This is a genomic window from Limnoglobus sp. (assembly GCF_059499385.1).
In genome coordinates, this window is sequence record NZ_JCABYM010000143.1 from 1 (window position 1) to 48,959 (window position 48,959).

Genomic DNA, 48,959 nt, shown 5'->3' on the forward strand with positions numbered 1-48,959 from the left:
CCCCCCCCCCCCCCCCCCCCCCCCCCCCCCCCCAGCTCCCTCCCTCGGACGCGATTCTCACCGGGATGAGAAGCTCACCCCCCTCCCTAACCCTCCCCCCACAGGGGGGAGGGAACAAAGCCAAGCCCCCGGTACGTTCCGTTCACTTCTCCGTTTGCACGTTCGCCCGGAATCGCTCTGTAACTCGGCTTCGACTTGACCCACTTCCGGCGGCGGTGCGAGAATAGAATACCTCTTGAACGCTCCGCCCTTTGACTCGGGCCAACCCGAAAGGACCACCACCAACCATGCGACACCTTTTACTCAGCCTCGTGCTGGCAGCCACGCTGCTCACGTCCGCGCGAGCTGATGAACCCGCCGTAAAACCAAGCCAGGGCAACTACGCCGTGCTCATCGGCGTCAGCCAGTTCGACGACAAGGCGATCCAGCCGCGGCCGACCGCCGACGCCGACGCGAAGGCGATGTACGACCTTGTCACCAACCCCGGCTACCTCGGCATCCCCGCGAGCCGCACCGTGCTGCTCACGTCCACCGCCGACGAGAAGCGGAACGGCCGCACGGCGACGAAGGACAACATCCTCAAGGCGATCCACGAGGCCGTCGCGAAGACCGGCAAGGACGACCTGCTCGTCATCGGGTTCTTCGGCCGCGGCGCGCCGGTCGGGTTCGACAAGGTCGCGTTCTTCGCCAAGGAGAGCACCGTCGCCGACCGGGTGAAGAACGCCGTCTCGGGCGAAGAGTTGTCCAACGAGATGAAGGCGGTCAAGCCGCAGCGTCTGCTCGTGCTGACCGACCTCGCGTTCAAGGGGTTCGACGCCGGGAAGGAGACGCTCGCGGAGCCGAACACCTACGCCATCCTCGCCGGGTTCTACGGCACGGTCAGCGACAACAAGGACAAGGAGGAGGAAGAGCCGCAACAGATCCGCGACAAGGTGATCGCGCTGTCCTACCTGCCGGGCAACGACCCGGTGGCCGTCGGCGAGAACGGGCTGTTCGCGAAGAGCGTGGTGGACGGCCTCAAGGGCGCGGCCGACACGGACGGCTACGAGCCGGACGGCGTGGTGACGGTCGATGAACTGGCGAAGTACCTCGACAAGGAGGTGACCGACCAGGCCCGCAAGCTCGGCAAGACGACGAGCGAGAAGGAGGCGGTCCCCGTCGTCGTGGGCACGACGACGGCCCACTACGTCATCAGCAAGACGCCGGCGTACCCGGCCGCGAAGAAGCGGGCCGACGCGTTCGCCGAACTGGTCTCGAAGGGTACGCTGCCGAAAGAGGTCGCGGAAGAAGGCAAGCGCTACCTCGACCGGATGCCGAAGCTGAAGACGCCGCAGGAGCTTCGCAAGAAGTACCAAGAGCTGGCGGACGCGAAGATCACGGCCGAGGAGTTCTCCGCCGCCCGCGAGAAGCTAAAGGAAGCGATGAAGCTGCCGCGGGAGGATGCGGACAAGTTCGTCGAGACGGTGCAGATCGCCGCCGAGACAATCAAGCTCAAGTACGTGAAGCCGGTCGAAACGGGGGCGCTGACCGCCGGCTCCATCAAGGGCATGTTCAAGCGGCTGGACGAGGTCGTGCCCGTGGACCTCGAGAAGAAGTTGAAGGACGGCAAGGCGCTCACCGACGACCAGCAGAAGGCGCTACTCTTCGAGGCCCGCAACGCCCTGGGTAAGCGGGAAGACCTGGACGACGGCAAGGACGTAGACCTGGCGCTCGTGACGATGGCGGAGGCCACGGAAGACCCGTACACGGTCTACGTGGACAAGGAGACGATGAAGAAGGAAGAGAGCCGGTGGCGGTCGCAGTACAGCGGCATCGGCGTCCACATCCGCCGCGACCTCGCCCGCGACGGGCTACTCGTCGTGTCCCCCATTAAGGGCAGTCCCGCGTACAAGGCCGGGATGCGGGCCGGCGACCTCATCACGGAAGTCCGCCGCGACGCCGACCCGGACGGCAAGCCGCTGCCGGAAGGCGCGCCGAAGGTTATCTCGCTCAAGGGCATGAAGACGGACAAGGCCATCGAGATCATCCTCGGCAAGCCGGGGACGCCGATCACCGTCGTCGTCGAGCGGGAAGGGGAGAAGGAGCCGATCGTCTACGACCTGCAGCGCGGCCGGGTGAGCCTCGAAACCGTCCTCGGCGTGAAGCGGGACGAGAAGGACAACTGGAAGTTCCTCATCGACGAGGAAAACAAGATCGGGTACGTCTACATGACGCAATTCGGCCCGCAGACGGCCGGGGAACTCCTCCGGGCGGTGGACAAGCTGTCGAAGGAGGGGATGAAGGGGTTCGTTCTCGACCTGCGGTTCAACCCCGGCGGCGCGCTCGGCGGGGCGCTGGCCGTGTCCGACATGTTCCTGGAAAGCGGCCTCCTGCTGAAGATCAAGCCGCGGCAGGGCAAGGAGGAGCGGTACTACGATCAGGGTGACCCCGGCATGAACTTCACGCGGTCGAAGTTCCCGATGGTCGTACTCGTCAACGGCGGCAGCGCGAGCGCGTCCGAGATCGTGTCGCAGGCGTTGCAAGACTACGACCGGGCCGTCGTGATCGGCGAGCGGTCCTACGGCAAGGGGAGCGTGCAGACGGTGGACCCGTTCGACCGGACCGGCGGCGTGTTCAAAATGACGACCGCCCGGTACTACCCGCCGCTCGGCCGGAACATCGACAAGCGGAGCACGCCCGGCAAGCCGGAAGACGAGTGGGGCGTGCAGCCGAACAAGGGGTTCGAGATCAAGCTGACCCGCGAGGAGCGGCAGGAGCTGGCCGAGTTCCTGCTGGACAAGGAACACATCAAGCGTGCCGACGACCCGAAGAAGGCGAACAAGCCGCCGGTCAAGGACAAGCAGCTCGACGCGGCGCTGGAGTACCTGAAGAAGGAAATCCAGGCCAAGAACGGCGGCGGCGAGAAGAAGAACGGTTGAGCCGGTTCTAACGGTCGGCGAAAGCCGACCGGCCGCACCAACTTTACCCGCCGGGGATTCCCGGCGGGTTTCGTTTTTTATCGGTCTGGCGTTGGAGAATCCGCGGGTCGCCGGAGAATTCAGTGAAGTTCTTCGCGGAGTGATCCGAAAGGCGGGCGTCATGAACCGGCTGTGGTGGGGACTCTTCGGCGTGGCTGTTCTCGCGAGTTCGACCGGCTGCCGGACGTGCGACAGCCGCTACCGGCTGTTCAAGCGGGACGCGTGCGACGTGCCGACGCGACTGGCGAGCGTGCCGCGGGCGGACGCGTGCCCGACCGGGGTGGCGTCGTTCCAGCCGGGGTACTCGGTTCCGATGACGGGAGCACCGACCTACGTGCCCACCGTTCCGCCCTCGTCCGGGGCCATCGAGACGATCCCGCCGACGTTCGTGCCGGCGACGCCGATGCCAGCCGTGCCGGGCGGCTCGGCAAAGAACGTGTTACCACCGCCGCAACCGCTCACGCCGCCGACCGGCGTGGTCGGCTACCCGAAATGAACGAAGCCCGGCCAAATGGCCGGGCTTCTTGCTGCTCCGATGGCGTTATTCCACCGTCACACTCTTCGCGAGGTTCCGCGGCTTGTCCACGTCGCAGCCACGGAGAACCGCAATCTCGTAGGCGAGTAGTTGCAGCGGGATCGACACGACCAGCGGTTGCAGGTACTCCGGCACGTCCGGGACGGTAATCATGTCATCCGCGACGGCCTCGACCTCGCGGTCCCCCTCGCTGCACACGGCGATCACCGGGCCGTTGCGGGCCTTGATCTCCTGCATGTTCGACATGACCTTGTCGAACACGTTGCCCCGCGGGACCAGGAACACGCTCGGCGTGTTCTCGTCCACCAGCGCGATCGGCCCGTGCTTCATCTCCGCGGCCGGGTAGCCCTCCGCGTGGATGTAACTGATTTCCTTCAACTTTAGCGCCCCCTCGAGCGCCACCGGGTACAGGTACTGGCGGCCGAGGTACAGGCAGTTGCGGCAGTCGGCGTACCGGTTCGCGATCTTCTTCACCTGCTCGTGGCAGCCGAGCGTCTTGCGGATCACGTCCGGCAATGCCCGCAACTCCTCGATGATCCGCTGGCCCTGGATGCTCGACAGATGCCGCATCCGGCCGAAGTAGAGGGCGAGCATGGTCAGCACGGTCGTCTGGCTGGTGAACGCCTTCGTGCTGGCGACGCCGACCTCCGGCCCGGCGTGCAGGTAGACGCCGCCGTCCGCCTCGCGGGCGATGGTGCTGCCGACGACGTTGCAGATGGCCAGCGCCGGGTGGCCCATCCGCTTCGCCTCCCGCATCGCGGCCAGCGTGTCGGCCGTCTCCCCGGACTGCGTGATCGCCAGCAAGATCGTGTTCCGGTCCATCGGCGGGTTGCGGTAGCGGAGCTCGCTGGCGTACTCGACCTCGACTGGCATCCGGGCCAGTTCCTCGAACAGGTACTCGCCGACCATGCCGGCGTGGTAGCTCGTGCCGCACGCCGTCATGACCACCCGCTCGACGCCCCTCAGTTGCTTCGCCGTCAGGTTCAGCCCGCCGAAGTGGGCCGTCGCGTCGGCGTCGTCGAGCCGCCCCCGCATCGCGTTCGCGATCGTCTCCGGCTGTTCGTAAATCTCCTTGAGCATGTGGTGCGGGAAGTCGCCCTTCTCGGCACCGCCCTCGCCGAGGAAGTGCTGAATGTCCTGCACCGTCGCGTCCACCGTGTCGAGGTCCTGGTTGCGGATGACCCACGACTCGGTGTCGAGCTGGCAAATCTGCCGGTCGTTGAGGTAGACGACCTTGTCCGCGAACCCGGCCAACGCGTTGGCGTCGGAGGCCAAGTAGTGGCCGTCGTCACCGATGCCGATGACGAGCGGGCTGCCGAGCCGCGCCCCGACGATCACCCCCGGCTCGGCCTTCGAGACGGCGGCCAGCCCGTAGGTCCCTTTCACGAGGTCGAGCGTCCGTCGGACGGCGTCGAGCAGGTCGCCCTGGTAGGCGCGGCCGATCAGGTGCGCCAGCACCTCCGTGTCCGTCTGCGAGTGGAAGACGACGCCCTCGGCCTGGAGCTTGTGCTTCAGGCCCATGTAGTTCTCGATGACGCCATTGTGGACGACGGCGATCGTCCCGGTCGCGTCGAAGTGCGGGTGCGCGTTCTGGTCGGTCGCCCCGCCGTGCGTCGCCCACCGGGTGTGGCTAATGCCGAACGTCCCCGGTGCGGGGGTCGTGTTCACCGCCTTCGCCAGCTCCGCGATGCGGCCGGCCTTCTTCCGCAGGTGCAGGCTACTCCCCGTACCGGTCACCATGCCGGCGCTGTCGTACCCGCGGTACTCCAGCCGCCGCAGCCCTTCGAGCAAAATCGGCGACGCCTCGCGCTGCCCTGTAAACCCGATGATTCCGCACATTATCTGGTGTCTCCGGATGGAACGAGTTTCGGTTTGGAGAGGAGCGAGCGACGGTCAACCTTTGACGGGAAGAACGCGGTCCGTCGTCACGGGTTCCGCGACGACACAAAACCCGCAGCCTTCGTAGAGGGGGCGGAGCGACTCTTTGCTCGTGAGCATCACGTAGGGGGCCTTGTGGAGATAAGCGTGGTGCAACGCCGTCCGCACGAGCTGGCCGGCGATCCCCTGGCCGCGGCTCTCCGGCTTCACAACGACGTAATCGATCTGCCAGTTCACCGGCGAGCTGACGAGCAGGAACCCGTCCAGGTTCCCCTCGGCGTCGCGGTGGGCGGCGACGTACCGCACGCACGGCCAGATCGCCAGGAACTTGCTCCGCGTGCGGAACTGCTCGCTGAGCAGCCCCCACACCACCTTGCACGCGAGTTCGTCCGCCAGGAACTCCTGGACGGGTAGGAACTCGCACAACTGACCGGTCTGCGGTTCGACGGGCTTGAACAGGTAATGCAACTCGGCTTCTTGGCTCATTCCCCACCTCAGTTGAGGTTTGAAGACGGGACTCGTCGTCAGGGGCGAATTCGAGGCCGACGACTGAGCTTTGTACCGAATTTTTATGCGCGATGGGAAGGGCAAGTGCCGCACGAAAACGACGAGGGGCGCGTCTGACGACACGCCCCTACGCGACTTGTCGGGAAGGCCTCTACATGCTCGGCACACGACCCTGCGGCAATTCAGACGCAACAGGAACCACCGCCGAAGACTTCGACAGTAACCCGTATTTCTTCATCTTCTTGTAAAGCGTTACCCGGCTCACGCCGAGCAATTGTGCAGCCCGTGTACGGCTGTAGGCAGCCTTCTCGAGTGCCCGAATGATGACCGTCCGCTCCGTCGTCTCGCGGTTCTGCGCCAGCGAACTCGGGTGCGGGATCGTCGCCGAATCGCCGTTCGCCGTTGGCGACTGCCGCACGATCGGCGACAGGTTCGCCACCTGCAACTCCTCGCCGGTACACGTCAGCACGGCCTGTTGGATGACGTTCTCCAGTTGCCGGATGTTGCCCGGCCACGGGAACGTCTCGATGGCCCGCATCGCGGCCGGGTGGATCGAGACGATCTTCTTGCCGAACTTCATGCTGTACCGGCCGACCATGCCGCGGACGAGCGGCCCGATGTCCTCCGGGCGTTCCCGCAGCGGCGGGAGCTGGAACGTGATGACGTGCAGCCGGTAGTAGAGGTCGCGGCGGAACGTGCCCCGCTCGACGGCGTCCGCGAGGTTCCAGTTCGTCGCCGCGATGATCCGGGCGCTACACTGGTGCGTCTCGTTGCTGCCGACCGGCTCGAACTCGCCCGTCTCGATGACCCGAAGCAGGTTCGCCTGGTGCTCGAGGCCGAGGGTGTCGATTTCGTCCAGCAACAGCGTGCCGCGACCGGCGGCGGCGAACTTGCCGACCTTGCCCGTGTCCGCCCCGGTGAACGCCCCCTTGACGTGGCCGAAGAACTCGCTGGCGATCAGGTTGCCGGACAGCGCCCCGCACCCGACGACGAGGCATCGCTCCGCGTGGCGGTCGGAGCATTCGTGGATGAGCCTCGCGAGGTGCGTCTTGCCGGTCCCGGTCTCGCCCTCGATCAGCACGGTGACGTCGTGTGCCGCCGCGATCTGGAGCTGCTCGACGAGGCCGTGCAAGGACGGCGTGAGTTCGCACAGCTTCCGGCGGATGCGCTCGGCCGTCGGCTCGTTCGCGAGGTCGGTGAACGGCGTGCCTTCCGTCAGCGTGCGGCGGACCCAGTTGTTCAGTTCCTTGATGTGCGTCGGCCACGTCCAGAGGCCGTCGAGCAGGGGCGTAGCCGGCTCCAGCCGACGGGTCATCGCGAACTCTTCGGTCTGCAGCACGCCGACGCGGGCGGGGAACTGTTGCAGGCGGATGGCGCGAACGGCCGTCTCGATGCGGTCGGCGTCCTGCGGCTCGGAGGCCAGGAAGACGATCAGCCCGTCGGTCTCCTGCGTGACTAGGTGCGGCAGGTCGTCGAACCGGACGACCGGGGCGGTCAGGAGGAACGTCTTGTGGACGTGGGTTTGGACCGACTGGCCGAACCGGTGGTCGGTGGCGACGAACAGTAGACGGCGGGCGAACGACATAACGTTCCGGTCTCCGAGCGGTCGGCGCGGTCCACGCGGGACGGCCGACGAACGCCCTTGGGCACAAGGCGTGGGTGGGTCCGCGCGGCCGGCGATTCGTGCCGACGACGGCGGGCCGAGGCTAACGGTGTCGCGCTGGGGTGTCCGTACCGGCGCACACAGACAACGGGTGATCAGACCCGAAGGTTCGCGGGGACGGGTGTGTCGGGCGATCCACAAGACCGGGGGCCGTGGGGGTGGCCGCCAGAAGGCTGTTCGCGTCCGTGACGCTGGCTGGGGTGCATCCGGTCGTTAACAGTCTTTACGCCACCAATTGGATGTGGGCAAATCGTCAGAATAAAAATCGCGACAACCCGAAAGGTTCCCACAATTTGCAGAGATTTCCATGCGCCCGGCGCGAGGATTCAACGGCGGGAGAACGTCGCCGCCCGCCCCGAACTCAATCAAGGAATGCCACGCACGATTTCAGGCCCGATCCATTGCGTGACGCGAATCGGCAGCCGCTGCCAGAGTTGAATCGCCCGCAGGTACCGCGGGTTGTCCGGCCGCATCTCGCCGAGCTGCCCGGTGCGGAGGTGGTACTGCCACGTCGCCGGGGACGGCTCCGCGCCCCACTGTTTCTTGAACTTGAACGTCGCCCCGTCGAGGGTCGAGCGGCCGAAGTCGAAGACGGCCTGCTTCCGCTCGACGGCGCGGGTCAGCAGGTGGTTGTACATCAGCATGTTCGCGCAGGTGTGGTTGAACTCCCGCAGCGAGGACGCCGTCGGCACTTCCGTGATGCCGTTCCCGTGGGTGAGCAGCGCCGCGGCCACGGCCTTGCCGTCGAGGTAGACGAGGCACAGTTCGGCCCGGCCGGGGAAGGTTTCGAGAATGCTCGCGAAAAAGCTCCGGGCGTAGATCGGCGTGCCGAGGTCCCGCATGTTGTGGCTCATGACGGAATAGAAGTCGTCGAGCCGGTCGAGGCCGCCCCACGCGACGGTGAGGTTGCTCTTCTCCCCCTTGCGGACCTGGTTTCGGACCTTCGCGTCGAGCTTCTTCCAGAGTTGCTCCGTCGTCGCCGGCAGCTTCAGCCGCATCTGCACCTTGGAAGTCATCGTCCCGTTCAAGAGCGGGTGCGGGATCGGCGTCTCGTGCCGCAGTTCGAGGTGGCGGACGTTCAGCTCGTCGGCCATCTGAATCGCGCGGTCGATGAGGACCGTCTGCACGTCCGGCGACGCGGCGACGACGCCGTTGCTGTTCAGGTACGGCAGGCTGACGAGGAACCGGCCGAACAGGATGCTGCTGACGTAGGCGAGCGGCAGGAACCCGCAGACCTGGCCGTCGGCGGTGCGGGCTTCGATCGCGTAAACGTCATGCCGGAGGCCGTCGCGGAGGACCGGCAGCCACCGCGGGTCGCGGCCGAGGCCGACCGGGCCGGCCCCGGTGGCGAACGCGGTCAGGTCTGGCAACCGCTGTTGGACCGCGGCCGCGGAATGGACCCAAACTCGGAACGGCGGCGTCATCGGGCGAATCATGGTGGGCGTCTCGGGTGTGGGTATTTGACGCTGTCAACGGTCGAGTAGTTCGTCGTAGATCGCCTTCATCTTTTCCATCCGGGCCGGGAAGCTGTACCGCGTCTCGATCGTCCGCCGGCCGGCCGTCTGGCACAGATGCCGCAGGTCGGCGTTCGTCAGCACGGCGGACACCGCGTTCGTCAGCGCGGCCTGGTCGCCGGGCGGGACGAGCAGCCCGTTGCGGCCGTCCTGGATGAGCCGCGGGATGCCGTTGATCCGCGTCGCGACGCACGGCACTTCGAGCGCCATCGCTTCGAGCAGTACGTTCGGCAACCCCTCGCGGTAGCTGCTGAGGGCGAAGCAGTCCATCGCCTCGAAGTAGGTTCGCACGTCCGACTGCCAGCCGGGGAGCCGCACGCGGTCTTGGATGCCCAACTCGCGGGCGATGCCTTCGAGCCGCGGCCGGTCGCCCCCCTCGCCGACGACGACGAGGCTCACGTCCAGCCCCTTTTTGAGCAGGTCAGCAATGGACCGGATGAGAACGTCGAACCCCTTCTCCTCCGCCAGCCGGCCGACCGCGCCGACGAGGTAGCCGGCCGTCGGCAGGCCGAGCTTCGCCTTCGCCTGATCGACGGCCAGCGTCCGGGCGTACTCTTGCGTGTCGATGGCGTTTTCGAGCAGCACGCACTTCTTCGCCGGGACGCCCGCCCGCTGGCACTCCGTCACGAGGTCGTCCGACACGCAGATGACCCGCTCGTACCGCGGCAGGCAGAACTTGTCGATCCGGTAGTACATCGGCGTCCGCGTCGTGTGGTGGACCCACCCGTGGACGGTCGTGACCAGCTTCATCGACCAGAAGCGTTTGAGAAGCAGGCCGAGGGCGTTCGTCTTGTAGTCGTGGCCGTGCCAGATGGCGACCCGCTCGCGGCGGCACACGTCGAGGAGGCCGGACACGACCCGCCAGTCGAGCGGCCCGCGGTCCGGGATCGACACGAGCGGGGCGCGATACCGCTGGGCCTTGCGGATGATCTCGGCGTAGCCGGGGTCGCCGGGCGGGTGGAGGTAGCCGCAGACCATCTTGTACCCGAGCGGGTCGAGGAACCGCGGCGAGTTGAGGATCGTCTTGTCCGGCCCGCCGCCGGACCCGGTGACGACGCGGGTGTCGAACACGACCGGCGGCCGCGCGTCAAGCTTGCGACGGGCCACGGGGGTTCTCTTCGGCTCGGCAACGAGGGTCATAAAGGCGATCTCGGGTCTAATCTTGTCCTGGGACCGCGGGCGTCCCGCCCGCCCACCTTCCCGGCTCCGGGGACCGGCCTTTCGCGGCTGGGGCCGTGGCGGGCGGGACGCCCGCGATCCCAGGTTTCAAACTTCTCAACGGCTGAGCACGACGACCGGTTCCGGGGTGCGGGCGGTCTCGCACGCCGCGGCGATCTTCTGAATCAGCGGGTCCAGGCAGCGGTCCCAGTGGTGGTGGTCCTCGACGAACCGCCGCCCCTCGCGGCCGAGGCGGTCGCGGAGGGCGGCGTCGCCGAGTAGTTCCACGACGGCGTTCGCCCACTCGTCGGGGGTCGTCGCCTTGAGCAGGTCGCGGCCCGGCTCGGCCTTCAGCGCCGCGAGGGCAGGGGGGGCTACGACCGTCGCCTTCCCCAGCGCGAGCGCTTCCAGCACCTTGTTCTGCAACCCGCGGGACAGCCGCATCGGCACGACGGCGACCGCCGCTTCCGCCAAGTGTGGCCGCACGTCCGGGACCTGGCCGATCAGCCGCACGCCGGGGAGGGCCGCGAGCTTCTGCACCTCCGGCGTCGGCTTGCGGCCGATCAGCCAGAACTCGGCGTCCGGCCGTTTCGCGCGGATCAGCGGCCACACGGCGGTCGCGAACCAGACGGCCGCGTCCACGTTCGGCAGGTAGTCGAGCGCCCCGACGAACGCCGCCGCAGGTTTCGTCGGCGCGGCGGTCGGGCGGAAGTAGTCCAGGTCCACGCCGTTGGTCGCGACGGTCGCGGCCCCGGCCCCGGCGACCTCGTCGAAGATGTCCGCCTCGGCCCGGCTGACGAGCGTGGCCGCCTTCGCCCACGTCGGCAGTGCGGCCTCCAGCTTCCGCACGCGGGAGCCTTCCAACCGGAACAGCAGCGACTTCGGGAACGGCTTGGACGCCGCGAAGTCCTGCCACTTCCGGCTGTCCACGTCCACCACGTCCACGAACGCCGGGACGCCGCGAAGGGCCGGCCGTCGCAGGTACGGGATCAGGCTCGTGGCCGAAACCGCGGTCGCGGCGAACGGCGTTGCCGCGTGCCACGCCTCGGCGGTGCGGGCCAGTTCCTTCGAGAAAAACGCGCCTTCGGACAGGCTGCCGCCGGTCAGGAAGGACACGCCCGCCCCGGCGAGGCGGCCGAACTTCGTCGTGGGGATGATCGCCACCCGCTCGCACAATTCGCCGAGCGTCCGCCGCGTCCCGTCGCTGACCGGCTCGTCGGCGAGGCAGCCGAGGCTGACGCGGAACCGTGCGGCCAGTTGCCGCAGTAGGTGGAAGTTCCGGATGCGGTCCCCCTTGTCCGGCGGGAACGGCACGCGGTGCGTCAGGTAGAGTACGCGCGGGGACATATCGTCTCGGCCCCGGACCGGTCCGGGGTGGGCTGCCCGTTCGCGACCGGCCGGTCACTCAGACGGGTTGAAAGTTCGGCTCGACTTCGACGGCGGGGGTGAGCTTGCTGGAAAACACCTCCGCCACCGTGTCGCGGTGGGGGAGGAAGAACAGCCGCCGCAACCACCGCGGCTTCATGCCGGCCGCCTTGAGGACCGTCGCGGCCAACAGCCGCACGTCCAGCCAAAGGCTGTAGTTCTCGATGTAATAGAGGTCGTACACGACCTTGTGGCGAACGCTGTTCACGTCCTCGTCCGCCGGGAGCTGGACCTGGGCCAGCCCCGTCACGCCCGGCTTCACCAGCAGCCGGTGGCGGTAGCCGGGGACGTGCCGCTCCAATTCCAACTTGTCCACGATCGTCTTCCGCTCCGGCCGCGGCCCGACGAGACTCATTTGAAGCATCAGCACGTTGAACAGTTGCGGCAACTCGTCCAGGTGCGTCTTGCGGAGGAACTTGCCGAACCCGGTGATCCGCATGTCCCCCTTCGTGGACCACGCCGCGCCGCCGGTCGTCAGCTCGATGTTGTGCGTCATCGTGCGGAGCTTGATGATCCAGTATTCGCGCCCGCCGCGGCCCATCCGGGATTGCAGGTAGAACCCCGGCCCCGGCGAGGTCAACTTCACCAGCGCCCAGCAGGCGGCGATGACCGGCAGCGCCGGGACGAGCAGCACGGCCGCGGCCGTCCAGTCGAAGAACGTCTTCGTGGCCGAGTACCACGTCGCCGCCGGGGCGACCGGCACCACGGCGGTTGGGTCCACGGCCTCGACCGCCGGCCAGGCGGCCGCCCGGCGGCACGGGTCGTCGGGTTGCGGCGTCACGTCCATGTGCGTCCTCGGGGCGAGTGGGTCAAGGTACGTCCGCTCCAAAGTTACTTCGGTCCCAAATTCTCTTGCACGGCCGGGAAGAACGCGGCCAGGAATTCCTCGGTCGGGTCGGCGGCGGTCGGGTTCGTCGCCAGGGCGTTCAGCCGCCGGGAGACGTACACCTTGTACAGCACCGGCTGCCGCACGAACTCGTACCGGGCGTCGTCGGACGCGACCCAGACGCCGTCGAGCGTCCACGCCCAGTTCACCTGGAGGGAGACGGCCGGGAACGTGTCCGTGTCGAACCGGGCCGACCAATAGCCACTTTTGCCCTTCGGCGTTGCTTCCGCGAGTTCTTTCTTCGCCGGCGAGCCGACCGGCCGGTAGCCGGACCCGGCGTAGCAGCGGTTCGGGTCGTGTGCCCCGATCTCGGTGGCCGGTCCCGCGAGCACTACGACGGAAAACACCTCGTTGGTTTTCGGGTTCCGGTACGCCCGCGAGGTCACCGCGAACGCCCCGGTCCGCTCCAGTTGCCGCGGGTCGTTCGGGAGCGTCTCGCCCTTCCAGTCGCCGACCGCGTTGGGGATGGCGTCCAGCTTCGCCTGCGTCTCCTGGATCGTGGCCTCGTCCGCCCGGCCGGTCGAGTTCCGCAACTCGAACCCGCCGGCCGCGCACAGGGCCAGAATCGCGACGCCGATCACCGCTCCCCGCATGCCGTCCTCCGTTACGCGGGCAACTGCTTGACGTAGTTGTACCCGTAGGCGTGGATGTCCGTCTTGATGCCGTTCACCACCGCGCCGAGCAGCGGGATGTTCAGTTGCGACAGCCGCTCAGATGCGTTCAGCACCTTCGGCAGCTGGCTGATGTCTTGCAGGATCGAGATCAGCACGCCGTCCACGTGCTGGCCGATGAGCAGCGAATCGGCGACCGGCAGCACCGGGCAGGAGTCCACGACGATGAAGTCGAACTGCCCGCGGAGCCGGTTGAACAGCGATTCGAGCTGGTGGCCCTGTGCGAGTGCCGCGATGACGCGGTTGGAACACTGCCCGGCCGGGATGACCCAGAGGTTCGGCACGGTCGTCGCCTGCACCGCGTCGCTCACGTCCAGCTCGGACAGCAGGATTTCGGAGCAGCCCGGCGCGAGCGGCAGGTCGAACAGGCGGTGCATCGACGGGTTGCGGAGGTCGCAGTCCACGATGAGCGTCCGCAGGCCGGCGGTCGCCATGCTCGTCGCGAGCTGGCTGGAGAGCGAGGTCTTCCCCTCGCCCTGCATGGCGCTCGTGACCATAATGACCTGCATGTTGTGCGTCTTCGCCGCGTGCAGGAGCATCGTCCGCGTGCTGTTCACGGACTCGTTGAGGATGAACCGCCAGTTCTGGTTGGCATCCGCCTCGCCGGTCTTGATGCTCTGCCGGGTCGGGAAGGCCGGGATCGTGCCGACGACCCGCATGCCGATCTCGTTGACGACCTGATCGACGCTGTCCACCCGCCGGGTCCGCCACTCGAGGAACGCGACGAGGACGACGACGGCGAGGAACGCGGCGGCCCCGACCATCGCGCTGTACAGCATCTTCTGCCGCTGGTTGTGGTTGTACATGATGACCGCGGTCTCGCGGACCTTGATCCGCCCGGTCGCGTCCGCCCACAATTTCAATTCTTCGATCTGCCGGTCGAGGTTCTGGAGCTGCTCGACGGTCGGCTTCAACCGCTCGTACTGGGCGGCGACCTTCATCGACTCCTTGTTCAGCCGAACGAGGTCCGCCTCCAATCCTTCCAGGGCGCTCGCGTACTTGGCGACGTTGGACGCCAGGCCGCTGCGCTCCTCCCGCTCCTTCTGAAGCCCCTTCTCGATCTCGTCGCGGCGGTCCGCCCGGAGCTTCTTCTCCACGTCCGGCCGCCGCTGCGCGGTCAGCGCCGTCCGCTTCTCCTTGAGCAGCTTGATGTCGTTCAACAGCCCCGTCAGCTTCGGGTGTTCCTTGTTCACGTAGAGCTGGAAGTTTGAATCGTACTTCAACTGCGTCGCGTCGATCTCGGCTTGAATCGCGAGGAGAAACGTGTCCTTCTCGCGGATCAGCACGGCCTCGATTTCCTCGTCCGAGTACCGCTTCTTGGCGATGAAATCCAGTTCGATCTTGGCGTCCGCCTCCTTCTTGTCGATGGCCGCGAGCCGCACCTCGGCGGTCTGCTTCTCGACCTTGATCCGGCGGATGTCTTGCGTGCAGTTCTCGACCTGCGCCCGCAGGATGTCCGGCGTCTGCGGGGCGTTGACGTTGCTGCCGAGCTTGCTGTTGTAGAGTTGCTCGTCGAGGTCCTTCATGAGCCGCTGGCGGGCCGTGACGAGCTTGTCCTTGTGCTTTTCCCGGTCCTTGTTGAGTTCGGACGCCGACTCGCTGCTGAACATCACGATCAGCACGTCGAGGACCTTCTTCAGTTCCTCCGGCTTGTCGCCGTTCATCAGCACGGCCATCAGGTCCGGGGCGTCCCACCGCAGGCGGATGTTGTCCTCGATCACCTTCGCCGGGTCTTCCGACCCGGTGATGAACTCGACGCGGGCCAACTCCGGGCTTTGCGCGACGCGGTTCAGGAGCGTCCGCGTCTTGATGAGGACCATCTGGTTCTGCTTGAACGACTCGTGCCCGTCGTCGGACGACGCCGCGCCGGGCAGGACGCCCATGCGGTTCGGGGTGATTTCGAGCAGCGCCTTGACCTGGTGCTTGCCCTGCGGGGCGGCGATCCAGAGCGCCACGGCCGCGGCGGCGGCGACGAGCAGCCCGAGGAAGCTGGCCAACACCCATCGCCGCTTGAAGGCGTTGAGCAGGCCGATGAACGTCGGCACGTTCCGGGCGGCCGGCGGCGGCGGGAGGACGACGTTGTGGTGCGGCGCGCCGTAGGGGCCGGTCGGGACCGAGTACGTCGGGGGGGCATACGGGGCCAGGGCCGCGCTCGCCGACTGATCGCTGTCACCGGGACGACGCATTACACAGCTCCTGACGGTCGCTTCGAGAACACGAACCAAATCCGGCCGTCGGGAAGCCATCGCGGAGAACGGAACGAATCGAGGGGCCGTTCAGTTCTCGCCTCAGACTGATTTCTCAGCCCACGACGGATTGCACGTCTTATGCCGGATCGACGGGTTACACCGCCCGAGAGTTTGCCATGACTGAATTCCCCGTGGTATTTACGTCATTTCAAACGGTTTTTTTCGTCCCGCTGGGCGCGGACGAAACGGGCGAGGGCTGCCGAGATTTCGGACAGACCTGGTAACTTTCCTACATTCCGATGCAATTCGTTAACTTCGTGTAAACTTTCGACCGGGCCCCAACGGCTTTGACCAGCATAGTTCACACTTCGGCCGCAGGCGAAGGGGCGGGGGCCGCGGCACGCAGGCTGATTTTACACAATTCGGGTGGGGATGACCGTAACGGTCGTTTTAGTTGTACCGGGTAGCTGGGAATGACGATGAAACGGGGGAACCACGGGCGGCCGCGCGGTTGGCGCGGCCCGTTCGGGGACGTGTTGCCGTCGCTCAGGAGGAACGTCGAATGTTCCGGTCCCGGCCCTTACATCGGTTGACGTTGGCGGTGGCGGCGGTGGCGGCGGGCCTCGCCGGGGCCGGGTGTCATTCGGCCCCGAAGAAGCCCGTCGAGGCTATCCCCGACCTGCGGCTGCCGAAGGAACTCGACAAGGTGACGCACCCGACGTACACGGTCGAGTCCCCGGACATCCTGCTCATCGAATCGACCCGCACGATCCCGCTGCCGCCGTACAAGGTGCAGCCGCTCGACGCACTCTTGCTCGTCGGGAAGGACGACAGCCCGGACGAGCCGATCAAGGGCATTTACCCCGTGGAGCCGGACGGCACGATCAACCTCGGCGAGACCTACGGCGGCAAGCACCAGGTCGCGGACCTGACCACGCAGGAGATCGAGAAGAAGATGACCGCGGACTTGCGGAAGATCTTCAAGACGATCTCCGTGAGCGTCTCGCTGGCGTCGTCCGGCCGCGGCGTGCAGCAGATCGCCGGGCAGCACCTCGTCCGCCCGGACGGGACGGTCGGCCTCGGCGTGTACGGCAGCGTGTACGTCGCCGGCATGTCGCTCGTGCAGGCGAAGCAAGCGATCGAAACGCACCTGTCGAAGTTCCTGTACCGGCCCGAGGTGAGCGTGGACGTGTACTCGTACAACTCGAAGTGGTACTACGTCATCACCGACTTCGCCGGCAGCGGCGAGCAGGTCGTCCGGCTGCCGGCGACCGGGAACGAGACGGTCCTCGACGCCATCTCGCAGGTCGGCGGGCTGTCGGCCGTGTCGTCGAAGAAGCTCTGGATCGCCCGTCCGGCCCCGTCCGGCGTGGACGACCAGATTCTGCCGGTGGACTGGAAGGCGATCACCCGCCGCGGGAAGACGTGTACCAACTACCAGGTGCTGCCCGGCGACCGGGTTTTCGTGATGGGCCAGCCGCTGACGAAGTTCGACACGTACTTCGGCCGCGTCCTCGCCCCGGCGGAACGGGCGTTCGGGTTCACCCTGCTCGGGGCGACGACCGTGCAGCAGGTGCAGGGGCAAGGCGGCCTCTTCGGCAACAACAACTAGGGTTGTAGCGGTCGCGCGGGTCGGACCGCCGCCGGCCGACGAATCTGAAAACCCCCGACGGCCGCGAACTCCACCCGCGAGTTCGCGGCCGTCGATGCTTTCCCGGCACGAGTCGCGGACGACCCCGGTTGACGGCCGACTGCCGCGAGGTAGCCTGACCGATGCCGCCCGGTTCGCCCGCGACTCGGAGGGAAGCGATGACCAGTACCCCGCGATACGCCCTTGCCGCGACGATCCTGCTGTTGGGTTCCGCCGGCGCGTGGGCGCAGCCGCAGCCCGCGATGGGGCCGGCGCGGTCGCCGTCGTTCAGCCCGTACTTGAACCTGCTCAGCCGCGGGGCGACGCCGGCCGTGAACTACTTCGGCATCATCCGCCCCGGCCAGCAACTGGCGCAGCAGCAGACGGCGCTCCAGCAGCAGCTCGCCCAGACGAACCAGACGCTGAACTCGGCGGCGACGGGGGCGGCGAACGACACGCTCTTCACCGGCCGCGGGGCGACGTTCGGCTTCTACTCGCACTACTTCAACAACAGCCCGGCCGCCGGCGGCGGCCTCGGCGGGTTTGCCGGCGGTTCCCGCGCCAGCGGCGGGTTCGCCGGCGGCGGCGGGGCGATGTCCGCGTTCGGTCGCCCCAACGCGAACACCGGTCAGGCCCCGCGGGGCGGGAACCGACCCGCCGCCCGCGGGGCCGGCGGCGTCGGGGGCGTCCGCAGATAAGTCTCGATCCCGTTGCGAAAGGATTCGACCATGCTCCGTCACACCCTCGCCGCGGTCGCGGCGACCCTGGCCCTGACCCTTTCCGCGACGGCCGGGGACAAGGGGCCGCGGTACGTCCTCGGCCCGTCGAAGCTGCCGAAGTCGTACCCGATCTTTGAACACAAGTTCATCAAGGGCATCCCCGGCCCGACGGTCTCGTGCAACGGCGGCAGCTGCTTCGGCTACCACCACACGCAGTGGCGGTCGTGGGCGGAGGCGTGCAACGAGCCGCAGAGCGTGATCGTGGACGCCGGGTCGCCGGCGACGACGATGCCGCCGGCGACGCCGATGCCGCCGGCCGCGAACGGCAACGGGAACGGGACGCCCAAGGCCGAACCGAAGAAGGCCGACCCGCCGAAGGCCGAGCAACCGAAGAAGGAAAACACGTCGATCCCGCTGCCAGCCCCGCAGAAGTTGCCGGCCCCCGCGGCGAAGCCGGTGACGAACTTCGAGATCGTCATCCCGGCCCCGGCGGTCCCGGCCAACGTCGTGAAGCCGACCGGCTTCGCCCCGACGCTCATCGTGCCGGTCCCGTCCAAGTGAAGTCGGCCGGACACCGGCGACCGTTCTCGTAGAAAAGAATCGCGCGAGGGCCGGCCCTCGCGCGGTTCTTTTTTTGTCGTCCGGACATCGGGGGCGTGATGGCGAAGCTCAGCGTCGTGACCGGCGGGGCCGGGTTCATTGGGTCGCACGTGGTGGAGGAACTGACCCGCCTCGGCCGGCCGGTGCGGGTGTTCGACAACTTCAGCACCGGGCTGCGGGAGAACTTCGCGCACCTGCCGACGAAGCCGAAAATCGTCGAAGGCTCGCTCGCCGACTACGCGGCGGTCGAGGCGGCCGTCGCCGGGGCGGACGTGGTGTTCCACCTCGGGGCGATGGCGTCGGTCGCGAAGAGCCTGGAGCAGCCGCTGGAGTGCCACGCCGTCTGCGCGACGGGGACGCTGAACGTGCTGGAGGCGGCCCGCAAGCACAAGGTCCGGCGGGTGGTGTACGCGGCGAGTTCCAGCGCCTACGGCGGCGCGGACGACCCGAACGGGCAGGACGAGGCGACGCCGCTTCAGACCCTCTCGCCCTACGCGGCGGCGAAGCTGGCGGGCGAGCTGTACCTCCAGGCGTTCGCGGCGAGCTACGGGCTGGAGACGGTCCGGCTGCGGTTCTTCAACATCTTCGGCCCGCGGCAGCGGGCGGACAGCCCGTACAGCGGCGTCATCGCGATCTTCATCGCGGCGATCAGCGGTGGCCGCGTGCCGTCGGTCCACGGCGACGGCGGCCAATCGCGGGACTTCACCTACGTGGCGAACGCCGTGCAAGCGGTGCTGAAGGCGTCCGAAGCGCCGGGCGTGTCCGGCCGCGTCTACAACGTCGGCACGGGCAAGAGCGTGTCCGTGTTGGAACTGGTTTCGGCACTGAACAAGTTGCTCGGCACGAGCGTGACGCCGACGCACGGCCCGGCCCGCGTCGGCGACGTGCGGTTCTCGAAGGCGAAGATCGACGCGATCCGAGCCGACCTCGGCTACGAGCCGACGGTGAGCTTCGAGGAAGGGCTGCGCCACACACTGGAGTGGTACAAGACGATCAGTTGACGTTGATTTGTAGGGCGGGTCAAGGCTTTGCGCCGACCCGCCGGGGTTACTGTCACCGACGGCGGGTCGGCGCAAAGCCTTGACCCGCCCTACAAGATCCGCCGCCGCACCGGCGTGTCGGCGCAATTCCTTGACCCGCCCTACGGTTTACTCCGGCCCGTACAGCCGCTCGTAGGCCGGCCACTCGAGCGGGTGGAGCATCGCCTTCTTCAGGCCGCGGTCGCGGGCGGATTCGAGCCAGTTCCGCTTCTGCTCGCCGTCGTCCAGCTTCTCGGCCGCGAGCGCCGCGTGGAAGTCGTACACCGGCTTCGGATCGACGAACCGCGCGGCCGTCAGGTCGGCGAGCGCCTCCCGCGGCTTGCCGGACGCGGTCGCGGCCATCGCCCGCGTGTCGAGCAGCGTGCTCTGCGGCCCGGCGAGCGCGACGGCCTTGTTCATCAGTTCGAGCGCCCGCGCCCCGTCCTTGTTGTGCAGTACCAACAACGACGCGAGGTTGTTCATTGCGAGGACCTGCTTCCCGTCGAGGGCCAGCAGCCGCTCGTAGGCCCGGATCGCGTCGTCGTACTTCCCCTGGGCGTCGAGGATCGCGGCCTCCGCGGCCGCCACAACCGCGTCTTTCGGGTTGGTCTTCGCGCGGCCCACGATCCACGCGGCGGCCTCGCCGACGGCGCGGTCCCAGGCCGCCAACTCTGCGGCGGGGACGGCGGCGCGGTGCCGCGTCGCGACGGCTACCTTCAACAGCTGAATCTTCTGAGGGGCGGCCTTCTCGTCGAGCTTCCACGCCGTTTCGATTGCTTTCAACTGCTGGCGGCTCTCGACGAGGAACAGCACGAGGGGCGTGAATCGAAGGGGCGACCGCGACGTTTCGACGGCGTTGCGGAACACCGCCTCCGCCTCCGTGAGGCAGCCGATCTCGGTCAGCAGCGGGCCGACGACTTGCAGCCGGAAGCCATCGTCGGCGGTCTTCGCGAACGCATCGACGAGGGCCGCGGCCCGCGGCTTGTCCCCCTGCTTGGCGACGAGCCGCGCCTCCTCCGCCGTCGCGTCCCAACTCTTCGGCAGCACCGCCTTAATGCGCTCCAGCGTCGTCCGGGCCGCGTCGAGGCGGCCGAGCTTCACCTGCACCTGGTGCAAGAGAATCAGGTGTGCCGGGCGTGCCGTCGGCGACTTCGTAGCTTCTTTCAGGTCGGTCTCGGCCGCCTGGTTGCGGCCTTCCTGCACGAACAGGAGCGCCCGCTGGACTGCCTCCTCCGGCGTCAGCGGGTCGCGGGCGGCGGACTTCTCCAGCAGAAGGTGTGCCTCGACCCGGCGGAACGGGTCGCGGGCCAGGACGAACGCCTTCGCCCGCACGTCCGCCGGATGCTCGCCAGCCTTCAGGTTCTCGTCGAGCAGCGCGAGGGCCGATTCGATCTGGGCGTGCCCGTTCGGGCCGACGACCTTGCCGGCCGCGAGGTTCCGCCGGGCCGTTCGCTTGAGGTCGTCGGAAGCGTTGGACGCGAGGACGGCCTCGCACTTCGCGTCGGCGTCCGGGTGGCGGCCGACCTTGCGGTAGAGTTCGGCCAGCGCGATCAGTAGTAGGCCGTCGTTCGGGTGTGACCGGAGGCCGGTGAGGTACGCCTTCTCCGCGCCGGCGATGTCGCCGACGAGTTCGTGGCAGAACCCGACGGCCTGCGGGACGGCGGCCTTGTTCGGCAGCTTATCCCCCGCGGCGGCGAGGGCAGGGCCGACCTTTTCGAGCGTCTGCCGCGCGGCGGCGAGGTCGCCGGCCAGCACCTGGGCCTGCACGAGCGCGACCCACGCTTCCGGCAGGTACGGGCCGTGCTGCGTCGCCTTCGCGAAGGCCGTCACCGCGTCGGCCTTGTTCCCGTTGAGAAGGAACCAGTTGCCGCGGAAGAGTTGCTCCTTCGGGTCGGTCGAATCTTCCGTCCGCCGGACGATGTCGCGGCTGCGGTCGCCGCCCAGCCCGGCCGACGCTTCGAGCAGCGAGAGCGTTTGCCGCAGGTCCGTCGGTAGGCCGACGACCCGCTCGCGGTCGTCGAGCAGCTTCCGCGCCTCGTCCCGCCGCGAGCGGGAGAGCAGCACTTCGACCAACTTGCGGACCAACGTTTCGTCGCGGTCGCCGAGTTCGTAGGCCCGGCGGTAGTTGAGGATGGCCCCGTCCGTGTCGTTCGTGAAGTGCGCCAGGTCGCCGAGCAGGGCGTGGGGCCGCGACCAGCTTTCTCGCTTCTTGACGATGTCCTGAAGTTGAGCGCGAAGCCGTACCGCCTGGGCCGGCGTCGGCTTGTCCGTCTTCGCGAGTTCGCTCATGACCTGGGCGAAGAGGAAGATCGGCCCGCCGTCGCCGTCGAGCTTCTTCAGTCCCGCGATCACACCGTCGGCTTCCGCGAGCCGCTTCGTTTGAAGGTAAATCTGCGTCAGCGTCGTTCGCGAAGTCAGGTCGAACGGCCGGGCCGTCGCGACCCGCTTCGCGAGATCGACCGCCTCGGCCGGCTGGCCGAGTTGAATCAGGAGGTTGGCGACGCCGAGCGCCAACTCGTGCCGGTCCGCGGGCGAGAACTTCTCGTCGCCGTCGGCGAGGCCGCGGACCGCCTTCGCGTCCCGGCTCGTGCGGGCCAGCAGGTTCGCCCGCGCGAGGCGGAACGACACGGCGTCCCCGACCTCCTTCTCGGCCGCGGCGAGTACGTCGAGCGCTTCTTTGGGGTCGCGGCGGGCGACCAACTCCGCGAGCGCGACGCGGACGGTCGGCGCGTCGGCGGCGCGGCCGGCGAGGTCGCGGAGCATCTTCTCGGCGTCGGCCGGCTGCCCCTTCGCGGCGACGGCCTGGGCGCGGAGCATCTCGACGCCGACGGGGTACGGCGGCTTGCCGAGGCTCGCCTCGAACTCGGCCCACCGCCGCGTGTCCGCCGGCTTGTTGGCCTGCTCCAGGAACTTCGCGTTCACCAGAGCTAGCCGCGCGGCCGGGATCGCGTCGGCGTGTTCCCGCAAGATCGGCTCGGCGTCGGACAGGCGGTTCAACCGCAAGAGCGTGTCCGCCTTACCGAGCTGTGCCGGCACGAGCCGCGGGTTAGCGACTGCGGCCTTCGCGTAGGCTTCGAGCGTCCGCTCCGGGTTGTTCGCGAGCATCTGACATTGGGCGACGTAGAACTGTGCCTTCGCGTAGTGGGCCGGGAACCGCTCGAAGAACTCCAGGCACGCCGTCAGCGCGGTTAGCGCGGCCGGCCAGTTCCCTTCGGCCAAGAACAGCCGGCCGGTCAGGTAGTCGTAGACGGGGCGGAACGGCTCCTTCCCCTTGTAGCGCTTCTCGACCTCGCGGCGGGCCAGGTCGAGTTCGCCGTTGTCGATGATCGCGTCGAGCAACTCGATCGTGTGCGGGTCGTTGTTGTTCGCCACCTCGATCGCCTTCTTCAGTTCCTCCTGCGCCTTCGCCGCGTCCTTCAACCGGTCGAGCGTCTTGTAGTACGCGGTCCGCAGCCGGGCGTCGTCCGGGTTCGCGCCGATGGCCCGCGACAACACCTCGCGGGCGGACGCGTGCTGCTTCTCTTGCGTGAAGTGTTCCGCCAGCAGCAGGCTGAACTCGACGTGTTGGTGCGGGTCGCTCGCCTCCCGCGACGCGGCGAGCAGTTCCTTCCGCGCGGCCTCGGCTTCGCCCTTGTCGAACAGGTGGCGGACGCGGATGACGCGGGCCGTGATGTCGTTCGGCAGGTCTTTCGCCATCTGGTCGAGGATGCGGTCGGCTTCTTCGGCCGCGTTCTGCTCGTTCTCCTTCCGGATCACGTCCGCGAGGCGGCGGTACACGTCCGGCGACGCCTTCTTCGCGGTGATGAGCCGCTTCAAGATCGCGCTGCCGTCGGCGGTCCTGCCGAGGCGGAACTCGCACGCGGCGAGTTGTTCGAGCAGGCCCGAGTCGTCCGGCGTGCCGGTCGTCGGGTCGAGGAGTTGTTCGAGGTGGTGCTTCGCGCTGCTGTAGACCTGGTAGTTCATGTAAAGTTTGACGAGCTTCTTCCGCTCCTCGGCCCGGTTCGGGGCGGTCAGCATCATCCGCTCGTAGCAGTCGATGAGCGCCCTCTTCGCCTTCGGATTCTGGTCCCCCTCCAGCACGCCGGCGTATTCGGCGAGGGCGTCTACGTCTCTGGGCTGAAAATTGAGGTATGTTTCGTAAAGTAGGAGGGCGTCGCCGCGGTTCTGATCTTGGCGCGCCTCCCGCGCTTGGGCGAGCATCTGAGCCGCGTTCCGACGGACTTGATACTTGTTCGCCCCGTAGGCGAGGCCGCCGAACAGGGCGAGGGCCGCCACGAGGACGATGGTGCGTTTCGTGTTGATTTGCCGGGGCGTGTGCCGCATCTTCACGAATCGTCTCCGCCGGTGCGAGTTTAAGAACAACGGTCGGGACGATTTTAGCAGATAATCCGCCGCGAAAAGTTGGGTCAGTCAAATGGAAATCATGACCTATCCTGGCACAGTACCGTCAGCGAGGTTTCCGGTGGACGAACCCGCGCCCGCGTCCTTCATCCTGAGCTTCGATGTTGAGGAGCACCACCGCATCGAGGCGGCGGTCGGGCTGAACTGTTCCCCGGCACTGAAGGCGACCTACGCCGGGCGGATGGAGGAAACGACGCGGAAACTGCTCGACCTGCTCGGGGCGACGGGGACGCGGGCGACGTTCTACATCGTCGGGCAGATCGCGGAGACGCACCCGCAACTGGTGCGGGCCGTGGCCGACGCCGGGCACGAGGTCGGCACGCACAGCTACGACCACCAGCGGGTCCACCGGTTCACGCCGGACACGTTCGCCGAAGACCTCCGGGTCAGCAAGGACAAGCTCGAACAGGCGACCGGGCAGCCGGTCCACGGCTACCGCGCCCCGACGTTCAGCGTCGTGCGGAAGACGGCGTGGGCGGTGGACGTGCTGGCGAAGGTCGGGCTGAAGTACGACTCGTCGATCTTCCCGGTGCGGCACGACCGGTACGGCATCCCGACCGCCCCGCGGACGCCGTTCATCGCCGTCGGCAAGGAGCGGGAAATCCTCGAACTTCCGCCGGCCACGTACCGGGTGTTCGGGCAGAACCTGCCGGTCGCGGGGGGCGGGTACTTTCGGCTGTTCCCGCTGAAGGTGATGAAGGCGGGGTTGTCGCAGTTGGAGCGAACGACCTCGCCGGCCGTCGGGATGCTCTACTTCCACCCGTGGGAGTTCGACGACGGGCAGCCGAAGCTGCCGCTCGGTAAGGTGTCGAAGTGGCGAACCTACGTCGGGATTGGAAAGAGCTTCGCCCGGCTCGACCAGCTCCTACGGGAGTACCGGTTCCGCCGGGCGATTGATGTCGTCAACGACCTGAACGCGATTCGCGAAACGCTTCCGCGGTTCCACGTCAACGAGTAATTACTCGCCCTTCGCTTCATCCTTCTTCCGACGGCGGGCCACCCCGGCGACCACGGCGAGGCCAATCGCGGCGGTCACGAGCGTGGCCGGTTCCGGCACGACGGCCGGCTTGTTCACGACCGGCGGCACGGGCGGGACCGGGGGCACGGGCGGGACCGGCGGCGGGACGAACGGCGGCGGCGGTACCGGCGGGACGACCGGCGGCACGATCACCGGCGGCGGCGACACCGGCGGGACCGTCACCACGACCTTGTCCTTGCCGTTCGGGACCGGCGGGAAGAACCCGTCGGCCGGCTGCGAGCAAATCGTGAACGCGGCCGCCCCGAAGACCCCGGCCGGGACGATCGACCGGACCAACGTGTTCCATTGCACGACCATGGCTAGGCCCCCGATACGAAAGCAGGTCCGCGTGTTGCGGAATGTATCGGCGGTGTCAGGGTAGGCACTTTAGCAGTCTCTCCAGGTTACGGGCACTCTCCGGGTTCTTCCGACCCGCCGGGCTTTGCGGGTCCCGCCGGTTGCCGAGCTAACGCACGTCGTTCCCGGCCGTCGGACGCTCGGGGGAAACAAGATCGACTGTGGCCCCGCGGGAAAACAGTCGAACGAGTTAAATGACGCGATCCGCCAGGGACTCGGCGGAACGGCACGGGGCGGGGCTATAGACGGCCCGGTTTCGACCGTCAAGATGGGTTGCGGCCGTCCCCCTCGGTCCGCGCCGTCGTGTCAGGAGGACCATCACCATGCGCCGCCTGCTGGCCGCGGGGCTCGGATTCACCGCCTTTCACGCCACCGTGTACGCCCAACCCCCTGGGTCGGCCGCGCCCCGGTCCCCGGTCCGCATTTCCGCCGCCCGCGCGGCCGACGAGCCGTCGGTCATCGTCCGGGCGCAGGCGGGCGGGAACCTGCCGCTGCCGCCGATGGGCAGCCCGATGCCGATGCCCATGCCGGGCGGCCAGCCGCCGATGCCCATGCCGATGGGGGCCGCGCCGATGCAGCTCGGGATGCCGAGGCCGCTCGGCCAGGGGCCGTCCATCCGCGAGGTGAACCCGCAACCGGGCGCGACGCTCGGCCCGGCCGTCGGGATGCCGGCGGAAATGCCGCACCCGACATACGTGCCGTCGCCGTACAGCATGGTCCCCGCCCCGGACCTGGACGCGCCGCTGTTCGGCGGCTCCAACTCGCCGCGGTGCGGCCCCGGCGGCTGCGCCCCCGGCGTGCCCACCTTCGGCCGCCTCCTCGCGCCGTACGACGGCGACCCGCACCGGTGGTGGCTGTCCGCCGAGTACCTCGCGTGGTTCACGAAGAGCGCCGACTTCCCGGCCCTCGTCACGACCAGCTCGCCCGCGTCGGCCGGGATTCTCGGCAACGCGGACACCCGCGTGCTGCTCGGCAACGGCACGTTCGGCGACACGTTCCACAGCGGCGCGCGGTTCGCCGTCGGCCGCTACTTCGGGTGCGACCAGCGGTGGGCCATCGACGGCAGCGTCTTCTTCCTCGACGAGAGCAGCACCACGTTCCGGGCGAACAGCACCGAGTTCCCGGTCCTCGCCCGGCCGTTCACGAACCTGAACCAGAACATCCCGTTCTCGGAACTCATCACGTCCCCCGGCCTGTCTACCGGGTCGGCGACGGTGACCTTTAACACGGAACTGTGGGGCGCGGACTTGAATATCCGTCGCCGACTGGCCGGGAACGCATGCTCGCGGCTGGACCTGATCGGCGGGTTCAAGTACGTGAGCCTGTCGGAAGACCTGCGAATCGTCGAGTCGTTCACCCGCACGGCCGACTCGGACATGACGATCGGCGTGCCGGAGGCCGTGTCCGGGACGGTGTTCGACAGCTTCCGGACGGAAAACCACTTCTACGGCGGCACGGTCGGGCTGTCCGGCGAGCGCCGCCGCGGCCGGTGGTTCACGAACCTGACCGGCAAGGTGTCGATGGGCACGATGGAGCAGCAAGTCATCATCGACGGCGGGCAGACGATCGCGCTGAGCAACGGGACGACGGCCACGGCCGTCGGCGGGCTGCTCGCCGTGCCCGGCGGGAACATCGGGTCGTTCAGCCGCAGCCGGTTCGCGGTCGTGCCGGAGGTCGGGTTCAACATCGGGTACCAGATCACGCCGCACTGCCGGTTCTTCGTCGGGTACAACTTCCTGTACCTGAGCAACGTGCTGCGGCCGGGCGACCAGATCGACACGGACATCGACATCACCCGCATCCCGAACTTCCCGGTGGAAGGCGTGACGCGGCTGCCGATCGCGAAGCCGACGGTCCCGTTCCGGGACCGTGACTTCTTCGCCCAGGGGGTGAACGTCGGTTTGCAGTGGCGGTGGTGATTCGACAAATATCTGCGAGCCGAGCGGCGTAAGCCGCCGGGTGAGTGTCCGCGAGACTCACCCGGCGGCTTACGCCGCTCGGCTCGCCATCGATCTTAGCCGAACAGCCTCACGAAGTGCCGCACGAACACGATCCCGCCGACGGTCGCGGCCGTCAGGCTCGCCATCAGCACGGCCCCGGCCGCGATGTCCAGACATCCCTGAATCCGCTGCTTCGATTCCGCGTCGAGGCCGTGGAACAGCGTCTCGATGGCGCTGTTGAACAGCTCCGCCGTGAACACGAACCCGATGCAGCCGAGCAGAAGGCACCACTCTAGCCAGTCGCACTGGAGCGCCCCGGCCACGGCGACGACCAGGGCCGCGAAGAAGAAGTGAACGTAGAAGCTGGAGTGCCCGCGGACGCCGAGCTTCATGCCGCGGAACGCTTCCTGGAACTTCACCCGCCACGGCCGCGGCTTCTTCACCCGCGGGTGGGTGGCGGAGTCGTCGCCCGCGAACGGGTTCGGGGTCATGCCCCACCTCGGCTTCGGATCGAGTTGGCCCATCGGTTAACGTATCCGAAACCGGAAGAATGTTACTGCCCGCCGAACTGCGGCGACCCGAACCGCCGCAGCCCGGCGGCGGCCGCGATGTTCGGGATGACGGTGAACGACACCCCGGTGTTGCTCGTCAGCTGGTTGTACGTCAGCCCGACGGTGAACGTCAGGTCCGTCCCCGTCCGGCTGACGAGGAACGTGTTCGTCTGCGCCCGCTGCGTCCCGAAGTCGTAGTTCGACTGGATCGCGACGGCGTACTTCCGGGTGAGCTGGTAGCCGATGTTCAGCGTGACCGCCTTGCTGTTCACCGGGTCCGTCTCGCGGTAGCCGAGGTAGAAGCTCGTCCCGTCCGGCCGGCTGAGGTACGCCCCCACGTTCCAGTACCGCGCCCCGGACGTGAACGGGTCGAACCACCCGTTCGCGACGAGGGCCGTCTGGTCGCCGACGTTCCAGATCGTGCTGTACTCGAGGAACGCGGCCGACTTCCCGAAGTTGTCCTTGTCCGGCTGCGGGAACAGTGACGCGGACAGGTCGAGCGTCAGCCAGTCGATCGTGTGCTCGCGGCCGGGGAACCCCCGCTTCGTCTGGAGCCGCTGGTCGAGGCCGACCTGCACGACCTGGATGTCGTCGCGGGTGTCGATCCGGTTCTCGACGAGCCGGCGGATGGCGTACCGCTGCGGGTCGTAGAACCCGGCGTTCATCAGCGCGTCGCCGCTCCGCCCGCCGACGAGCGTGCCCTGCAGCGGCGTCGTCGTCCGGCGGCTGAAGTCGATCGTGTCGTCGTCCAGCCGGTCGAGCTGCGGGAACTCCGTGTACCCGACGCTGCTGCGGGCGTAGTAGTAGTTCCCGTGCCACGTCGCCTTGTGGTTCAGCCCCTTCACGTTGAACAGCTCGCTGCTCGCGTTCGGGTAGAGGCGGGAGAACGAGACCGCCGCCCGCGCCCCGCCGCCGCCGTACACCCGGCCGCGGCTGTCGCCGTTCAGGTCGTTCGTGTACCCGGTCAGGTCCAGAATGCCGTAGGGCACGACCCGCACCGGCCCGGCGTTCACCGGCAGGCTGACTTCTTGCCACCAGTCGATGCGGCCCGTCTCGATCCGCTGCTGCTCCGTGTCGAGCACCGGCGGCGGGTAGACTTGGCTCGGCCGCAGTTCCGCGTACCCCACGTCCGCCCGCGTGTGGTATGTGAACAGGTCGAAGAACGACTGGCCCAAAAGTGCCCCGGACGCCTTCGGCAGCCACCGCGTCTCGGTCATCCAGTTCCGGTCCTGTCCGCCCTGCACGAGCAGCGACCCGGACAGCCGCCCGGTGCTGCCGGACAGGTAGCCGAACGTCTCCTGGTTCGGCCCGTTGTCGAACTCCTGCTTGAAGTACTGCTCGAGGAAGTTCTTGTCGCTCTGGTGGGCGAACTGGTTCTGGAGCGTCAGGAACGGCCCGGCCGTGAGCAGCCCGTCCCGGTCGCGGTCGGCGAAGAGCTCCTGCTGGTTCCGCCAGTTCGCCCGGCCGCGGAAGATCCGCTCGCCGTCGCGGAACAGCGACTGCCGGGGTTCCGGCCCCCGCGGCTCGCCGAGGTTGTCCACGCCGCCGTCGTTGATCCCGTACAGGCTGACGGCCCCGCGGTTCGGCCCGCCGAACCCGAAGAAGTTCGGGTTCGAGTAGTTGTAGTCCGTGCCGTACCCCGGCCCGCGGTCGCCGAGGTAGTCGAGGTTCAGCTTCCAACTGTGCCCCGGCGGCGCGCGGAGGGCGAGCAGTTTGAACAGGTCCCACGTCGTGTACACCTGCACGCCGAACACGGCGTCGCTGCCGAACGCGATCCCCTGGAGCGGGCCGAGCGGCTCGGACGGGTCGGTCCGCAGGTACGGCGTGTAGAACGTCGGGACGCCGAGTAGCTCGATCCGCGCGTTCCGGCCGGTCAGGACCCGCTCGTACCCGTACTCGACCTCGCCGGTCGGCAGCTTCCGGTACGGGAGGCCGAAGATGTTCCGCAGGACCGTCTCCCGCTCGGTGAACGTCGCCTCGCTCGACAGGAACTCGAGCGCCGGGTCGGACGGCAGCTTGCTGGAGAACGCCCGGCCCCGCTTCGCCCGCCACTCGGACCGGCCGAGCCGGTCCATCCGGTCGGCGGTCAGGTGGATCGTCTCCTTCACGTTGTCGTAGGCCAACTCGAGGTCCGCCTGGAGCGCGACCGCGCGGTTGCGGTTCACGTCGTAGTAAATCTGCTCGGCCCGCAGCGTCCGCGTCACGACCGTCTTCCGCCCGCCGAGGCCGCTCGCCTGCTCGTCCTTGCTCCGGATGACGACGTTCCCGGTCATGTAGATTTCGACTTCGAGCTTGCTCCCCTCGCCGGGGTTGATCGGGAACTCGCCGCCGATTTCCTCGTCCTTGAGGTTCTTCAACCAGATGACCATGTTGTCCGCGGCGAACTCGTACTCCTGCTGCGCGAGGCCGGTCCGCGTCTCGATGTCGTAGACGACGTTCACGATCAGCCCGGCCGTGTACACGACCCGCTGCGTGCCGTCCGGCAGCTTCTCGAAGTCGAACTTGTTCCGCACGCCGTACCGCGGGCTGAACCGGATGAGTTGTTTCTTCGCGTTGGCCGGCAGGTTGATCCGCGACCCGTCCGGGAGGAACGTCTCCTCGTTCGCCGGCGGCGGCGGGGCCGGGGCGGGCGTCGGCGGTAGCGTGTTGTCGAACAGGTTCGACACCGGCGGCAGCGACGGCGGCGGGAGCGGCAACTGGAAGGCGGTGACCGGCGGCGACGGCCGGCGGGTGTCGAGCGGCAGCGTCGGGAACCGGGGCACGTCCTGGGCCGCCCCGTCCGGCGCGACGCCGAGGGTAGCCGCCAACATCAGGAGGATGAACGCCGCTCGGCAGGCCACGGCCGCTCCGGAGGCTAGATCACGGTAGGGAGGTCAGGGCGGGGACTATAACCGGGCCGCAAGGTGCGTCAAGCCAAGCCCGCGGAACCTGACTTCCGAAGTCCGGCTTCGACTTCGTAAGTCGAGGGGGAAAGGGTGCGTACTCCGATCTCGCAGACGCCGCCGCACCGGTTCGACTTCCGAAGTCGAAGCCGGACTTCGGAAGTCAGTCTCCTTCCTTGACCCCTCCCGTTTCGCTGCTACGATCCGAACATTGCTCCCACCCCGACCCCGGACTCCCGCGATGCTTCGCAAACTCCTCGCTTGCCTGATCTGCGCGGCCTTCGCCGCCCCCGCGTCCGCCGCAGTCGTCGTGATCGGGAACAACTCGAACGACGCTATCAGTTTCGAGTTGAAGCCGGACAGCGGCGAGAAGCAATCGGAGAAACTCGCCCCCGGCGAGGCCCGCGCGTTCGCCTGCGACAAGACGGCCGTGGCGACGTTCACTTCAACGGACAAGCAGAACGTCCTCGAACTGGACGCCTACAGCGTTTACGTCTTCACGAGCCGCAACAACACGACCGAGCTTCACGGCGTCAAACTCGAAGGCAACGCCCCGCCAGTCGGCAATCCGACGCCGGCGACGGCGTCCGCGGCGACGCACAAGGTCGCCGTGAAGCTGCTCGTCGATGACTCCGAGCGGCGGACGAAGGCGGTCTGGGAGCCGGCGCTGAAGAAGCGGTTCGCCCAAGCCGCGGAGATTCTGAAGGCGGCCGCGAACGTCAGCTTCGAGGTCACGGAGGTGGGAACCTGGGACGCCGACCCGAACGCGGCCGACCTGTTCGCACTCCAGGAGGACTTCAAGAAGGTCGTCCCGACCGAGCCGATGACGCTGGCGATCGGCTACACCAGCCGGCGGCTCCAGCCGCTGCCGAACGAGAAGGCCGTGCCGTTCGCCGCGCCGGTCGTGGCGTTGCAATCGCACCTTCTCATCCGCGAGGGCGACCCGCGGTCCGAGTCGGAGCGGGTCGAAGTCCTGGTCCAACAACTCGGCCGCTACCTCGGCGCGGTGACGTGCCCGGACCGGTCGTCGGCGATGCGGCCGCGGCTCGGCGACGGACAGGCGGTCCAGGCGAAGTTCCGCATCGGGTTCGACCCGCTCAACGTCCTCGCGATGAACCTCACCGCGGACGACCTCCGCACCGGCAAGGTGAAGCGGCTGTCCGACCTCTCGCCTACTACGCAGATTCGCCTCGGCCGCATCTACGGCACGTTCCTGACCGCCGTACCGGACGAGCGGCTGCCGGACAACTACCTCGGGATGCTCGACCGCGCGGGAATCGTGCCCGGCGGCGTGGTCCCGGCCGGCGGCGTGCCGGTCGCCCCGAAGCCGGCGTCGCCGGTGGAGCGGAGCGCGAAGGAAGAGGCCGTGCGGATCGTCGTGAAGGCCGTCGCGGCGAAGGCCGAGGCCAACGCAAAACTTCCGGCCACGGGGCAGCCGGCCCGGCTGAAGGGCGACGCGCTGACGGCGGCTTACGTTCAGGAGGCGGCGCTGACCGCGGCGTCGCTCGACAAGGAGTACCGCCAGGCCGCGTTCCTCCTCGGCATCGGGCTGGCCCTCGACGACTCGACGGTGTTGCGCGACAACCCGATCACCGGCGCGTTCTGCAAGGCCGTCGAAACCGACGACGAGCGCCGCCAGCGGCTCGTTGTGCTGAGTATTCCCACGATCCGCGGCCGGCGGGACCTGTGCCAGCACTTCGTGATTTCCGCCGCGCTGACGGAGATGGCCGGACCGGAACTGGCGGAGACGGCCGGGCTGATGAAGGAGCAGAGCGACATGACGAAGGCGAGCGGGTTCAGCTTCGCCGACCTGTGCGCCGACTTCAGCGGCATCGAGTTCGCCAAGCGGCTGAAGCGCGACCCGGCGCGGGAGTTGGCCGCGGTCGGCAAGAAATTTGCCGTGGACGACTACGTGGCGAAGATCGACGGGTTCCGCGACGGCATCTCGGCCGAGCGGTTCAAGGCGGACTTCGTCTCGACGACGAACGTGAAGTTCAAGGACGCGTACAACGCCGTCTGGAAGCGGGTCCGCGAGCTGCCAATGTACCGGATCGAGAAGAAGACCATCGACCGCGTGCAGTGAGGTCAGTCGGCGGGCCGCTCATACACCGGCCCCGCGCCGAACGCGAAGTCGCGGTACTCCCACAGCTTGCACGGCAGGCTGCCGTTGAAGAAGTGCGTGCTGCGGACGACCTTCAGCGGGACCTGCTTCGCCAGCCAGTCGTTGCCGGTGAAGACGAGCAGCCGCCACCCCTTCCAGTGGGCCGCGAAGCTCTCGCCCATCAGCCGGTAGAGGCCGACCAGCTCCCGCTCCTCGCCGAGCCGTTCGCCGTAGGGCGGGTTGCAGATCAGCACGCCCGGCGGGCCGGCCGGCGGGCGGGCGTCCTTCAAGTCCTGCATCGTCAACTTGATCGCGGTCGATAGCCCCGCCGCCTTCGCGTTCGTCTTCGCGAACTCGTAGGCGTCCCGCCGGATGTCGCTGCCCTCGATTGCCACCGTCAGCGGTTTCGCACCCGTCCGAGCCTCGTCGCGGATCGCGGACCAGAGTGCCCGGTCGAACGTCGGCCAGCCCATGAACCCGAACCACTTCCGCATCAGGCCGGGGGCCTTGTTCGTCGCCAGCCACGCCCCCTCGATGCAGAACGTGCCGGACCCGCACATCCAGTCCACGAGCGGGGCCGTGCCGTCCCACCCGGCGGCGTGAAGTAGGCCGACGGCCAGCGCCTCGTTCAGCGGGGCGCGGGTCTGGATCGGCCGGTACCCCCGCTTGTGCAGCGAGTGCCAGGACGAGTCCAAACTCAGAACCATGTGGTCGCGGAAGACGTGGAGGTTGAGGCCGACCATCGGCGTGTCCGTGTCCACGCTCGGCCGGCGGCCGGCCCGCTCGCGGAACTGGTCGCAGATCGCGTCCTTCACCCGCCGGGCCGCGTACTGGCTGTGCGTGATGCCGGAATCCCGGACGTTGCAATCGACCGCCAACGTGTGGTCCGGCGTCATGTACTCCGACCAGTTGACGCGGCGGCAGGCGTCGTACAACTCGTCCGGCGTCCGCACGTCGGCCTCGTGGACCGGCTGCAAAACGCGCACGGCCGTCCGCAGCCAAAGGTTCGCCCGGTAGAGCAAGGCGGGGCCGCCCGCGAACGACACACCGCCGCGGCCCGGATCGACGTGCTCGGCGTCGAGGCGGGTCAGTTCCCCGGCCAGGGTCTTTTCCAGGCCGCGGGCACACGTTGCGAAATAGCGGGGCACGTCAACCCCTCGCGGCCAGCACCGCAACGACGACCACGCCGGTGATGCTCAGGATGATGGAAAAGAGGATGAGCTGTTGGATGAACCAGACCTCGATCGCCTTGCCGAGCTTCACCCGCATGAGCGCCATGTGCAGGACGGTCGTGACGACGAGGTGAGACGGCAGGCCGACGAAGAACCCGACGATCCGCGCCTCCCACGGCGGGTAGCCGGCGGCCTGGTAGACCTCCTGCAGGACGGCGATCATCACCGCCTCGACGATGGCCCAGACGATCCACGACACGACGACGATGCCGGCGGCGGCGAAGAACGTCGGCCGCTCCAGCCGGCACCAGTGGCAGGCGAGCCGGAAGACGAACACGGCGAACGACAGGATGCCGAGCAGCAGCCCGCCGAAGCACACCAACGCGCCGAACACCTGTCCCACGGTCACTCCGCTTCCGACGGGACGGGGAACTCTTCGCACAGCTCCCGGACGCTGCCGCGGACGCGGGACAGTAGGTCGTCGTCGTTCGGCTTCGCGAGCACGTCCGTGATCCACCGGGCGATCTGCCGCATCTCCGGTTCCTTCATCCCGCGGGTCGTCAGCGCCGGCGTGCCGATCCGGATGCCGCTCGGGTCCATCGGCTTCCGCGGGTCGAACGGGATCATGTTCTTGTTCACCGTGATCCCGGCCGTGTCGAGCGCCGTCTCCGCCTGCTTGCCGCCGACGCCGAACCGGGCGAACACGTCGATCATCATCAGGTGGTTGTCCGTCCCGCCGGACACGAGCTTGAAGTCGTGCCGCATCAGCTCCTCGGCCAGACACCGGGCGTTGTCGATGACTTGCTGCGAGTACTCGCGGAACGCCGGCCGGAGGGCCTCGCCGAACGCGACGGCCTTCGCCGCGATGACGTGCATGAGCGGCCCGCCCTGCACGCCGGGGAACACGGCCGAGTCGATCTTCGGCTGCCACGCCGCCTTGCACATCGTCATCCCGCCGCGCGGGCCGCGGAGCGTCTTGTGCGTCGTCGTCGTCACGAAGTCGGCGTGCGGCACCGGGTCCGGGTGCAGCTTCGCCGCCACCAGCCCGGCTATGTGCGCCATGTCCACGAACAACAGCGTCCCGACCTCCTTGCAAATCTCCGCGAACTTGGCGAAGTCGATGACCCGGCTGTACGCGCTCGCCCCGGCGATGACGAGCTTCGGCTTGTGCTCGCGGGCCTGCTTCGCGAGGTGGTCGAAGTCGATCCGGTGCGTCTCTTTCGTAACACCGTAGCTGACGACGTTGAAATACTTCCCGGAGAAGTTCAGCTTCATCCCGTGCGTCAGGTGGCCGCCGTGCGCGAGGTCGAGGCCGAGGATCGTGTCGCCGGGGCTGAGGGCCGCGAGGAACACGGCCATGTTCGCCTGCGCCCCGCTGTGCGGCTGGACGTTGACGTGGTCGGCGTGGAACAGTTTCTTCGCCCGGTCGATGGCCAGCTTCTCGGCCTCGTCCACGAACTCACACCCGCCGTAGTACCGCTTGCCGGGGTAGCCTTCGGCGTACTTGTTCGTCAGCACCGTGCCCTGGGCCGCGAGGACGGCCGGGCTGGCGTAGTTCTCGCTGGCGATCATCTCCAGGCCGAACTTCTGGCGGTTCCGCTCCCCGCGGATGGCGTGGAAGACCTCCGGGTCGGCGTACTGCAGCGGATTCATCGCGAACTCTCGGGAATTGTGGCGATACCTCTTTTGTAGCGAATCGCTCAATCGAACGAAACCCCCGCCGCGAGAAGCCGGTCCGCCAACCGGTCGCCCGACCGGTATAGTACGCCCTTCCACCCGTGCAACTCCGCCCCGGCGATGTTCTTCGGCAGGTCGTCCACCAGCACGCACTCGTGCGGGTCGGCGTTCGCGAACGCCTGCGCCCGCTCGTAGAACTCCGGCCGCGGCTTCTTCGCCCCGACGAGGTGCGACGCGACCCGGTGATCGAGGTGGCCCAGCACGTCCGCGAACATCGTCGTCAGCCGCGAGTAGTGTGCGTCGTTCGTGTTGCTCGCCAGTACCAGCCGGTACTTCTTCGCCAACCGCGGGACCAGTTCGCACACGTCCGGGTTCGGCCAGAAGATGTCCGTGTACATCGCCACGAACTCGTCCGGCGAGCAGGACAGGTTCGCGAGTGCAATCGCGCGGTCGAGGTACTCGGTCGTACTGATCCGGCCGGAGTCGTAGTCCTCCGCGAGCGGCCCGGAGTAGAGCTTGCTCTCGAGTTCGACGGCGGGCATGTCGGTGTGCGCGACGAGCTGCCGGACGGCCCGGTCGTGGTCGAAGAACCCGATGACGTTGCCGAAGTCGAGGAAGATGGTTTTCATGTCGGGGATTTTACGGTCCCCAGCGTGCCGTATTTGCAACACGTCCCCGCGGACGTTCGTCCGCGGGCTTTCGCCCTGCATTTTTGTGATTGGGCGAAGCCCACGGATGAACATCCGTGGGGAGAGCAAACGGGACAAAGACGACATCACTTCGCCGGCTTCGTCGCCTTCATCTCCTCGTCCATCTGGTCCTCGAACGCCCGCTTCTTCGCCGCCACCCAGCGGCGGTACTCCTCCGCGTTCCGCCACGCCGCCACGCCCTCGGCCTTCGCGAGTTTCCGTTTCTCCGCGAAGTCGAATGCCTCCGTGTGCGCCTGGAGGAACACGTCCGGCTTGAGCATCTCCCAGAAGTGGTGCGTGCGGCGGTAGTCGTCCGCGATGCCGGGGTAGGACGGGTCGTTCGCCAGCCGGTAGCCGGGGTTGATGCCGCCGCCGTCCGGCCACGCCACGACGAGCGGCTTGCCGTCCGCGACGACGCTCGCCACCCACGTCGTCGCCCCGCGGGTGTGGCCCGGCGTGTGGTGGGCCGTCAGCGTCACGTCGCCCAGCTTGATCGTGTCCTTGTCCCGCAGCACGCGGTCCACCTTGCACGGCGGGAACCCCATGACCTTCCAGTCCCGGCCGTAGTGGAAATCGTCCTTCCCGCCGTCCTCGACGGCCTTCACGTCCTCGCGCATGACCGCGACCGCCGCCCCGGTTTGTTCCTTCACGTAGGCCAGCGCCCCGACGTGATCGACGTGGGCGTGGCCGGTGATGATGACCTTCACGTCCTTGACCTTGAACCCGAGCTTCGCGATCGACTCGACGATCATCGGCCCGGACGACGGCATCCCGGTGTTGAGCAGGACGTGCCCGTCGGCGGTGGCGAGGAGGTACGCCCCCAGCCCCGTCGTGCCGACGAAGTGGACCGGCCCGGCGATCCGCACCGGCTCGGTCGGCTCCTCCCACTTCATGAGCTTCCCGGCGAGCGTGAGGAACAGTTTGCTGTCCCTCGCCAGTTCGTCCCGCGTCGGCCGCGGCGGGTCCTGGGCGGTCGCCGGACCGAGGGCGAAGGCCAGCGCGACGGCGGCAAGGGCGGTTCGCGGCTGGGTCGATTTCATACAATTCGGGGGCAAAAGAACGCCTTACCCACCTGTCGGCACGGTGAGCTTGAACCTGGAAACGCCTATCGGTCCGATGTCCGCGCCCGGCCCGACCACGAAGCGATGGACCGCACCGACCGCCATCCCTGTGCTATCCGCGGCCGAACGACCCACCTCACCGGCCCGGTGGTGCGGGGAGCTGTGAATCTCGAAAACCCTACATGCCCGCCGGGTCAGGTGCAGCGCCTGGTTCGGCGTTTGCGCTGACTCACGGCTCGACCGCCTGTCCGGCCCGCAAGACCTCGGCCGCCAATTCCGCGGCTCGCTCCAAGCTGTCGGTGTACGAGCAGATGCCGGGGATGGCGGACCAGAACTCGCCCCGCCACTCGCCACCGGCGTCGTAGGCTTGGATCAGCCGCTCCACCTCAACCCGATACGCCCCACCGGACGTGCGGGACACCCGCGCCCGATGCCGCCCGGTGTCCGCATCGAGCGTGAGGACCACCTCGCCCATCGCTCCGCCCTTCCGCCGCCGAACGCCCCAGCTCAGCAGCGGCGGGGGCCGAGTGAGCTATGAACCCCAGAAAGCCTACCTGCCCCCGCCGTCAGGTGCAGCACCTGGTTCGGCGTGCCTTTGCTCCCAGCCAGTGCCGTACCCACGGCCGTTGCAGTGGACCCGTGATAGCACGACCGGCAGGTTGCGGCTGGCCAGGACGATCTCCTGCAAGACCAGCAGCACGTTGGAGTCCTCGCAGCCGCTGACCGAAAGCACGGACCAACCGCCGGACATGCGGTCGGACGAGTCGGGGGTGTCCGACGCCAGCCGCAGCGTCCGGGCTGGCTCGTCGTATTCCCAGCGGCCGACATCCCGCCGCTCGTAGTCCGGCTCCATGCGAACGGTTCGCTCGTAACGTCCGTCGTGATCGAGGAACAAGAACAAGTCCCAACGGCGACCGCCGGTGCTGTACAGACTGCCCATCCAGTCGCCTACCACCACCGGAAGCCCTCCGCCGCCGAACGACTCCGCTCAGCAGCGGCGGCCCGCTTTGGGGCCTCCGTCTGCTGCAGCGCCTGGTTCGGCGTGCCTTCGGGGCATCCACCCCGGCCACTTGAACGTCTCGTCCGGCGGCTCGGTCGGTAGCGGGTAGCCCGCCGCCGCCATGTGCCCGACCAGCTCCGCCACCCGGCCCTCGTCGCCGCACTCGACGTGGATCACGTCGTGGTGGTCGGTCTGCACCACCTGCCGCCCGTGGTCGGGGACGAAGTACAGGTCGTCGCCCGAGCACCACCCGAACGCCAGGTACGCGAACACCGCGGCGAGCACCGCCGGCCGCTCGCTGCGGCCGAAGCGGACGGCCCCGGCCCACCCGTCGGGGACACCGGCCCCCCGCAGGACCACATCCCGAACACGCTCGCTGGCCGACTGCGAGTCCGCGGCGGCGGGCCACCGGCCGGGTCGGGGCCACAGGTAGCCGGCCTCCCACCGGTCCAGTCCCCCGAGGACCGACGCGGCGAAGTGGGGCCATGTCCCGGGGTCACCGGGCAGCGCCCAGAACCGGGCCGAGTCGCGGGGCGGGAGCAGGCCGAGGCAGCGGGCGTCGGGGTAGCGGGGGTCGAACCCGACGCCGACGCCGGCCGCCCACGCCAGGAACGCATCACTGGCTGCCGCTTCCGCCACCCGCAGGCCCTCCGCCGCCGAACAGGTGTTTATCTCAATCCACGGATCACATAAATCCGGGTCTTGTTCGCCCCGCTTCGGCTGAGTGCCGGCCCTCAGCCTAGCAACCGGCCGTGGCCCGGTCAAAACCTATCCCGCCCGCCACCGGAATTCTGTCGCAACGATGATTGACATTTGTTCAGATGCTTCCCTACGATGGCACATCTTCACTCTCGGGGTTTCCGCCATGACCGCGACCGCACCGCCGCCCGTCGCCAACCGCATCGCCTCACAATTCGCCCCGCCGCTGCCACGGACGCCGCAGGGGCGCGAAGCCGCCTGGGCCGACGCCCTCGTCGCCGCGATGCTCTTCTACCAGCGGCAGCTCGCCAGCCCGGTCGAGGCCGTGGCGGAACGCGCCGCCCGTGCCATCTTCGACCTGGAAAAGACCCGGCTGCGGCACGGCCGCGACCTCGCCGGGGCCAAGCCACCCCCGCGGCAGCCGTTGCTCGCGCCGCTGGACCCTCCGGTCGAGAACGTGGCTGCGGTCGAACCGCCGACGAAGGCCGCGGACCTAGTAGAGGACGCGGACGACGGCGAGCCGCTTCCGGCGAAGACGGACGAGGAACTGGTGGACGAGTACGAGCGGACGCAGCCGGAGAAGTTCGGGATGATTGTGAACGCGGTCCGGAAGCGCGGCGCGGCCCTCGGCAAGCCGTGCGACCCGGACCGGGTGCGGGCCATCGCCCGGCGACACCTGGTGCGAGAACTCGCGCGGGCGCGGGCACGCCACGACCGGCGGCGGGGCGGAAAAGAAGTTCGACAAACCGAAAGTTTCCGTGTCCAATCGCCGTCGCCCCCTTCGTCGGGTGGGTGACCCGCGGGACAATCCGCCCCGCGGTCGTAACGAGGACACCGATCATGCCGAAGTTCCTGTTCGTCTACCGCGACTCCGCCGTCCGGCCGCAGCCGTCGCCGGAGGAGATTCAAGCCTCCCTCGGCGCGTGGGGGGAGTGGATCGGCAAGTTCATGCAGACCGGCAACATCCTGGACGCCGGGGACGGGCTGAAGCCGACCGGCAAGGTCGTCCAGAAGTCCGGCGTCGTCACCGACGGGCCGTTCGTCGAGGCGAAGGAGATGCTCGGCGGGTACTCCGTCGTCCAGGCCGACAGCTACGACAAGGCGGCGGCCATCGCGAAAGAGTGCCCGGCCGTGCTGCACGGCGGGTCGGTTGAGATTCGCGAGATGGCCGGGTACGTGTAAGATGTCGGTCTCATGGCCGCCCCCACCTACGACCTGGTCGAGCACTTCTTCCGCCACGAGTACGGCCGGCTGGTCGCCGGCCTGACCCGTGCGGTCGGGGTCGCGCGGCTGGAGTTGGTCGAGGACGTGGTGCAGGGGGCGTTGGTCCAGGCACTGCAATCGTGGGCGCACCGCGGCGTCCCGGGCGACCCGGCCGGGTGGCTCTACCGGGTCGCCCGGAACGCGGCGGTGGACGCCCTGCGGCGGGACAAGCGGTGGGCCGAGCTGAAGGAGAAGTTGGCCCGGCCGCCGGAACAGGAAGCCGGCGCGGAACCGGCCGGCGAGATCGCGGACGACCAGTTGCGGCTCTTGTTCGCGTGCTGCCACCCGGCGCTGCCGCTGGAATCGCAGGTGGCGCTCGCGCTGAAGACGCTTTGCGGCTTCTCGACCGGCGAGATCGCCCGTGGGCTGCTGACGACGGAGGCGAACGTCTTCAAGCGGCTGGCCCGCGCGAAGGACCGGTTGAAGGAGATCGACTTCGACCCGGCGGTCGTGACCCGCGACCACCTCGGCGAGCGGCTCGAAGCGGTCCGGACGGTCGTGTACCTGCTGTTCAACGAGGGCTACCACTCGGCCCAGTCCGACTCGCTGATCCGCCGGGACGTGTGCGACGAGGCGCTGCGGCTGGCCCGGATGCTGGCCGACCACGCGGCGACGGCCGACCCGACGACGTTCGCGCTGGTGTCGTTGATCTGCTTCCACGCGGCCCGGTTCGACGCCCGGATCGCCGGCTCGGGGCAGCTCCTGTTGGAAGACCAGGACCGCTCGAAGTGGGACGGCCGGTTCGTCCGCGAGGGGATGGACTGGCTGGTGCGGTCGGCGAGCGGCGACGTGGTCACGCACTACCACATCGAGGCCGGCATCCTGTCGAAGCACGCGGCGGCCCCGACGTTCGCGGCGACGGATTGGGGGCAGATCGTCGGACTGTACGACCTACTCGTCCGGATCGCGCCGACGCCGGTTCACGTCCTCAATCGGGCCGTGGCGGTGGCCCAGCGCGACGGCCCGCGGGCGGGGTTGACGGCGTTGGAAGCCGAGGACGTGCCGGCGGGGTACTACCTCTGGCCGGCGGTCGTCGGCGAGTTGTGCCGGCGGGCCGGGCAGGTCGAGCGGGCGAAGGACCAGTTGACGCTCGCGCTGGCGTTGGTGGCGTCGCCGGGCGAGCGGGAGCTGATCCTCCGGCGGCTGGCGGCGTGCGAGGCCGTCACTTCGTCGGCAAGGGGATGACATAGGCTTCCGCCTCACTCGCCGTGCGAACCCGCGGGCCGCAGCCGATGAGGACGCTCTTCCCGTCGGCCGCAAGATCGAGCGCGTAGATCGGCCCGAACGCAATTTCGCTCGCCGCCTTCAGCTTCCCGTCGGCCACGGCCCACACCGCGAGCGACCCCTGGTTCCGCGGCGCGGTCCCGGCGGAAACGAGCGACTGGCCGTCGGCGGCGAACCGCACGGCATGGACGAACCCGGCGTGCGACGGGACCGGCTGACCGGGGCCGCTCGCCTTCAGGTTCGGGTTCGGGAAGTCGCGGACGAGGTTGCCGGTGGCGACCTCCCAGAGTTTCACTGTCCGGTCGCTCGACCCGGACGCGAGGAGCTTGCCGTCCTTCGAGAACGCGAGACAGAACACCTGGTCGCGGTGGCCCGGCGGCACGGGCTTCCCGGCCTCGGGCGGTGTGAGCGGGAAGCCCTTGATCTCGCGGACGGGGTTGCCGGTGACGGCGTCCCAGAGCTTGATCGACTGGTCGAAGCTGCCGGTCGCGAGGAGCTTGCCGTCCGGCGACCACGCGACGACGTAGACCGGGTGCGGCTGCGGCATCGCGACGTGGGCCTTGATCTCCCGCACCGGCGGCGCGCCCGGCTTCGACAGGTCGTAGACGCGAACGATCCCGTCGTGGCAGGCGGTGGCGAGCTGCTTGCCGTGCTTGTCGAAGGCGACGCAATCGACGAGGTTGGGGTGTTGCAGGACGCGCGTCGGCTGGTCGGACGCGACCCGCCAAGTGCGGGCCGTCCCGGCGTCGTCGCCGGTGACGAGTTGCTGCTCGTTCAAGTACGCAATCGACGTGACGGCGGCCGGGTGCGGGAACGTCTGCACGACGGAGCCGAACTCCGCCGGCAGTGGTTGACCGGTCGTGAAGAGGACGTTCCACACCGTCACAGTCTTGCCGTCGAGGACGCCGGCGAGCGACTGGCCGTTCGGGTGGAAGGCGAGTTCGCTCACCTTCGCGGCGACCTTGAACGACCCGGCGAGTTGGTTGTTGCTGAGGGTGTAGACCTGCACCGTCGAGTCGGCCCCGACGGTCGCGAGCAGTTGACCGTTCTTCGACACGGCGAACGCGGTCGCGGGACCGGCGAGTTCCATGCCCTGTTCCTTCTGAAGGTTGCCGACGTTCCACCGGCCGAGCGTCTTGGTGGCGCTCAGCGTGAGCAGCGAGTTCGTGTTAGGTACGGCCGTGAGGTTGCCGCGAACGAGGTCGGCGTCCTTCGCGTTGCGGACGAACGACACCGGATGTTGCGTGACGGACTTGTCGTCGATGACGTACACGAGCGGTTGGCTCGGGTGGTACGCAACGGCGACCGGGTTGCCCGCGGCCGGGAAGAACTGCTGCGGCTGACCGGTCGCTACGGAGAAGATCGTCGCCGACTTGTCGGCCGTCCCGACGAGTAGGAACTGCCGGTCCGGGCTGAACGCGAGGCTCGTCACGTCGGCGGGCAGGGCGGGGAAGTGGAGTTCCTTGCCGTCGGCGGTCTGCCAGAGCTTCACCGACTTCCCGGCGGCCGCGGCGACGAGGGCCCCGTCGCGGGACAGCGCCCAGGCTTTCGGCGCGTCGGCGAGCGTGCCGAAGGTGCGAACATCCTTGCCGGCGTTCACGTCCCACGCCTTGACGGCCTTGCCCGCCCCGATCGCGAGGGCCTGACCGCTCGGCAGCATCGTCGCGAGCTTCACGCCGGCCACGTCTGCCACGACCGCCTTCGGCTTGGCGGGCTTCTTCGGATCGACCGGCAGCTTCCAGAGCTTGAGCTTGCCGTCGTCGCCGGCGGTGAGCAGGTCGGTCTTGCTCGCCGCGAAGCTAACGGCCCGCACGGCCTTCGCGTCGGCCGCGATCTCACCGCGGGCCTTGCCGTCGGTCCCCCAGAGCAGCACCTTGTTGCCGGTGGCCACGGCGAGGGTCGCGTTATCGCCGTTCCACGCGACCGCCTCGACCGCGGCGGGGGCGGCCGGGATGGTGGCCGTCACTTGGCCGCTGCCCGCGTTCACTAGCTTGATCGACTTGTCGGCCATAGCGACGGCGAAGGCGTTCCCGTCCGGCGACGGCACGGCGAGGGTGGCGCTCGCGAGGTCCGCCAGCTTCTTCGCCGGCTGCGGCTGCTGCGGCCACACGCGGATCGTGCCGTCGGTCGAAGTCGTGACGACATTGCCGCTCGGGTGGGCGAGCAGGCCGTTCAGCTCCGTCGGCCCCGTGCCGACCGCCGCGATTGGCTGCCCGTTCGCAACCGTCCAGTAGCGAAGGATGCGGTCCGCCCCCGCCGTCAGAATCGTCTGGCCGTTCGGGGAGAAGGCCAGCGCGACGACGCCCGTGCCGGTCGAGATTTCCACGACCTGTTTTCCGTCGCCGGCGGACCAGACGCGGACCTTGCCGTCGCTGTTCCCGGCCGCGTACTGCTTGCCGTCCGGCGAAACCGCGACCTTCACGCCCTTGCCACCGAGGGCCGCTTCCGTCGTCGGCTTGGCGCTCGGCACGTCCCAGACGCGGGCGAAGTTGTCCGCCCCGCCGCTGGCGAGCTGGTCGCCGGCCGGGGAGAACGCGACGGACAGGACGAGACTCTGGTGGCCCTGCGGCCCGCCGAGGGTGCGAAGTTCCTTGCCGTTGGCCGCGTCCCACAATTTGATGGACTTGTCGAAACTTCCGGTGGCGACCAGCTTCCCGTCCGGGCTGTAGCCGACCGCGTAGACCGGCTCCGTGTGCCCCTTGAAGGTGACCGACGGCTTGACCTCCGCCGGCGGCTGGGCGACGAGCGAGCAACAGGCGACGGCGAGCGCGGCGAGCGGGAGGGAGCGGCGGAGCATCGCAAGACCTCGGACGGGATGTTCGGCGGGAAGGGCAGTTTCGCAGGTCGCACGCCTGGAGTCAACGAGGAGGCGGGATGGACTTTCACGACCCGGTGAGCGCCGCGAGCCACCTGTTTGCGGCCGCGTGGTGCTTGTTCGTCGGCCTGTTCCTCGTCCGCGTCACGCGCCACCACCCCGCATCGCACCGGCTGAGCATCCTCTTTTACTCGCTGACGGCGGTGACGCTCTACCTGTGCAGCGGCTTGTTCCACGGCTTGCAGTACCCGACGCACAGCCCGGCGATGAAGCGGCTGTGGCAGCTCCTCGACCAGACGGCCATCTACTGGCTGATCGTCGGGTCGAACGTACCGATCGCGGTCTACCTGCTCTCGCCGCCGGCCCGGCTGTTGCAACTCGGCGGCATGGTCGCGTTCGCGGCCGTCGGCACGGCTTGCCTGTGGGTGCTGCCGAAGGCCCCGCACGAACTGCTCATTGGGCTGTACGTCGGCCTCGGGGTGACCAGCTTGATCCCCCTTCGGACGTACTTCCGCCTGCTCGGTTGGGGCGGACTGTTCTGGATTTTCGCACTCGCGGCGTTCTACATCGGCGGCGCGGTGATTGAAGCCGTCAAGTGGCCGACGCTGATCCCGACGCTCGTGGGGCCGCACGAACTGCTGCACCTGTGCGACATCCTCGGCACGGCGGCGCACCTCGTCCTGTTAGTGAAGTACGTCCTGCCGTTCGGGCCGGTCACGGGCCGTTCTCCTTGAAGTTTTCCCAGTCGGCCCGGATCGCGTTGTACATCGCCACGGAACTCTCCGCGAGCCATCCCTCCGGCCGGCGGGCGAGGTCGGCCAAGATCGCCGGCCGTGCGTCCGCCGTGCCGAGGTGGACGTTCGCCGTCTCCGCCCCCATCGCCAGGAACAGGACCCGCACGTCCGTCACCCGCGTGAGGTCTTCGAGTTCGATCCGGTAACTCCGCGGGGCGATCCGGCGGACGATCCACCGCTCGCCGGGCTGGTAGAACGGGTCGGGACAGCGCACGGCCCGGCGTTCGAGTTCCGCCGCGCGGAACGGGGTCGGCGTGTTGTTCGCCCACGCCGTCGAGGGGGGCGTGACCGCCTTCGCCTCGCGGGCGACCCACGACCCGGCCCACTTCGAGAGCAGGATGTACCGCGGCTTGCCGAGGCTGCCGACGCCGACCTTGTACCGGAACCGCACCGCGGCCTCCCCGGCGGGGACGGGGAGCGATTCCGAGAGCCGTTCCAACACGCCAGGGGGCGGGGCGGCGGGTTCGTCCTTCAGCACCTTCGTGACCTTCTTCCAGAACTCGAACGGCTCCCGGTCCTCGGCCATCGCCATCGCCCGCAGCTCCGGGTGGTGCTCCTCCAACACGAACGGCTCGCCCTCCCGTTGGAGTTGCGTCCGATACCCGGCGAGCAGCCAGCCGCACACCTTCGACGACTTCACGTCCAGCGTCGCGGCCGTCTTCGCGAACCGGAAGCTCGTCGCCAGCCGGACCAGGTCGTTCGTGTACGGCAGCTCGTCCGCCTCGTCGAAGTCGTTGACGCCCCACACGAGCCGCCCGTCGGCGTCCCGCCACGTCCCGAAGTTCTCGACGTGCGAGTCCCCGACGGCCAACACCGGCGGGGCCGTCGTGAGGTCCGGCAGGTGTCGCTGCCAGACTTGCGCCCACCGGTAGTACGTGCCACGGAAGAACGCGAAGGCGTTGTCCGCCATCTCGTCGTGCTTGTAGTCCAAATCCTTGTCGTTCGCCTCGCACTGGGCGCGGAGCCACGATTCGTAGGAACGGGTCGCCTCGGTGACGTTCACGGTCGGCCCTCCGGGGATGCGACTACCTTCGCAGATGCGGGAACCGGACGCAACCATTGGCGTTCCCGGCCGGGGGCGGTATCATCGCCGACACCTGCCTCCCGCCGAGCATTCGGCACGATTCCCACTCCTTTCGGGTACTTTCATGCGAATCGCTTCGTCACTCTCCGCGTTCACCCTCCTCGCGGCCGCGCTCACGGCGACCGCCGCCGACCCGCCGCCGGGGTTCACCGCCCTGTTCAACGGCAAGGACACGACCGGTTGGACGCCGTGGGCCATTCACGAGAAGGGCGTCGGCCCGACCGACCCGGTCGGCACGGCCGTCTTCGCCCGCGCCGCGGTCTGGGCCGAGGAGGCAAAGAAGCACTGGACGGTCGAGAACGGCGAACTGGTCAACGACGGCCACGGGGCGTACCTGGCGTCGGTCAAGGAGTTCGGGGACTACGAGCTGCACGTCGAGTACAAGACGGTCGCGAAGGCCGACTCCGGGATTTACCTGAAGAACTCGCCGCAGGTGCAAATCTGGGACTCGACGGAAGCCGACCCGCAGAACCTCGGCAAGAAGTTCGGCAGCGGCGGGCTGTGGAACAACACCAAGTACAAGCAGGGCAAGGATCCGCTCGTGCTGGCCGACAAGCCGTTCGGCGAGTGGAACAAGTTCCGCATCATCCAGGTCGGGGCGCGGACGACCGTGTACCTGAACGACAAACTCGTCGTCGATCACGCGCTCATGGAGAACTACTTCGACAAGGCCGCCCCGCTGCCGAAGAAGGGGAGCATCCTTCTGCAAACCCACGGCGGCGAAATCCGCTGGCGGAACATCTTCGTGAAGGAGTTTACGGCGGCCGAGGCGAACGACATCCTGGCGAAGAAAGTCGGCGACGGGTTCACGCAGCTGTTCGACGGCACGTCCCTGACCGGCTGGAAGGGGGCGGTCGAGAACTACGAGGTGAAGGACGGCGCGATCGTCTGCAAGCCGAAGAAGGGCGGCGTGCTGCACACGGCCGAGGAGTACGGCGACTTCGTCGCGGCCCTGGAGTTCAAGCTGCCGTCGAAGGGGAACAACGGCCTCGCGATCCGCTACCCCGGCGAGGGGGACACGGCCTACGTCGGCATGTGCGAGTTGCAGATTCTCGCCGAGGACTACGCCGGCATCGACCCGCGGCAGGCCCACGGCTCGGCTTACGGCATGGCGGCCGCGAAGAAGGGCTACCAGCGGCCGGTCGGCGAGTGGAACTTCCAGCAGGTGACGGTCAAGGGGGCGACGATCCAGGTCGAGTTGAACGGCAACCTGATCCTCGACACCGACCTGTCCAAGATCAAGGAGTACATGGCGAACTCGCCGCACCCTGGGAAGGACCGGAAGGCCGGGTTCTTCGGGTTCGCGGGGCACAGCGACCCGGTCGCGTTCCGGAATATCAAGATCAAGAGGATCGAGAAGTAAGGTTGTCGTTGCCACTCCCCGCCGACGTTCGTCGGCGGGCTTTCGCCCTTTTTCCCCAATCCAGGAACATCCCATGACGACTCGAATTACGCGCCGGTCCGCGCTTAAAGGCATCGCCGGCGTCGCGGCCCCGTTCGTCTTCCGCACGCACGCCACGGCCGCGCCGAGCGAGACGCTCTACCACGCCAGCTTCGGCGCGGACGGCATGGGCGCGTCCGACTGGGGGGCGCTCACCGCCAGCCCGCACGTCAAGCTCGTCGCCGTCGCGGAGGTCGATCCGGCCCGCGTCGCGAAGGTGAAGCAGAAGTTCCCGGACGTGAAGGTCTATTCCGACTGGCGGGAGCTGCTCGACAAGGAAAAGAATCTCAACTCCGCGAACATCTCCACGCCGGACCACATGCACGCGGCGATCTCGCTCCGCGCCATGCGGCAGGGGCTGCACGTCTACACGCAGAAGCCGCTGACGCAGACCGTCGCCGAGGCCCGGCTCATGGCGAAGGTCGCGGCCGAGAAGAAGGTCGTCACCCAGATGGGCATCCAGGTCCACTCCGCGGCCGAGCACCGCACGGTCGTCGCGACCATCCAGTCCGGCGCGATCGGCAAGGTGAAGGAAGTCCATAGCTGGAGCGGCAAGACGTGGGGCGACGACAAGCCCCGCCCGGACCGCAAGGACGACGTGCCCGCCGGGTTGAACTGGGACGGCTGGCTCGGCGTCGCCGCGGACCGGCCGTTCATCAAAGGCTACTACCACCCCGGCGAGTGGCGGCGTCGGCTCGACTTCGGGACCGGCACGTTCGGCGACATGGGCTGCCACATCCTCGACCCGGTGTTCGGCTCCCTCGCCCTGACCGCGCCGAAGACGGTCCGCTCGACCGGCGAGCCGGCCCACGCCGACAGCTGGGGCCTGGAGACGGCCGTGACGTTCGAGTTCCCGCAGACGAAGTACACGACCGAGACGTTGACCCTGCACTGGACGAACGGCATGCGCCGCCCGCCGGAAGCGGTGACGAACCACATCGGCGGCCGGAAGCTGGAGTACCAGGGGAGCATCTACGTCGGCACGGAGGGGGTCATGTACTCGCCCTACGTCGGCTTCCCGGTCCTGCTGCCGGACGAGAAGTTCAAGGAGAAGAAGGACCTGCCGCGGCTGGAGGCGCAGAACCACTACCTGCAGTTCGTGGAGGCGTGCCGCGGCAACGGGAAAACATCCGCCCCGTTCTCCTACGCCGGGCCGATGACGGAGGCGATCCTGCTCGGCTGCCTCTCGACGCGGTTCGCGGGCAAGTCGCTGGAATGGGACGCGGAGAAGCTGACGATCACGAACGACGCGGCGGCGAACAAGTTCGTCCGCCGCGAGTACCGCAAGGGGTGGGAGATCGCGGATTCGTTGTAATTGTTTTAGCCGCGAGGCGGAGTCTTCGGAGCCGAGCGCGGCGACCGCCCGGCCACCCCACCCACGCCCCCCCCCGCGGCTCAACGGTAACATCCCCCGGGTTCCAGAGAAGCGCCAGTTACCC

38 protein-coding genes are annotated in these 48,959 nt (G+C 68.2%); 15 read left to right on the top strand and 23 right to left on the bottom strand.

What is annotated here, in order from left to right; all coding sequences use genetic code 11:
• The first annotated feature begins 287 nt into the window (after positions 1-287).
• Together AC5JJ2_RS24425 and AC5JJ2_RS24430 are read left to right on the top strand one after the other, a co-directional pair.
• Positions 288-2,918, top strand: coding sequence for a S41 family peptidase (locus AC5JJ2_RS24425; protein ID WP_495860659.1), 2,631 nt, complete (start codon positions 288-290; stop codon positions 2,916-2,918).
• 139 nt (positions 2,919-3,057) lie between these two features.
• Complete coding sequence (locus AC5JJ2_RS24430; RefSeq protein ID WP_495860660.1) at positions 3,058-3,453, top strand: hypothetical protein; 396 nt, start codon at positions 3,058-3,060, stop codon at positions 3,451-3,453.
• A 45-nt stretch (positions 3,454-3,498) separates the two neighbouring features.
• Here the strand turns inward: AC5JJ2_RS24430 and glmS are convergent, their stop codons facing one another.
• The 9 genes from glmS to AC5JJ2_RS24475 all read right to left on the bottom strand — a co-directional run bounded on the left by glmS (position 3,499) and on the right by AC5JJ2_RS24475 (position 15,380).
• Positions 3,499-5,331 carry a glutamine--fructose-6-phosphate transaminase (isomerizing) gene (gene glmS / locus AC5JJ2_RS24435; protein ID WP_495860661.1) on the bottom strand — a complete coding sequence of 611 codons (1,833 nt, stop codon included), beginning with the start codon at positions 5,329-5,331 and terminating at the stop codon, positions 3,499-3,501.
• Positions 5,332-5,385: 54 nt separating this feature from the next.
• Positions 5,386-5,856 (bottom strand): GNAT family N-acetyltransferase, encoded by a 471-nt coding sequence (locus AC5JJ2_RS24440; RefSeq protein WP_495860662.1) that lies wholly within the window; start codon positions 5,854-5,856, stop codon positions 5,386-5,388.
• 172 nt (positions 5,857-6,028) lie between these two features.
• Entirely contained in the window at positions 6,029-7,462 is a 1,434-nt protein-coding gene (locus tag AC5JJ2_RS24445; RefSeq protein ID WP_495860663.1) for a sigma-54 interaction domain-containing protein, read from the bottom strand.
• Between the two features lie 443 nt (positions 7,463-7,905).
• On the bottom strand, positions 7,906-8,976 hold the full coding sequence (locus AC5JJ2_RS24450) for a FemAB family XrtA/PEP-CTERM system-associated protein (protein ID WP_495860664.1): 1,071 nt from the start codon (positions 8,974-8,976) through the stop codon (positions 7,906-7,908).
• Between the two features lie 33 nt (positions 8,977-9,009).
• Positions 9,010-10,161: a glycosyltransferase gene (locus AC5JJ2_RS24455; RefSeq protein WP_495860665.1), complete on the bottom strand. Its 1,152-nt coding sequence runs from the start codon at positions 10,159-10,161 to the stop codon at positions 9,010-9,012.
• A 168-nt stretch (positions 10,162-10,329) separates the two neighbouring features.
• Positions 10,330-11,559 (bottom strand): TIGR03087 family PEP-CTERM/XrtA system glycosyltransferase, encoded by a 1,230-nt coding sequence (locus AC5JJ2_RS24460; RefSeq protein ID WP_495860666.1) that lies wholly within the window; start codon positions 11,557-11,559, stop codon positions 10,330-10,332.
• A 58-nt stretch (positions 11,560-11,617) separates the two neighbouring features.
• On the bottom strand, positions 11,618-12,424 hold the full coding sequence (locus AC5JJ2_RS24465; protein ID WP_495860667.1) for a sugar transferase: 807 nt from the start codon (positions 12,422-12,424) through the stop codon (positions 11,618-11,620).
• Positions 12,425-12,468: 44 nt separating this feature from the next.
• On the bottom strand, positions 12,469-13,116 hold the full coding sequence (locus AC5JJ2_RS24470; protein WP_495860668.1) for an exosortase-associated EpsI family protein: 648 nt from the start codon (positions 13,114-13,116) through the stop codon (positions 12,469-12,471).
• Between the two features lie 11 nt (positions 13,117-13,127).
• Positions 13,128-15,380: a polysaccharide biosynthesis tyrosine autokinase gene (locus AC5JJ2_RS24475; RefSeq protein ID WP_495860669.1), complete on the bottom strand. Its 2,253-nt coding sequence runs from the start codon at positions 15,378-15,380 to the stop codon at positions 13,128-13,130.
• A 565-nt stretch (positions 15,381-15,945) separates the two neighbouring features.
• Here AC5JJ2_RS24475 and AC5JJ2_RS24480 point away from each other — a divergent pair.
• From AC5JJ2_RS24480 to AC5JJ2_RS24495, 4 genes are all read left to right on the top strand, one after another.
• A complete protein-coding gene (locus AC5JJ2_RS24480; protein WP_495860670.1) occupies positions 15,946-16,995 on the top strand; it encodes a polysaccharide biosynthesis/export family protein in 1,050 nt (349 codons plus the stop codon).
• Between the two features lie 197 nt (positions 16,996-17,192).
• The gene (locus AC5JJ2_RS24485; RefSeq protein WP_495860671.1) at positions 17,193-17,711 is read left to right on the top strand and encodes a hypothetical protein; all 519 of its coding nucleotides are present in this window, start codon (positions 17,193-17,195) and stop codon (positions 17,709-17,711) included.
• Positions 17,712-17,741: 30 nt separating this feature from the next.
• A complete protein-coding gene (locus AC5JJ2_RS24490) occupies positions 17,742-18,293 on the top strand; it encodes a hypothetical protein (RefSeq protein WP_495860672.1) in 552 nt (183 codons plus the stop codon).
• 98 nt (positions 18,294-18,391) lie between these two features.
• A complete protein-coding gene (locus AC5JJ2_RS24495; RefSeq protein ID WP_495860673.1) occupies positions 18,392-19,333 on the top strand; it encodes an NAD-dependent epimerase/dehydratase family protein in 942 nt (313 codons plus the stop codon).
• A 147-nt stretch (positions 19,334-19,480) separates the two neighbouring features.
• On the opposite strand, the gene AC5JJ2_RS24500 is transcribed toward AC5JJ2_RS24495, so the two are convergent.
• Positions 19,481-23,674, bottom strand: coding sequence for a tetratricopeptide repeat protein (locus tag AC5JJ2_RS24500; protein WP_495860674.1), 4,194 nt, complete (start codon positions 23,672-23,674; stop codon positions 19,481-19,483).
• 139 nt (positions 23,675-23,813) lie between these two features.
• On the opposite strand from AC5JJ2_RS24500, the gene AC5JJ2_RS24505 reads away from it, so the two are divergent.
• On the top strand, positions 23,814-24,710 hold the full coding sequence (locus AC5JJ2_RS24505) for an XrtA system polysaccharide deacetylase (protein WP_495860675.1): 897 nt from the start codon (positions 23,814-23,816) through the stop codon (positions 24,708-24,710).
• Here AC5JJ2_RS24505 and AC5JJ2_RS24510 read toward each other — a convergent pair whose 3' ends face one another.
• Positions 24,711-25,088, bottom strand: a complete 378-nt coding sequence (locus AC5JJ2_RS24510; RefSeq protein WP_495860676.1) for a PEP-CTERM sorting domain-containing protein — start codon at positions 25,086-25,088, stop codon at positions 24,711-24,713.
• Between the two features lie 362 nt (positions 25,089-25,450).
• On the opposite strand from AC5JJ2_RS24510, the gene AC5JJ2_RS24515 reads away from it, so the two are divergent.
• Positions 25,451-27,046 carry a BBP7 family outer membrane beta-barrel protein gene (locus AC5JJ2_RS24515; protein ID WP_495860677.1) on the top strand — a complete coding sequence of 532 codons (1,596 nt, stop codon included), beginning with the start codon at positions 25,451-25,453 and terminating at the stop codon, positions 27,044-27,046.
• 95 nt (positions 27,047-27,141) lie between these two features.
• Here the strand turns inward: AC5JJ2_RS24515 and AC5JJ2_RS24520 are convergent, their stop codons facing one another.
• Positions 27,142-27,558 (bottom strand): diacylglycerol kinase, encoded by a 417-nt coding sequence (locus AC5JJ2_RS24520; protein ID WP_495860678.1) that lies wholly within the window; start codon positions 27,556-27,558, stop codon positions 27,142-27,144.
• A gap of 62 nt (positions 27,559-27,620) precedes the next feature.
• The gene (locus tag AC5JJ2_RS24525; protein ID WP_495860679.1) at positions 27,621-30,458 is read right to left on the bottom strand and encodes an LPS-assembly protein LptD; all 2,838 of its coding nucleotides are present in this window, start codon (positions 30,456-30,458) and stop codon (positions 27,621-27,623) included.
• 283 nt (positions 30,459-30,741) lie between these two features.
• Here AC5JJ2_RS24525 and AC5JJ2_RS24530 point away from each other — a divergent pair, with 283 nt between their 5' ends.
• A complete protein-coding gene (locus AC5JJ2_RS24530) occupies positions 30,742-32,583 on the top strand; it encodes a hypothetical protein (protein WP_495860680.1) in 1,842 nt (613 codons plus the stop codon).
• A gap of 2 nt (positions 32,584-32,585) precedes the next feature.
• On the opposite strand, the gene AC5JJ2_RS24535 is transcribed toward AC5JJ2_RS24530, so the two are convergent.
• The 8 genes from AC5JJ2_RS24535 to AC5JJ2_RS24570 form a co-directional block, all read right to left on the bottom strand.
• On the bottom strand, positions 32,586-33,749 hold the full coding sequence (locus AC5JJ2_RS24535; protein ID WP_495860681.1) for a THUMP domain-containing class I SAM-dependent RNA methyltransferase: 1,164 nt from the start codon (positions 33,747-33,749) through the stop codon (positions 32,586-32,588).
• A gap of 1 nt (position 33,750) precedes the next feature.
• Positions 33,751-34,182, bottom strand: a complete 432-nt coding sequence (locus tag AC5JJ2_RS24540) for a hypothetical protein (RefSeq protein WP_495860682.1) — start codon at positions 34,180-34,182, stop codon at positions 33,751-33,753.
• On the bottom strand, positions 34,179-35,426 hold the full coding sequence (gene glyA / locus AC5JJ2_RS24545; protein WP_495860683.1) for a serine hydroxymethyltransferase: 1,248 nt from the start codon (positions 35,424-35,426) through the stop codon (positions 34,179-34,181). Before glyA ends, AC5JJ2_RS24540 begins: the two co-directional genes overlap by 4 nt.
• 47 nt (positions 35,427-35,473) lie before the next feature.
• Positions 35,474-36,079 carry an HAD family hydrolase gene (locus AC5JJ2_RS24550; RefSeq protein ID WP_495860684.1) on the bottom strand — a complete coding sequence of 202 codons (606 nt, stop codon included), beginning with the start codon at positions 36,077-36,079 and terminating at the stop codon, positions 35,474-35,476.
• A gap of 146 nt (positions 36,080-36,225) precedes the next feature.
• Positions 36,226-37,179 (bottom strand): subclass B3 metallo-beta-lactamase, encoded by a 954-nt coding sequence (gene bla, locus AC5JJ2_RS24555; RefSeq protein ID WP_495860685.1) that lies wholly within the window; start codon positions 37,177-37,179, stop codon positions 36,226-36,228.
• A gap of 250 nt (positions 37,180-37,429) precedes the next feature.
• The gene (locus tag AC5JJ2_RS24560) at positions 37,430-37,675 is read right to left on the bottom strand and encodes a hypothetical protein (RefSeq protein WP_495860686.1); all 246 of its coding nucleotides are present in this window, start codon (positions 37,673-37,675) and stop codon (positions 37,430-37,432) included.
• 75 nt (positions 37,676-37,750) lie between these two features.
• Positions 37,751-38,140, bottom strand: a complete 390-nt coding sequence (locus AC5JJ2_RS24565) for a hypothetical protein (protein ID WP_495860687.1) — start codon at positions 38,138-38,140, stop codon at positions 37,751-37,753.
• A 48-nt stretch (positions 38,141-38,188) separates the two neighbouring features.
• Positions 38,189-38,839, bottom strand: coding sequence for a hypothetical protein (locus AC5JJ2_RS24570; RefSeq protein ID WP_495860688.1), 651 nt, complete (start codon positions 38,837-38,839; stop codon positions 38,189-38,191).
• A 226-nt stretch (positions 38,840-39,065) separates the two neighbouring features.
• On the opposite strand from AC5JJ2_RS24570, the gene AC5JJ2_RS24575 reads away from it, so the two are divergent.
• The 3 genes from AC5JJ2_RS24575 to AC5JJ2_RS24585 are packed head-to-tail and all read left to right on the top strand — an operon-like array spanning position 39,066 to position 41,347.
• Positions 39,066-39,695, top strand: coding sequence for a hypothetical protein (locus AC5JJ2_RS24575; RefSeq protein WP_495860689.1), 630 nt, complete (start codon positions 39,066-39,068; stop codon positions 39,693-39,695).
• A 44-nt stretch (positions 39,696-39,739) separates the two neighbouring features.
• The gene (locus AC5JJ2_RS24580) at positions 39,740-40,081 is read left to right on the top strand and encodes a YciI family protein (RefSeq protein ID WP_495860690.1); all 342 of its coding nucleotides are present in this window, start codon (positions 39,740-39,742) and stop codon (positions 40,079-40,081) included.
• A gap of 12 nt (positions 40,082-40,093) precedes the next feature.
• Positions 40,094-41,347, top strand: coding sequence for an RNA polymerase sigma factor (locus AC5JJ2_RS24585; RefSeq protein WP_495860691.1), 1,254 nt, complete (start codon positions 40,094-40,096; stop codon positions 41,345-41,347).
• Here the strand turns inward: AC5JJ2_RS24585 and AC5JJ2_RS24590 are convergent.
• Complete coding sequence (locus AC5JJ2_RS24590; protein WP_495860692.1) at positions 41,325-44,183, bottom strand: WD40 repeat domain-containing protein; 2,859 nt, start codon at positions 44,181-44,183, stop codon at positions 41,325-41,327. The genes AC5JJ2_RS24585 and AC5JJ2_RS24590 overlap by 23 nt on opposite strands.
• A 77-nt stretch (positions 44,184-44,260) precedes the next feature.
• Between AC5JJ2_RS24590 and trhA the strand changes: the two genes are divergently transcribed.
• Positions 44,261-44,935: a PAQR family membrane homeostasis protein TrhA gene (gene trhA / locus AC5JJ2_RS24595; RefSeq protein WP_495860693.1), complete on the top strand. Its 675-nt coding sequence runs from the start codon at positions 44,261-44,263 to the stop codon at positions 44,933-44,935.
• On the opposite strand, the gene AC5JJ2_RS24600 is transcribed toward trhA, so the two are convergent.
• Positions 44,916-45,998 (bottom strand): DUF2252 family protein, encoded by a 1,083-nt coding sequence (locus AC5JJ2_RS24600; protein WP_495860694.1) that lies wholly within the window; start codon positions 45,996-45,998, stop codon positions 44,916-44,918. The genes trhA and AC5JJ2_RS24600 overlap by 20 nt on opposite strands.
• A gap of 145 nt (positions 45,999-46,143) precedes the next feature.
• Here AC5JJ2_RS24600 and AC5JJ2_RS24605 point away from each other — a divergent pair, with 145 nt between their 5' ends.
• A complete protein-coding gene (locus tag AC5JJ2_RS24605) occupies positions 46,144-47,442 on the top strand; it encodes a 3-keto-disaccharide hydrolase (protein WP_495860695.1) in 1,299 nt (432 codons plus the stop codon).
• Positions 47,443-47,515: 73 nt separating this feature from the next.
• Entirely contained in the window at positions 47,516-48,835 is a 1,320-nt protein-coding gene (locus AC5JJ2_RS24610) for a Gfo/Idh/MocA family protein (RefSeq protein ID WP_495860696.1), read from the top strand.
• Positions 48,836-48,959: the final 124 nt, after the last annotated feature.

Bases quoted from the DNA above. Each gene is read 5' to 3' on its own strand.
- AC5JJ2_RS24425 (WP_495860659.1), top strand. From the start codon at position 288: ATGCGACACCTTTTACTCAGCCTCGTGCTGGCAGCCACGCTGCTCACG.
- glmS (WP_495860661.1), bottom strand. From the start codon at position 5,331: ATGTGCGGAATCATCGGGTTTACAGGGCAGCGCGAGGCGTCGCCGATT.
- AC5JJ2_RS24440 (WP_495860662.1), bottom strand. From the start codon at position 5,856: ATGAGCCAAGAAGCCGAGTTGCATTACCTGTTCAAGCCCGTCGAACCG.
- AC5JJ2_RS24445 (WP_495860663.1), bottom strand. From the start codon at position 7,462: ATGTCGTTCGCCCGCCGTCTACTGTTCGTCGCCACCGACCACCGGTTC.
- AC5JJ2_RS24450 (WP_495860664.1), bottom strand. From the start codon at position 8,976: ATGATTCGCCCGATGACGCCGCCGTTCCGAGTTTGGGTCCATTCCGCG.
- AC5JJ2_RS24460 (WP_495860666.1), bottom strand. From the start codon at position 11,559: ATGTCCCCGCGCGTACTCTACCTGACGCACCGCGTGCCGTTCCCGCCG.
- AC5JJ2_RS24465 (WP_495860667.1), bottom strand. From the start codon at position 12,424: ATGGACGTGACGCCGCAACCCGACGACCCGTGCCGCCGGGCGGCCGCC.
- AC5JJ2_RS24470 (WP_495860668.1), bottom strand. From the start codon at position 13,116: ATGCGGGGAGCGGTGATCGGCGTCGCGATTCTGGCCCTGTGCGCGGCC.
- AC5JJ2_RS24475 (WP_495860669.1), bottom strand. From the start codon at position 15,380: ATGCGTCGTCCCGGTGACAGCGATCAGTCGGCGAGCGCGGCCCTGGCC.
- AC5JJ2_RS24480 (WP_495860670.1), top strand. From the start codon at position 15,946: ATGTTCCGGTCCCGGCCCTTACATCGGTTGACGTTGGCGGTGGCGGCG.
- AC5JJ2_RS24485 (WP_495860671.1), top strand. From the start codon at position 17,193: ATGACCAGTACCCCGCGATACGCCCTTGCCGCGACGATCCTGCTGTTG.
- AC5JJ2_RS24490 (WP_495860672.1), top strand. From the start codon at position 17,742: ATGCTCCGTCACACCCTCGCCGCGGTCGCGGCGACCCTGGCCCTGACC.
- AC5JJ2_RS24495 (WP_495860673.1), top strand. From the start codon at position 18,392: ATGGCGAAGCTCAGCGTCGTGACCGGCGGGGCCGGGTTCATTGGGTCG.
- AC5JJ2_RS24500 (WP_495860674.1), bottom strand. From the start codon at position 23,674: ATGCGGCACACGCCCCGGCAAATCAACACGAAACGCACCATCGTCCTC.
- AC5JJ2_RS24510 (WP_495860676.1), bottom strand. From the start codon at position 25,088: ATGGTCGTGCAATGGAACACGTTGGTCCGGTCGATCGTCCCGGCCGGG.
- AC5JJ2_RS24515 (WP_495860677.1), top strand. From the start codon at position 25,451: ATGCGCCGCCTGCTGGCCGCGGGGCTCGGATTCACCGCCTTTCACGCC.
- AC5JJ2_RS24520 (WP_495860678.1), bottom strand. From the start codon at position 27,558: ATGACCCCGAACCCGTTCGCGGGCGACGACTCCGCCACCCACCCGCGG.
- AC5JJ2_RS24530 (WP_495860680.1), top strand. From the start codon at position 30,742: ATGCTTCGCAAACTCCTCGCTTGCCTGATCTGCGCGGCCTTCGCCGCC.
- glyA (WP_495860683.1), bottom strand. From the start codon at position 35,426: ATGAATCCGCTGCAGTACGCCGACCCGGAGGTCTTCCACGCCATCCGC.
- AC5JJ2_RS24550 (WP_495860684.1), bottom strand. From the start codon at position 36,079: ATGAAAACCATCTTCCTCGACTTCGGCAACGTCATCGGGTTCTTCGAC.
- bla (WP_495860685.1), bottom strand. From the start codon at position 37,179: ATGAAATCGACCCAGCCGCGAACCGCCCTTGCCGCCGTCGCGCTGGCC.
- AC5JJ2_RS24560 (WP_495860686.1), bottom strand. From the start codon at position 37,675: ATGGGCGAGGTGGTCCTCACGCTCGATGCGGACACCGGGCGGCATCGG.
- AC5JJ2_RS24565 (WP_495860687.1), bottom strand. From the start codon at position 38,140: ATGGGCAGTCTGTACAGCACCGGCGGTCGCCGTTGGGACTTGTTCTTG.
- AC5JJ2_RS24575 (WP_495860689.1), top strand. From the start codon at position 39,066: ATGACCGCGACCGCACCGCCGCCCGTCGCCAACCGCATCGCCTCACAA.
- AC5JJ2_RS24580 (WP_495860690.1), top strand. From the start codon at position 39,740: ATGCCGAAGTTCCTGTTCGTCTACCGCGACTCCGCCGTCCGGCCGCAG.
- AC5JJ2_RS24585 (WP_495860691.1), top strand. From the start codon at position 40,094: ATGGCCGCCCCCACCTACGACCTGGTCGAGCACTTCTTCCGCCACGAG.
- AC5JJ2_RS24590 (WP_495860692.1), bottom strand. From the start codon at position 44,183: ATGCTCCGCCGCTCCCTCCCGCTCGCCGCGCTCGCCGTCGCCTGTTGC.
- trhA (WP_495860693.1), top strand. From the start codon at position 44,261: ATGGACTTTCACGACCCGGTGAGCGCCGCGAGCCACCTGTTTGCGGCC.
- AC5JJ2_RS24605 (WP_495860695.1), top strand. From the start codon at position 46,144: ATGCGAATCGCTTCGTCACTCTCCGCGTTCACCCTCCTCGCGGCCGCG.
- AC5JJ2_RS24610 (WP_495860696.1), top strand. From the start codon at position 47,516: ATGACGACTCGAATTACGCGCCGGTCCGCGCTTAAAGGCATCGCCGGC.